Annotated in this window: 45 protein-coding genes and 5 pseudogenes (1 of these 50 cut by a window edge); 19 read left to right on the top strand and 31 right to left on the bottom strand. The window is 68.3% G+C overall.

Going from position 1 to position 57,671, the window contains the following annotated elements:
* Positions 1-577: 577 nt before the first annotated feature.
* The gene (locus AWX74_RS31040; RefSeq protein WP_226932688.1) at positions 578-2,533 is read left to right on the top strand and encodes an outer membrane protein assembly factor BamB family protein; all 1,956 of its coding nucleotides are present in this window, start codon (positions 578-580) and stop codon (positions 2,531-2,533) included.
* Positions 2,530-2,823 carry a MurR/RpiR family transcriptional regulator gene (locus tag AWX74_RS31045; RefSeq protein ID WP_091284043.1) on the top strand — a complete coding sequence of 98 codons (294 nt, stop codon included), beginning with the start codon at positions 2,530-2,532 and terminating at the stop codon, positions 2,821-2,823. The genes AWX74_RS31040 and AWX74_RS31045 overlap by 4 nt, the downstream gene beginning before the upstream one ends.
* On the opposite strand, the gene AWX74_RS31050 is transcribed toward AWX74_RS31045, so the two are convergent.
* Complete coding sequence (locus AWX74_RS31050) at positions 2,807-4,522, bottom strand: IS1182 family transposase (RefSeq protein WP_114476438.1); 1,716 nt, start codon at positions 4,520-4,522, stop codon at positions 2,807-2,809. The two genes, AWX74_RS31045 and AWX74_RS31050, sit on opposite strands and share 17 nt — an antisense overlap.
* A gap of 312 nt (positions 4,523-4,834) precedes the next feature.
* Here AWX74_RS31050 and AWX74_RS42305 point away from each other — a divergent pair, with 312 nt between their 5' ends.
* The gene (locus AWX74_RS42305) at positions 4,835-5,278 is read left to right on the top strand and encodes a MurR/RpiR family transcriptional regulator (protein WP_341271987.1); all 444 of its coding nucleotides are present in this window, start codon (positions 4,835-4,837) and stop codon (positions 5,276-5,278) included.
* Between the two features lie 256 nt (positions 5,279-5,534).
* Here the strand turns inward: AWX74_RS42305 and AWX74_RS31060 are convergent.
* A pseudogene (locus AWX74_RS31060) lies at positions 5,535-5,669 on the bottom strand (DDE-type integrase/transposase/recombinase); the annotation flags it as partial.
* A gap of 223 nt (positions 5,670-5,892) precedes the next feature.
* Here AWX74_RS31060 and AWX74_RS31065 point away from each other — a divergent pair.
* Positions 5,893-7,047: an IS110 family RNA-guided transposase gene (locus tag AWX74_RS31065; RefSeq protein WP_165615859.1), complete on the top strand. Its 1,155-nt coding sequence runs from the start codon at positions 5,893-5,895 to the stop codon at positions 7,045-7,047.
* Between the two features lie 10 nt (positions 7,048-7,057).
* Here AWX74_RS31065 and AWX74_RS42310 read toward each other — a convergent pair.
* A pseudogene (locus AWX74_RS42310) lies at positions 7,058-7,586 on the bottom strand (non-canonical purine NTP pyrophosphatase).
* A gap of 341 nt (positions 7,587-7,927) precedes the next feature.
* Between AWX74_RS42310 and AWX74_RS40305 the strand changes: the two are divergent.
* From AWX74_RS40305 to AWX74_RS31080, 3 genes are all read left to right on the top strand, one after another.
* A complete protein-coding gene (locus AWX74_RS40305; protein ID WP_161934861.1) occupies positions 7,928-8,098 on the top strand; it encodes a hypothetical protein in 171 nt (56 codons plus the stop codon).
* A 161-nt stretch (positions 8,099-8,259) separates the two neighbouring features.
* A complete protein-coding gene (locus AWX74_RS31075; RefSeq protein ID WP_152991668.1) occupies positions 8,260-8,490 on the top strand; it encodes a hypothetical protein in 231 nt (76 codons plus the stop codon).
* A gap of 207 nt (positions 8,491-8,697) precedes the next feature.
* Positions 8,698-9,171, top strand: a complete 474-nt coding sequence (locus AWX74_RS31080; RefSeq protein ID WP_054571564.1) for a hypothetical protein — start codon at positions 8,698-8,700, stop codon at positions 9,169-9,171.
* 149 nt (positions 9,172-9,320) lie between these two features.
* Here AWX74_RS31080 and AWX74_RS42890 read toward each other — a convergent pair whose 3' ends face one another.
* The 5 genes from AWX74_RS42890 to AWX74_RS41685 form a co-directional block, all read right to left on the bottom strand.
* Positions 9,321-9,683 (bottom strand): DUF6907 domain-containing protein, encoded by a 363-nt coding sequence (locus AWX74_RS42890; RefSeq protein WP_054571563.1) that lies wholly within the window; start codon positions 9,681-9,683, stop codon positions 9,321-9,323.
* 260 nt (positions 9,684-9,943) lie between these two features.
* Positions 9,944-10,816 carry an SAM-dependent methyltransferase gene (locus tag AWX74_RS31090; protein ID WP_226931196.1) on the bottom strand — a complete coding sequence of 291 codons (873 nt, stop codon included), beginning with the start codon at positions 10,814-10,816 and terminating at the stop codon, positions 9,944-9,946.
* Positions 10,813-12,276 (bottom strand): group II intron reverse transcriptase/maturase, encoded by a 1,464-nt coding sequence (gene ltrA / locus AWX74_RS31095; protein WP_054571505.1) that lies wholly within the window; start codon positions 12,274-12,276, stop codon positions 10,813-10,815. Before ltrA (AWX74_RS31095) ends, AWX74_RS31090 begins: the two co-directional genes overlap by 4 nt.
* 498 nt (positions 12,277-12,774) lie before the next feature.
* On the bottom strand, positions 12,775-12,972 hold the full coding sequence (locus AWX74_RS40310; RefSeq protein WP_091284047.1) for a hypothetical protein: 198 nt from the start codon (positions 12,970-12,972) through the stop codon (positions 12,775-12,777).
* A gap of 413 nt (positions 12,973-13,385) precedes the next feature.
* Entirely contained in the window at positions 13,386-13,571 is a 186-nt protein-coding gene (locus AWX74_RS41685) for a hypothetical protein (protein WP_226930798.1), read from the bottom strand.
* On the opposite strand from AWX74_RS41685, the gene AWX74_RS41690 reads away from it, so the two are divergent.
* The 4 genes and pseudogenes from AWX74_RS41690 (at position 13,570) to AWX74_RS42315 (ending at position 17,966) form a co-directional block, all read left to right on the top strand.
* Positions 13,570-13,779: a hypothetical protein gene (locus AWX74_RS41690; RefSeq protein ID WP_226930799.1), complete on the top strand. Its 210-nt coding sequence runs from the start codon at positions 13,570-13,572 to the stop codon at positions 13,777-13,779. The two genes, AWX74_RS41685 and AWX74_RS41690, sit on opposite strands and share 2 nt — an antisense overlap.
* Before the next feature lie 265 nt (positions 13,780-14,044).
* On the top strand, positions 14,045-15,226 hold the full coding sequence (locus AWX74_RS40315; protein WP_165615860.1) for a hypothetical protein: 1,182 nt from the start codon (positions 14,045-14,047) through the stop codon (positions 15,224-15,226).
* Positions 15,115-15,723 carry a diguanylate cyclase domain-containing protein gene (locus tag AWX74_RS42700; RefSeq protein ID WP_226930800.1) on the top strand — a complete coding sequence of 203 codons (609 nt, stop codon included), beginning with the start codon at positions 15,115-15,117 and terminating at the stop codon, positions 15,721-15,723. Before AWX74_RS40315 ends, AWX74_RS42700 begins: the two co-directional genes overlap by 112 nt.
* A gap of 784 nt (positions 15,724-16,507) precedes the next feature.
* Positions 16,508-17,966, top strand: a pseudogene (locus AWX74_RS42315) (NF041680 family putative transposase).
* Between the two features lie 42 nt (positions 17,967-18,008).
* Here AWX74_RS42315 and AWX74_RS31135 read toward each other — a convergent pair.
* The 3 genes and pseudogenes from AWX74_RS31135 to AWX74_RS31155 all read right to left on the bottom strand — a co-directional run bounded on the left by AWX74_RS31135 (position 18,009) and on the right by AWX74_RS31155 (position 22,525).
* Entirely contained in the window at positions 18,009-19,130 is a 1,122-nt protein-coding gene (locus tag AWX74_RS31135; protein WP_091284053.1) for an IS630 family transposase, read from the bottom strand.
* A gap of 131 nt (positions 19,131-19,261) precedes the next feature.
* Positions 19,262-20,701 (bottom strand): annotated as a pseudogene (locus tag AWX74_RS31140) (NF041680 family putative transposase).
* Between the two features lie 606 nt (positions 20,702-21,307).
* Positions 21,308-22,525, bottom strand: a complete 1,218-nt coding sequence (locus tag AWX74_RS31155; protein ID WP_091284057.1) for an ABC transporter substrate-binding protein — start codon at positions 22,523-22,525, stop codon at positions 21,308-21,310.
* A 1,345-nt stretch (positions 22,526-23,870) separates the two neighbouring features.
* Here AWX74_RS31155 and AWX74_RS31160 point away from each other — a divergent pair.
* From AWX74_RS31160 to AWX74_RS31175, 4 genes are read left to right on the top strand one after another with little or no spacing between them, the layout of a single operon-like run.
* Positions 23,871-24,566 (top strand): TnsA-like heteromeric transposase endonuclease subunit, encoded by a 696-nt coding sequence (locus tag AWX74_RS31160; RefSeq protein ID WP_278184668.1) that lies wholly within the window; start codon positions 23,871-23,873, stop codon positions 24,564-24,566.
* The gene (locus tag AWX74_RS31165) at positions 24,563-26,428 is read left to right on the top strand and encodes a Mu transposase C-terminal domain-containing protein (RefSeq protein WP_242666495.1); all 1,866 of its coding nucleotides are present in this window, start codon (positions 24,563-24,565) and stop codon (positions 26,426-26,428) included. The genes AWX74_RS31160 and AWX74_RS31165 overlap by 4 nt, the downstream gene beginning before the upstream one ends.
* Positions 26,425-27,456, top strand: a complete 1,032-nt coding sequence (locus tag AWX74_RS31170; protein WP_091284059.1) for a TniB family NTP-binding protein — start codon at positions 26,425-26,427, stop codon at positions 27,454-27,456. The genes AWX74_RS31165 and AWX74_RS31170 overlap by 4 nt, the downstream gene beginning before the upstream one ends.
* Complete coding sequence (locus tag AWX74_RS31175; RefSeq protein ID WP_091284062.1) at positions 27,453-28,028, top strand: helix-turn-helix domain-containing protein; 576 nt, start codon at positions 27,453-27,455, stop codon at positions 28,026-28,028. Before AWX74_RS31170 ends, AWX74_RS31175 begins: the two co-directional genes overlap by 4 nt.
* A gap of 141 nt (positions 28,029-28,169) precedes the next feature.
* Here AWX74_RS31175 and istB read toward each other — a convergent pair whose 3' ends face one another.
* The 3 genes from istB to AWX74_RS31190 all read right to left on the bottom strand — a co-directional run bounded on the left by istB (position 28,170) and on the right by AWX74_RS31190 (position 31,190).
* Positions 28,170-28,958: an IS21-like element helper ATPase IstB gene (gene istB / locus AWX74_RS31180; RefSeq protein ID WP_091284065.1), complete on the bottom strand. Its 789-nt coding sequence runs from the start codon at positions 28,956-28,958 to the stop codon at positions 28,170-28,172.
* Positions 28,955-29,665, bottom strand: a complete 711-nt coding sequence (locus tag AWX74_RS31185; RefSeq protein ID WP_207550457.1) for a Mu transposase domain-containing protein — start codon at positions 29,663-29,665, stop codon at positions 28,955-28,957. The genes istB and AWX74_RS31185 overlap by 4 nt, the downstream gene beginning before the upstream one ends.
* A gap of 283 nt (positions 29,666-29,948) precedes the next feature.
* On the bottom strand, positions 29,949-31,190 hold the full coding sequence (locus AWX74_RS31190) for an IS256 family transposase (RefSeq protein ID WP_091284067.1): 1,242 nt from the start codon (positions 31,188-31,190) through the stop codon (positions 29,949-29,951).
* A gap of 395 nt (positions 31,191-31,585) precedes the next feature.
* Here AWX74_RS31190 and ltrA (AWX74_RS31195) point away from each other — a divergent pair, with 395 nt between their 5' ends.
* Positions 31,586-32,863, top strand: a complete 1,278-nt coding sequence (ltrA, locus tag AWX74_RS31195; RefSeq protein WP_091284069.1) for a group II intron reverse transcriptase/maturase — start codon at positions 31,586-31,588, stop codon at positions 32,861-32,863.
* On the opposite strand, the pseudogene AWX74_RS31200 reads toward ltrA (AWX74_RS31195), so the two are convergent.
* From AWX74_RS31200 to AWX74_RS31210, 3 genes and pseudogenes are all read right to left on the bottom strand, one after another.
* A pseudogene (locus AWX74_RS31200) lies at positions 32,812-33,246 on the bottom strand (integrase catalytic domain-containing protein); the annotation flags it as partial. The gene ltrA (AWX74_RS31195) and the pseudogene AWX74_RS31200 sit on opposite strands and share 52 nt — an antisense overlap.
* A gap of 145 nt (positions 33,247-33,391) precedes the next feature.
* Positions 33,392-35,812: an MMPL family transporter gene (locus tag AWX74_RS31205; RefSeq protein WP_165615863.1), complete on the bottom strand. Its 2,421-nt coding sequence runs from the start codon at positions 35,810-35,812 to the stop codon at positions 33,392-33,394.
* 473 nt (positions 35,813-36,285) lie between these two features.
* Entirely contained in the window at positions 36,286-36,906 is a 621-nt protein-coding gene (locus AWX74_RS31210; protein ID WP_165615864.1) for a TetR/AcrR family transcriptional regulator, read from the bottom strand.
* 306 nt (positions 36,907-37,212) lie between these two features.
* Here AWX74_RS31210 and AWX74_RS31215 point away from each other — a divergent pair, with 306 nt between their 5' ends.
* The 3 genes from AWX74_RS31215 (at position 37,213) to AWX74_RS31225 (ending at position 40,286) form a co-directional block, all read left to right on the top strand.
* Complete coding sequence (locus AWX74_RS31215) at positions 37,213-38,094, top strand: SDR family oxidoreductase (RefSeq protein ID WP_165615865.1); 882 nt, start codon at positions 37,213-37,215, stop codon at positions 38,092-38,094.
* 99 nt (positions 38,095-38,193) lie between these two features.
* The gene (locus tag AWX74_RS31220) at positions 38,194-38,844 is read left to right on the top strand and encodes an ATP-binding protein (RefSeq protein ID WP_131799585.1); all 651 of its coding nucleotides are present in this window, start codon (positions 38,194-38,196) and stop codon (positions 38,842-38,844) included.
* Between the two features lie 473 nt (positions 38,845-39,317).
* Positions 39,318-40,286 carry a beta-ketoacyl-ACP synthase 3 gene (locus tag AWX74_RS31225; RefSeq protein ID WP_091284077.1) on the top strand — a complete coding sequence of 323 codons (969 nt, stop codon included), beginning with the start codon at positions 39,318-39,320 and terminating at the stop codon, positions 40,284-40,286.
* Positions 40,287-40,346: 60 nt separating this feature from the next.
* Here the strand turns inward: AWX74_RS31225 and AWX74_RS31230 are convergent, their stop codons facing one another.
* The 14 genes from AWX74_RS31230 to AWX74_RS31295 all read right to left on the bottom strand — a co-directional run.
* Complete coding sequence (locus AWX74_RS31230; RefSeq protein ID WP_091284079.1) at positions 40,347-40,673, bottom strand: AMP-binding protein; 327 nt, start codon at positions 40,671-40,673, stop codon at positions 40,347-40,349.
* A gap of 399 nt (positions 40,674-41,072) precedes the next feature.
* Positions 41,073-41,678, bottom strand: coding sequence for a TetR/AcrR family transcriptional regulator (locus AWX74_RS31235; RefSeq protein ID WP_091284081.1), 606 nt, complete (start codon positions 41,676-41,678; stop codon positions 41,073-41,075).
* Between the two features lie 29 nt (positions 41,679-41,707).
* Positions 41,708-43,963, bottom strand: a complete 2,256-nt coding sequence (locus AWX74_RS31240) for an AAA family ATPase (RefSeq protein WP_114476437.1) — start codon at positions 43,961-43,963, stop codon at positions 41,708-41,710.
* Positions 43,964-43,972: 9 nt separating this feature from the next.
* The gene (locus AWX74_RS31245) at positions 43,973-44,725 is read right to left on the bottom strand and encodes a hypothetical protein (protein WP_091284083.1); all 753 of its coding nucleotides are present in this window, start codon (positions 44,723-44,725) and stop codon (positions 43,973-43,975) included.
* Between the two features lie 907 nt (positions 44,726-45,632).
* Complete coding sequence (locus tag AWX74_RS31250) at positions 45,633-46,430, bottom strand: enoyl-CoA hydratase/isomerase family protein (RefSeq protein ID WP_207550458.1); 798 nt, start codon at positions 46,428-46,430, stop codon at positions 45,633-45,635.
* Positions 46,431-46,432: 2 nt separating this feature from the next.
* Positions 46,433-48,514: an ATP-binding protein gene (locus tag AWX74_RS31255; protein WP_091284085.1), complete on the bottom strand. Its 2,082-nt coding sequence runs from the start codon at positions 48,512-48,514 to the stop codon at positions 46,433-46,435.
* A gap of 7 nt (positions 48,515-48,521) precedes the next feature.
* Positions 48,522-50,174, bottom strand: coding sequence for an acyl-CoA carboxylase subunit beta (locus AWX74_RS31260; RefSeq protein ID WP_091284086.1), 1,653 nt, complete (start codon positions 50,172-50,174; stop codon positions 48,522-48,524).
* Positions 50,174-51,373, bottom strand: a complete 1,200-nt coding sequence (locus AWX74_RS31265; protein ID WP_091284088.1) for an acyl-CoA dehydrogenase family protein — start codon at positions 51,371-51,373, stop codon at positions 50,174-50,176. Before AWX74_RS31265 ends, AWX74_RS31260 begins: the two co-directional genes overlap by 1 nt.
* A gap of 44 nt (positions 51,374-51,417) precedes the next feature.
* A complete protein-coding gene (locus AWX74_RS31270) occupies positions 51,418-52,938 on the bottom strand; it encodes an aldehyde dehydrogenase family protein (RefSeq protein WP_091284090.1) in 1,521 nt (506 codons plus the stop codon).
* Positions 52,939-53,011: 73 nt separating this feature from the next.
* On the bottom strand, positions 53,012-53,512 hold the full coding sequence (locus tag AWX74_RS31275; RefSeq protein ID WP_091284143.1) for a flavin reductase family protein: 501 nt from the start codon (positions 53,510-53,512) through the stop codon (positions 53,012-53,014).
* A gap of 217 nt (positions 53,513-53,729) precedes the next feature.
* Entirely contained in the window at positions 53,730-55,331 is a 1,602-nt protein-coding gene (locus AWX74_RS31280) for an AMP-binding protein (RefSeq protein ID WP_091284092.1), read from the bottom strand.
* A gap of 164 nt (positions 55,332-55,495) precedes the next feature.
* Positions 55,496-55,993 carry a nuclear transport factor 2 family protein gene (locus AWX74_RS31285; RefSeq protein WP_091284094.1) on the bottom strand — a complete coding sequence of 166 codons (498 nt, stop codon included), beginning with the start codon at positions 55,991-55,993 and terminating at the stop codon, positions 55,496-55,498.
* A 218-nt stretch (positions 55,994-56,211) separates the two neighbouring features.
* Positions 56,212-56,685 (bottom strand): ketosteroid isomerase-related protein, encoded by a 474-nt coding sequence (locus tag AWX74_RS31290; RefSeq protein WP_091284096.1) that lies wholly within the window; start codon positions 56,683-56,685, stop codon positions 56,212-56,214.
* Between the two features lie 140 nt (positions 56,686-56,825).
* Positions 56,826-57,671: the 3' portion of an ABC transporter substrate-binding protein gene (locus AWX74_RS31295; protein ID WP_091284098.1), read on the bottom strand. 468 nt of this gene lie beyond the right edge of the window; the window shows 846 of its 1,314 coding nt (coding positions 469-1,314); its start codon lies off the right edge, out of view; its stop codon occupies positions 56,826-56,828.

Consider the following 57,671-nt stretch of genomic DNA (forward strand, 5'->3'; position numbering starts at 1 on the left):
TGAGTCATTTTCGACTCAGCTCGTCCACCAGCTCCAACAGCTCGGCCACCAGGTCACCCTGACAGCCTCACCCTGAGTCATTTTCGACTCAGTACTAAGCGGTACGGGCGGTTCCCGACAGCACCGGCCACCCGGACAGCCGCGTCGAGGCCGTCCCCCTGTGGCCACGGTGGCGGCGCGAGGCCGGGTGGGGCCATGGCGGTGACACTGACGAGTCAAGGGAAATTTTGTCTGAACTTTACCTTTCTTCTGTAAGGAATTTTCATACATCGCGACCCGAAGGATTGTAAACGATCTTTCGTCGATGGCTAGACTGAGGCATGCAGATCACCGGCGCCGTGCTCACCATCCACGGCAACGCGCTCGCAGGGATCGCGGTAAGTGACGGGCGGACCTGGACGTTCACTCGCGACGACGGCTCGTTCAGCCTCCGCACCGTGCCGGGGCGCCCGGTCTGGGCCGGCGCCCCAACGGCTGGACGGGCCGCTGGTGGCAGCACGCGGCGGCGGGGGAGCCGCTACTGTTTCAGCTTCACCCGAGCCGCGCCGGTGGCGATCCACACCCACCCTCAGGGGAGCTGCGATTCGCGCACATCACGGACACGCATGTCAGCGCGATCGACGGTGACCCGTCCCAGGCGGTCGAGCTCGCCGCCCGCTACGGCGACCAGACGGACACCACCAGCGGCCTGCGCTACGCGCTGGAGGCCGCAGCCGATCACGGCGCGGCATTCGCCGTGATCACCGGTGACCTCACCGACCACGGCACACCCGAAGAGTTCCGGCGCGTGCTCGACTCCCTCGCCGCCGCGCCGCTGCCGGTAGAGATCGTGCCGGGCAACCACGACCACTACGGCCACCGACACCAACCCCACCCCGGCGACACCCCCCACGGTGGCGGGTTTCTCGGCGCGGCAACACTTACCCGCTACGAGCAGGCCATGGGCCCACGCTGGTGGTCAGCCGACCTAGGCGGCGTGCACCTGCTCGCCCTGGACTGGTTCAGCGCCTGGTGCGGCATCGACGACACAGACCAGCAACGCTTCGTGATCGCAGATCTCGCCACCCGAGCCCCCGGACTGCCGGTCGTCGTGCTCGCCCACAACCAGCCCGACCACGACACACTCGCATTGATCCGCTGCAATGCCGCACCCGACGGCCTCCTCGCCGTGCTGTCAGGACATTGGCATGCCGACGCACAGCGCAATGTCGGCGGCTGTCACCTGCTCAGCACGCCCGCAGCCAGCTTCGGCGGACTGGACTGGTCACCACCGCAACTCCGCCTCATCACCCTCACATCCTGCCTGAGAACTACGGATCTACGGCACAACACGATCCCAGCGCTACCGAAACCGCCACGGTCACCGACCACGTCTCGCGTCGACGCCCCGACCTCGCCCCGCACCACCAGCCACTCGATCGGCGACCATCAACATCTTGGCACCCTCGCAACCCTCGCCGGCACCGTCATCGCACCGAGCGCCGACACCCACGGCGCAGGACACCTGACCCGCCTACACACCTCTAACACCGACGGTAGCGACGGTAGCGACGGCCGAGTCGACGTGTTGTGGACGATGCGCGTCGCGGACGAACCTGTCACCGGCGTTCTCGCCAGCCATGACCAGATCCTGGCGTGCAGCCATGCCGGCACCCTCACCGCGCTCGACCCAGCCACCGGCGCAACCCACTGGACCCGGCACCTCCCACACTGGCAGCAACGCCGGCTGCTAGCCACCCCCATCCTCACCGCGACGGGCCGGCTGATCGTCGGTGACGTCGGCGGCATCACCTGCCTGAACATCGACACCGGGGATACAGTCTGGCACCGCGACCAGCTCGGCCAGGTTGACACTCTGCTCACCTACGGAACCGGTCTGGCCACCGACCGCTTGGCCGTGCTGCCCCTCGGCGGCCCCACCCCGGGCCTGACCGCTTTGAACCTGCGCGACGGCACCCTCGCCTGGACCGACCCACCCGGCACACCACCGCCCTCCACCTCGCTGGTTGCCATTGACGGGACCGATGCGCTATTACTCCGCACCGCAGGACCCACCCTCGAGCGACTGGACCTGTCCACCGGCCAGATTCGGTGGCGCACCACCGTGACCGGCCGCTTCTCCACGGCCGCTCCCCTGGTCACCGACGAGGCGATCCTGCTCGTCACCGGCGACGGCATCGCTCACCGGCTCGACCCGGATCACGGCGACATCTTCGACCGCCAGCACCTGCACGGGCTGCGCCCCGCCTATGGTCCCTACCGGTCCACCGGAACAGGCGCGCCCACCACTCCCGTCCATACCCCCCTCGGACCGATGATCGTGCTGCTCGATGGCAGCATCTGGCAACTGGGCTGCCCCGACGGTCCGCTCCTCGTCGGCGACATCGCGTCGCCCGTCACCACCCAGCCTGTTTCACTCGGATTGAACACCCTCGTCGTACTCAGCACTGACGCGGTCGTTCACCTGCTCGACATCAACGCCCCTGTAACCCGCCCCACGCTCGCCGGTCTGGCATCGTGGCAGGCATCATGACCAGCGCCACCCACAACCGCCGACCCAACACCAGTCAACACATCGCAGACGTTGTTGCCAATGGTGGCACCATCACCGCACAACTCCGCGCCTGCATGCCCACCTTGACCCCCAGTGGTCAACGGATCGGCCAGGCCATCCTCGCCGAACCCCGCGACATCATCCACATGACCGTCACCGACCTCGCCGAACGCACCGAGACCTCGGTCGCCACCATCGTCCGATTCTGCCAGGACATCAGCCTCAAAGGCTTCGCAGACCCTGCTGGTTTATTCAGGCTGCGTGGGTGAGGTCGAGCCGGGTGAGGTGGGTGGTGCGGGTGCGGTCGAGGGGCTTGCCGGTCCAGTAGGCATCGAGCCGGATCATGTTGATCGCGGTCGCGGCGATGGTGTGTTCCAGGCTGGTCTTGGACAGGCCGCGGTAGCGGGCGGTCCGGATACCCGTGACGTGGGTGGTCTGGCGGATGGTGCCCTCGATCCCGGACCGGGCTGCGTAGCGGCGTTTCCATTCGTCGGTCGTCTGTGCGGCCCGTGCGGTGACGGTGGCTTCGTGGAGCTCACGGTCCCGGAGGGTGATGTGGCGCTGTTTGCCTTTCGTGCACTGTTCCCGGGCCGGGCAGGGACCGCAGGTCGCTTTCGTCCAGGTCACCACGATCACCTCGGCGGCGCGCTGGCGGGACGGGTTCCACGTCGAGCTGGTCCGGCCCTGCGGGCAGGTGCCGCGGCGGCGGTCGAAGTCGAAGGAGAAACTCGCCTTGTCGTAGCCCGCCCGGGCTTTCGCCTGGTGGGAGTGGTCGAGCAGGATCGGGGTGACCAGGCGGATCCCATAAGCCCGGGCGGAGTGGATGATCTGGTTGGCGCTGGGGTAGCCGGAGTCGAGCAGGTGCTCGTCGGGGGCCAGCCCGTTGCGGTCGAGTTCGGTGTGGATGTCATCCAGGGCGGCCGCGTCGGGGGTGGTCGCCGGGGTGGTCAGCACCCCGATGATCAGGTTCGGGACGTCCCCACGCCCGGTCGTGTCGGGTGCTGGTGCGGGGTCGGGTGGGGTGCAGGTCTCGGTGAGATGGACCTTGTACCCGTCCCAGCTCTGGTCACGTTTGAGGCTGTGCCGGGTGTCGAGGTCGTAGGGCGAGATCAGGCGGTCTCTGCCAGGCGGGAGACCGTCTCCGCCTTCGGAGGTGTTCTCCCGCCGTCGTACCACCTCCGTCCCGCTGCCCGTGGTGTACCGGTAGAACTGCTGCACCCAGACCCGCCGTAAAACGTCGACGGCGGGGATCTGGCGCAGCCAGACCGGCGCGTCGCGGGCGTGGACGGCCGCGAGCAGGTGGTAGCCGTCACGGCCGTACTCGACCATGAGGGCCTTACGCTTCGTCTCCGACGCGGGAAGACGCCAGGTGTCGACCCGCGCCCCGTACCGCCGCTGCCAGGAGTCGTCGATCACCCCGCCCAGCCAGGCCGGGGCGGCGCTGGCAAGCGCCTCGAGCGCGGCGCGCACGGTCTCCCCGGCCAGTTCCAGCCGGCACAGCTGCCGGATCGCGCCGAGCACATGGGTGGAATCGGTACGCGCCCGCCCGCCCGCGGTGAGCAGCCCCTGCGCGACCAGACGCGCCAGAAGCGCGTCGAGGGCGTGGGTCGCGAGATCCCCCGCGACCAGCCGGGTCCGGAACTCCGTGAACACGCTGGCGTCGAACCCGGGATCGTCGAGATCGAGACCGAGCGCGTACTTCCACGACATCCGGTCCCGGACCGCGTCCGCGGCCTGCCGGTCGGTGAGGTTCTCGGCGAACTGCAGGACCGTGGCCATCATCAGCTGCGCCGGGGAGATCCCCGGCCGGCCCCGCACCCCGAACGCGCCGGTGAACCGGCCGTCCTCGTAGACCACGCCGAGCTCGTCACGGATACGCATCGCCAGGTTCCCCTTCGGGAACGCGGCACGCGCGACCTGCGCGGTCAGTGGCGGGACCTCGGGCCAGGGTCTCGGTTGCAGGGACACGACCAGCATCATCCCGACCCGACACCCACGGCCAGCGTGCCGTCCCGGGTGTTGCGCACGGGTTGAGAGACACCCCCACAACCCGAATAAGCCAGCAGGGTCTTCGCAGACCTCAAAATCCGTCTCGCCGCCGAATCCATCCCTGCCGAACGCGGCCTGCACGAAGACGTCGCCGCGGCCGACGAGCCCGCAACCGTCCTGGACAAGATCCTGAACAGCACCGCCCAAGCAATTACCGAAGCGTCCGGCACGGTCGACCACGACAGTTTCGCCCGGGCCGTTCAAACCCTCGCCCACGTCGAGCGGCTACTCATACTCGGTGTCGGCACCTCCTCCCCCCTCGCGCAGGACGCCGCGTACCGATTCCGCACCGTCGGGCTGACCACGGAAGCACCCCTCGACCCACACATCCAGCACGTCACCGCACGCCTGCTCCACCCCGGAACTGCCTGCCTTGCGATCAGCCACACCGGGCAGACCCAAGAAACCCTCGCCAGCGCCGCCGCCGCCAAACAAGCCGGCGCCGAAACCATCGCCCTCACCAGCTTCTACCGGTCACCACTCGCCAAAATCGTCGAAACCTGCCTCGTTGCCGGAAGCCGCGAAACGAAATTTCGCATCGAAGCCATGAGTAGCCGCATCATCCACTCCACCATTCTCGACGCCCTCTACGTCGCCGTCTGCCTCGCCAACCCAGAACGAGCGCAAACCACCCAGCAACTCACCGCCGAAGTCCTCGCCGAACACCGCATCTAACTTGTCGCTTAACCTTCAGGTGGGGACTGTGTCGCCAACGGTTTCCGGCAGATTTAATCAGTAGGACTCGACGGACAGCCAACGGTCACGGTAAGTGATCGCAAAGGCGTCGATCACGGGTTTCCAGCGGACCATCCACCGGGCGCGGCCGGCCCCGGTGGGGTCCAGGCTGCGGGTCACGGCGCTATTGCGTTTGGCGAAGGCGGGGCATGCCAGTGGCCGGGGCGTCTGCCGGTCAGACGGCGGCGGCGAGTTCGGTGAACGCGGCGGCGAAGAAGTGCCGGGCGGCGGCCTGGTCGCGCCGTTCGCTGGCCAGGACGTCGATGACCTGACCATGCTGGTCAACAGCCCGGTACACGTAGGTCCACCGGCCGGAGACCATCACGTAGGTGTTGGGTCGGGCCGAGGCGCGGTGCCAGTCTTTCGGCTGATCCGTTTCCTCGGCCCGCCCGCCGAGTCGGGTAGGCCGCCGGCGACGTGCCCTGGTTGGGTCCTTTTCCGTCGGCCCCGCCGAACCCGCCGGGCGGCGTTAACTGCAACGGGCTTTCCAGTGGTTATGTCGTGGGTTACGTGGTCGCCGGCCGGCGTGGATGGCCTCGTGGCAGGGGCGGCAGGTGACGAGTGTCTTTCTCTGCCCCATGGCCATGAGGCGGACCCATGCCGGTTTACAGCGGTTGCGGGCCTGGCTACTGGAACGCCGGGTGGAGGTCGTGGTGCTGGAGGCCACCTCCGACGACTGGCGGGCGGTCTATTACGTGTTGCAGCCGGATCTGAACCTGATGCTGGTCAACCCCTCTCATCTCAAGGGAATCCGGGGTCGCAAGACCGATCCCAGTGACGCGGCGTTCCTGGCACGGGCCGGCGCGTCGGGCATGGTGATGGCGTCCTTCGTCCCGGCACGGAAGATCCGGGAACTGCGGGACCTGACCCGCCGGCGGACCGAACTGGTGCGCGCCGCAAGCTGGGAGGCTCAGCGGCTGGAGAAGGAGCTCGAGGACACCGGGATGAAACTCGCCGCGGTCCTCACCAACCTGGTCGGTGTCACCGGCCGGAAGATCCTCGAAGCCCTCGTCACCGGCGAGCGCGACCCCCACCTGCTCGCCGACTTCGCCACCGGCCGGGCCCGCGCCAAGATCCCGGCACTCATCGAGGCGCTGGACGGCGAGTTCACCGACCACCACGCCTCCATGGTCCGCCACTACCTCGACGAGATCGACCGCTGGAAGGCGGTCATCGCCGGGTTCGACGAGCGGATCGCGGCCATGCTCACCGGCCAGATGCAGGACCTGGATCTCCTGGCCTCGATCCCCGGCATCGGCCGCCTCGCGGCCGAGATCATCATCGCGGAGACCGGGGGTGACATGGCCCAGTTCCCCAGCGCCCATCACCTCGCCTCCTGGATCGGGGTCTGCCCAGGCCAGAACGAGTCCGCCGGGGTGAACAAGTCCGGCCACATCCGGACCGACAATCGCAACCTCAAACGCCTGCTCGGGATCGCCGCGATGGTGGCGATCAAGAAGAAGGACTCCTACCTGGGCGCTTTCTACCGCCGGCTCGCCGCCCGCCGGGGCGGCCGACACGCCCAGGTCGCCGTCATGCACAAACTCACCATCGCCATCTGGCACGTCCTGCACGACAGGGTCCCCTACCGCGACCTGGGCGCCGATCACTTCGCCAAACGAGATCCCGAACGCGCCATGCGCCGCATGATCAAGCAAGCCAACAGCCTCGGCCTCACCATCCGCTTCGAACCGATCGGGGTCACCTGAGGCGCACCGGTCACTTTATTTTCTCGCGGAGGGCGTCGGCCGCCAGGCGCCGGTTTGAGGTCGCGTTCTTCTCCTCGCTCGGCATTTCCGCGAAGGTCAGGGTGCTGCCGCTGGGTACGAAGATGGTGTCGTAGCCGAAGCCGCCGCTGCCGCGAGGCTCGGTGGTCAGTGTCCCGTGAACGGTGCCGATGAAGACCCGGACGCCGGTCGCGTCGGCATAGCCGAGAGCGGTCGTGGCCCTGGGTGCCGACGGTGTCCAGGAACCATGCGACGAGGGCGCCGGGGAGGCCGTTCCAGGCATCGAGTGCCAGACCGGTGTCGTCGACGAGTACCGGACGGTGCAGCTTCGCGTAGGCGTCCGTGGCTTTGCGTTCCACCACCGTCGCGACGTCGAGCGACTGGATCTCGACGAGGTCCAGTCTGGTCGCGGTGACCTCGATGCCCAGGATGGTGGAGTACTCGCGGGCCTTGCCTGGATTCCCGGTGATGAGCGTGACACGGTCGATCATGTGTTCCTCGCTTCGGCGTGGTCTCGGCATACTGTGGCGCGGCGGTGGCGGGCCTACGGATGGCCCACCGTCCGGCTGGTCTCGGCGGACGTGCGCTCGTGTCGTGGGAGGCCGCGGTCGGCAAGTGCCGGGCCCGCGTGCCGAAGCGGCGTTGCCTGGACGGCCGCGCTACGGTGAAGACGCTTCCCACAGTGGGCTCGTTCCGAGGTCGTGCTCAACCCGGAGCCCACTCGCGGTACCAGCGCGGTGATCGATGACCACGATCTGGCACCGCACCCCTGGGCATCAGTCGGGCCGCGCCGATCGCGGCCCGACCCGCCTGCCTCGTGGCGACACCGAGGCCTGAGATCGGAATCTCCAGGAGATGTGTCATGGGCAAGTCGACTCCGATGGACCGCGAGGCCGCCGACCGGATCAGCCGGGCCGCGGTGAACAACCCGAACTCCGCCACCGCCCTGACCGGCTGGGATGGCCGTGCGCGCGATGCGGCGGACAGCAACGAGGGCGACGACGGGCCGATCTGGGACGATGACGACGAGTGATCGCGTCGGCCCGGTGGATCTGACCGCGGCCGGGCTGATCAGGGCACGGAGGGTCTACACCGTGGCTTCGTCGATCGACCTATCGTGAGCGCGTGCGCCGGGTTGCCAGCGGCCGGTGGGGGCACAACCCGGCGCACGCTGGCCCATCTGTGCAGGTCAAGGTGGCTACCAAGACCTCATGGTCGAACCTCTGTGCGATTCTGGTGGGTGTGTGGCTGACGATCGACGGCGAGCGATACGACCCGTCCGGCGCCTACGTCGATCTTGAAGCCGAACGGGCACGGATCGCCCAGGCGCTGTTCCGCTGTGAGGTTGAGCAGCTCCACCTCGCCGACGGGCGGCGGGTACTGGTGAACTGGCGGTCGGTCCGCCTCGTGCACATCGGGGAGTAACGGGCCGGCCGTCGCCACCCGCTGCAGGAAACGCGAACTACATGGTTGCACCGGGATCGCCGCGGTAGCGGCCCGCGTAGGCGGCGAGCGCAGCATGACCCGATCGCGGCCCGCACCCGGGCGGATGTTCCACCCGCATCTGGCAGGCGGCCGCACAGCTCGCGCGAAGCGGCGGCGGGCAGTCCCGTGCGGTGATAGCCACGGGAAATGGATGATCGCCAGAGGCTTCTTCGGCTCGTCTCTCTCGTCGCGTGGGCCGGCGAGCCTGGCTCCGACAGATCCGGCCTGCGTTTCGCGAACACCGAAGACGAGCGACAGTGGAACGGCCCGACAGCCGCCTGGGTGGCCGGGCTCGAACGAGGCGAGGTCACGCCCGAGCCCGAGGGTGATCAGGCCCGTGCCGCGCTGTGGCGTCTGGCCTCGTGGTATGCCGTGGCGGTGCGGAGCGGTAACGATCCGGCGGGGGGTGACATCGACACCCGCGAGTTCTCCGGCGTTGCGTACTACGCCGTCGACGGTCTCCCGGACGGCGTGCTCGCCGTGCTGGGCCGGATGGTGCGCACCTGGCTGAACTTCAACTTTGATGTCGATGAGGTGAGCTTGGCGCGCCGTTGGGCCGAGGACGTCCAGGCGACAGCGTGGCGGCTGCTTGTGGCCGAGCAGTTCAGCCGCCACGCGTAGCCCTTCGGGTCTGCTGGCCGTCCTCGTGGCGATCTGCCAGGTCCCGCGGACGCACCCTTGCGCCGAACCGTCCGAAGGCACCAACGCGTTCGCGGCCGCCCTTCTGCGTGAACGGGCGGCGTTGACGAATGCGTCGGGGTTAGACGCCGTCAGACGACGAAACCGGCCCCGGACGATCCGGCCCGCAACGTCGCGATCGCCCGCTGGAGGGCTCCCACGAGGTCCTCCGTCTCGTCGGCGGTGAGGCCTTCACGATCGGGCTCGTCAATGTCGCTGCTTCCCAAAGTGATCACAGGAGGGTCCGCGGTGGTATGAGTCACGTATTGTTCGATCCTCACCACAAGCTCCAGGGGGTCCCCTCGTATTCCGTCTCTTTCGGGAAGATCGATGAGGGCGATCTCGGCCGTGTGATAGCCGCCGGGGCCGTTGGGCTCGGGCCTCAGGTGCCCGGCCGGCTCCTGGCACCAGGACGGACAGGAACGATAACGATCATCGCCGTTCACCGGACTCATGGTGTCTGGTCCGCTCCTCTCGTCGCGACCGGTCAGGCGGCCTTCGTGAGCCCTCTCCGTGTCGCCGCGTCCTCGACGTCCCACCCATCAATAATCCATCTCAGCCGGGTCCAGGGGGCGGGAGATAGCGGCTGGTCGAATCGATTGTTGGTCGGCGACCTCTTTCCCGCACGCCCCACAGCCCTGGCCCAGGCCGATCATCGACGCCGTGGTGAAGGTGCTCGACCCGTCGGGGGTGAAGGCCATGACGGGGACCGCGCTCAGGGGATGCGGGCGAGGGCTCCGTACACGTTGACTTCGGCGTCGGTCGGGCCGTCCAGGCTGGTGTCGTCGGGCCGCCAGCGGTGCACGGGCTGTACCCCGGGTTCGATGACGTCGAGGCCGTCGAAGAAACGCTCGACCTCGCCGCGGGTCCGGACCGTGGCGGGGATGCCCTGGCCCCGGTAGATCTCGACGACCCGCCCGACCTCGTCAGGTGCGAAGTCGGGAGTGACGTGGGTGAGCGCCAGGTAGCTCCCGGCCGGAAGCGCGTCGAGATAGCGGCGGAGGATGCCGTACGGGTCGTCGGTGTCCGGGATGAAGTGCAGCAGAGCGATGACGGACAACGCGACGGGGCGGGTCAGGTCCAGGGTGTCGCGAAGCTCGGCCGACTCGAGGATCTTCTCGGGTTCCCGCAGGTCGGCATCCAGATAGGCCGTACGACCCTCACCGGTGCCGGTGAGCAGAGCACGCGCGTGAGAGAGCACGATCGGGTCGTTATCGGCATAGACCACCCGGCAGCCCGGGTCGATGCCCTGGGCGACCTCGTGCAGGTTCGGCGAGGTCGGAATACCCGTGCCCACGTCCAGGAACTGGCGGATCCCCGCTTCCTGGGCGAGGAACCGGGTCACCCGGTGCAGGAACGCACGGTTCTGCCGGGCGGTGACCCGGCCGTGCGGAAACACCGCGAGCGCCTGCTCGGCCGCCTGCCGGTCGGCGGGAAAGTTGTCCTTACCACCGCGAAGTCGGCCCGAGGCGCGGTGCCGGCATTTCGGCCGGTCCGTTTCCTCGGGCCGCTTCCCGAACCCGCCGTGCCCATTACTGAGCAACGGGCTCTGCACAGGCCCCGTATTTATGGCTCGTGTTCTCGTCATCCCGCGACCACCCATGGCGAGGGGATCGCCGCTCCCCGGTACCGGTATCGAGTTGTGCTGATCGACCCGGGGTGGAGCAGCGTGGTCTCGCCGTCAGCTGGCCACCATTTCCATCCGTTGCCGCTGTAGCGGCGTCGGAGGGCCTTCCAGCCCGTCTTGCAGTGTTTCCTGCCTACCCAGGCCCACACCTGCCGCCAGACGACGGAGGCGAGGAAACCGAAGGTCTTACTGGACACACCCTGCCGGAAGTAGGTGCACCAGCCCCGCAGCACCGGATTGAGCCGGTGCAGCAGAGCCGACAGCGGTTGGTCGACGTTCGTGCCCCGGCACACGTCCTTGACCCTCTGGCAGATGGCGCGCAGCGCCTTTTTCGCCGGGTAGGTGTAGACGTAGTGCCGGTCTTCGCCACGCTTCTGGTGACGCTGGATGCGCCATCCAAGGAAGTCAAGGCCCTCGTCAATATGGGTTACCAGGGTCTTCTCCGGGGACAGTCGTAGCCCAATCCCGGCGAGAACCCCGGCGATCTCCTCTCGCAGGGCTTCCGCGTCCGCCTGGGTGCCCTTCACCATCAGGCACCAATCATCCGCGTAACGGACCAGACGGAAATTCGGTAGACCCTGGCCACGGCGTTTCCGCCGCTCCCACTCGCCGGTCAACGGGCCTCCCGGCATCTGGGCGATATGCTCGTCCAGTACCGACAGGGCCACATTAGCCAACAACGGGGACAAGATCGACCCTTGCGGAGTGCCAGCGTCTGTGCCCCGCAGCGCGCCGTCCTCGGTGAGGACACCTGCTTTCAGGAACGCCTTCACCAAGGCCAGCACACGTTTATCCCCGATCCGAGCCCGCACCCGCTCCATAAGAGCGGGATGCGAGATCTCGTCGAAGCAGGCTTTGATGTCGCCCTCCACGACCCACTCGTAACAACGGGGGCGTGAGCTGAGAAAACGCACCTCGGCCACCGCGTCCTGAGCCCGACGGCCCGGGCGGAACCCATACGAACACGGCAAGAAATCCGCCTCGAAGACAGGTTCCAACACCAGCTTCAAAGATGCCTGGACCACCCGGTCGGCAACGGTCGCGATCCCCAGACGGCGCACCTTGCCGCCGGTCTTGGGAATCATCCGCTCCCGCGCCGGCAACGGGCGGAAGCTACGGTCTCTTAGCGAGGCCCGCAACCCGTCGAGGAACTTCCCGACGCCCCTGGCCTGGATGGCGTGCGCCGAAACGCCGTCCACCCCCGCCGACCTGGCACCCTTGTTACTCCGCACACGAACCCACGCCACCAACAGAAACGCGGGGTCGTGGACGAGGTTGAAAACATCGTCGAACCGACGACGAGGCTCGTCCCGAGCCCAACGGTGTAGTTTGGCCTGGATCTCCAGTACCCGGCGCTCCGCCTCCACGAAGGCGTCATCAAGCTCCGGCCCGCCGATATTCACCAGCGCGGCTCCTGGCATTCCAGCATCCTCCCTACCAGCCTGCTGGTCCCCTTCCCCATGTACACGCCTCTCGCGTGCTCGGAGTACTACGGGACCTCCGCCCCGCCCCTGGCCACCAGCCGGCAGCGAGCCTGCCCCACATGGGGGCGACCACGGACGGTTCCCACGTTCACCACATCACCGATCGACCAGGTAGGCGCCCAGCTGTACCCCGACAGCCTCGCCACGGCTACGCCGCAGACATTCACCGTGACCTCCTCACCGGCTAGCTGACCCGGCTTCAGAGTTGACCGCCTCCACCTACCAGACGGCCACGCGCTGCACACCGGCCCTTATCCACCAGATTTGAGCCGGCACGACTCTTACGGAGCGTCAACCACTGATTCGCTTACGCTGCACCTTCTGATCTCGATTGCCGAACCCGGCCCATCTGGCAGTGCTGGACCGTCCCGGCGTTGTCGGGGCCGCTTCCCGTCCTCCCCGGCGCTCCCCGGATCAGACTGCCCCCATCTTCAATCAGGCCGCTGCGACGGCCCAATGGCGAGGGTCTCCCACCCCTGCTCGGTGACGCGGCGCCTCGTGGCGCAGCAGGTAGTAGTCGTACATACGGGCGGTGTGCGGCACGTCCACCTTCAGATCGACCGGGTTGATGCGCTCTCTGCTGGGCGTGAACCACGGCTTCCGGCTGGACACTCCGGCCTTGGCATCGGTCACCGTGCACAACCCCCAAATTCGGCGTAATCGTCTGGGGTCACCTTAACGGGTAGCTAATTGCCTTCCCCAGGGGACGCCGCAGACAGTCCGTGAGTGACGTGCCGGCTGGATGGCTTGTCGCACCAGGGATCGACCCGGATGTTCGCGATCGCCGCCGCCTGCATGGAGGCCCTGCGGTTTCCTCCCGGCCTGCCGCACGTCGGGATACCGCTCGTAGGCGCGGCCGCGGCGAGTGGACCGGGTCTCAACGTCGGACGCAAAATAGGGGACCGTGACCGACCCTGGGAGCGCCGCGCAGCGGACGTTGGCCCTGCTCACAGGCCAGCTCCACGTCGTGCACCACGAAGGTGGCCCGGACACCGCCGCGCTGCGGGCGGCACACCACCAACTCGACGCGATCATCCGCGACGCTGCTACCCGCCCCGATCGAGACCATCACCAGCGTGGAACGGCTGACCGTCGGACTCCTCCTGCAGCTCGCCAAGACCACCCACACATCCCCGCAGGAGATACTCCAGGACATCGCGGTCCTCCACGCCCGCCAGGGCGCGGACGCCGACCCGGCCGTCGCCTTGCTGGCCGCCCGCCCGCCTCGACATGGCCGACACGACGTCGGCTTCGGCACCGTTGGATGCGGTACACCAGGATCTGATCTTTCATGCGGTGCAGAGCAACCCGCAGCGCACCTTGCGCACCCTGACCATGGTCGCCACCGCGTTGCTCGTGGCCCTCGCCGGAGCCCTGGGAACAACCCCCGAGAACCTGATCGCCCGTCTTGCTCCCTACACCTTCCCGCACGACCACTGACCCGTCCCAGAGAAGACCGGGCCAGAGGGGGCCACGCCCGGGGTCCGAGGAATGGGGGCCGTGTCCACCTACTTGCCGCCATGCCGGAAGTGATCTTCGCTGTGGCGTGAGGGGACGGACGCCACCTCCTCACCCTGATGACGATCACGGACGGGCGAACCGTGCCGACGACCTCGGAGGCACGGTCGCGCAGCGTGATCGTCAAATATGCGCGCCATTCGCGGAGCGGTCATCGTGGGCCTACATGGGCGAAGGAGGCCGGTCCTTGGCAGATGGCGGCATCGAGACCCCAGCGGACAGGACGCTCTCGACGGGCCGTATGCGCGGCATGCGGGTTCGGCCCGTCACGGATCGGACCTTCCATATCCTGCTGGCGCTGGTGACGGCGCTGTTCGTACCAGCAGCCGCGGGCCAGCTGGCCTTCTCCGGTCAGCCGCGGCTCATCGTCCAGGCGACGGCTCTGTTCGTCTGCGGCGTGGCGTCGACCGTGTTCGCGGTCCTCGGCATCGCGCGCACGCGCGGCATCGACCGCAGGTGGCGGGTGCTGGTCGCCGCCGGCCCGCTCTCCGCCCTGCCCAGCGCGTTCGAATGGACACGCCAGTACTCTTCCGGTAACCCACTCGAACTGCAGCTGACGCCAAGCGAGAGCCTGTTCCTGATCGCTCCGCTCCTCACGATCGCAGGCCTGATCTGCGTACCCGCCCGCACCGACGACGGGCCGACGCGAGCGCCTCCGCCTCCGGGCAGCGGCTGGTGGCCCCGGTACTCCCACGCGGTCATCGCACTGGACAGCCTGATGATCACCCTATCCATCCTCATGATCGCTTGGTTCGCTGTGCTGCGGGACATCACCCACAGCAGGATCAGCGGGACGTCGTTCGTCGTCGCGGTCACCTTCGCGCTCACCTTGGCGCTGCTGGTTGTGGTTCTGGTGCTGGTGGCGACCTTCCGACGGCCCCGCAACGGCCGCGCGGTCGCCCTGCTCGGCGCCGGCCTCGTCGTGCTCGCCGCGTCCGAAACAGTGCTGATCCAGCTCAGCCTGCCTGACCCGGTCAGCATGGAGGGCAGCGTACCGACATGGCTCGGAGCAGCCACGGGCCCACTGCTGGTCGCCCTCGCCATGATCGCCCCCGAGCCCGGCAGGCGGCCGCCCGCGCCTCCGATCGCCCACACCCCAGCCAGCAGATCCAGCTGGTCGGGACGGGAGGTCCGCCAATGGCTACACGCCTATCTGCCCTATCTGCCGCTCAGCGTCGCCACGGCGCTCGTCCTGGCAAGTGCCCTGCGCGACGGCGGGTTGTACGGGCTGCCCCTCTACCGGCAATCTGCCTCGCCATGCTCGTCAGCCTCCGCCAGATCGTCGTCATCGCGGAGAACCGCCGGCTGGTCAGCGATGTGCATCGTGCGCACCAGCGGCTTGAGTACCAGGCGCATCACGACGGGCTGACCGGCCTGGCCAACCGCGTTCTGTTCACCCGCGAGCTCGAGACGGCGGTGACCGCGCACCGCCGGCACGGAACACCCGTCGTCGTGTTGTTCTGCGATATCGACCACTTCAAGACCATCAATGACACACATGGCCATTCCGTCGGCGACGCACTCCTCCGTACGGTCGCGACCCGCCTGCACACCGCCATACGTCGCGGTGACCTCGCCGCCCGTGTCGGCGGCGACGAGTTCGCCGTCCTCCTCGCCGACACCAGTACCGACGCCAGTGCCCATACTGCCGGCGAGCAGTGCGCCCGACGGATCGCGGTCGGCATGCTCCGGCCCGTCACCCTGGCCGGTCGCCCCCAGCGGATACAGATCAGTATCGGTCTGGCGATTGCCGACGGGCGGCAGCCCTCCACCTCCGCCGAACAGATACTCCATCAGGCCGATACGGGTATGTATGAGGCGAAGCGCAGGCGGGCGAAACACCGACGAAGAACCTCGTCGGTCTGACGGCCTGGACAGCCGGACGCCGATTGCGTCGTATCGAGAGCGCGGGCATCGCGTACGCGCGAAGGACCCTGCGGGCCCTCGGCGGGGCCTCTCGAGCCGGCCCGGCGCACGCTCCAACGGCTCTGTCAACGGGCGCTGAAAACGGGATCTGGATCTGACCCTGATCTTGTGACGGTGCTGACCCCGGTGATGTCGGCGTGGCCCTGGCGGCGCGTAACGGGCGGAGGTAGTCGAGCACGGTCGCCTGGCTTCCGCTGTATCCGCGCTCGCGGATCTCGCGGAACAGCCCGCTGCCGTTGGTGGCGCCGGCGGCGACTCGTTCGTGCAGGTAGGGCTTGTACGGTTCGAGGACCTGGCCGCGACCGTCGCGGGTCTTGGCCAGGATCTCCTCGATGCTGGTCGCGCGGTAGTACTTGCGTACGGTCTCCCTGGCCAGGCCAAGGTCCCGGGCGATCGGCTTGATCCCCACGCCCTTCGCCTTCAGGTCTTGGACGGCGGCGTAACGCTGCCGGGCGTTGCGCACGAAAGCCCGCTGTTCGAACCGCTCGTCATCGTCCGCGGCGGTGGTCGTGGTGTCGAGCAGCGGGCTCGGCCCGGCGTCGCGCTCGGCAGCAGCCGCGGGTTCTCGCAGGCACGACCGGTGCTAGCTTGATCTTTAACCTTGGGTGTCGAACGAGCCGTCGTCTGTGATCACTCGGCTCGGAGGCCACTGTTCATGTAGGCAGCCTTCGGTTGATCATGTGTTCCGACCAAGGCGCACACGCTCGGCACGAAGGCTGTGAGGATGAGTCTGCTGCATGATGCTGCCCGGCAGGAGCCGTTCGCGGAACTGTCTCGTTTCCGGTACGAGTTCTACTCCTGCCTGACCCGGCGAGCCGATGCGTTGTTCGAGCTGGCTGACGCCGTCCTGTGCGCGGACGGCCCTGTGCGCTCGCTGGTGGAGCTGTCGCTGGTGGGCGAACACCGGCGCGGGCACGGTGGCCTCTACGATGCGGTGGCGGCCGGACGGGTGGACATCGCCCGGCTACAGCGGGCCGTGGCCGGGGTGTCGTTGCCACGGGCGGCCGACGGCCGGCTGGTCCTAGCCGCCGATGTCACCTGCTGGCTGCGGCCCGACGCGCACACGTCACCGCAGCGGATCCTGTGCCACACCTACGGACGTGGCAAGGACCAGCACATCCCCGTCCCCGGCTGGCCGTACTCGGTGATCTGCGCGCTGGAGACAGGCCGTAGCTCGTGGACCGCGCCGCTGGACGCCCTGCGGCTGGCACCCGGAGACGACGCCGCCGCGGTCACTGCCCGGCAGATACGCGAGCTGGTCGAGCGGCTGAAGGCAGCCGGGCAGTGGAAAGACCACGACCCGGACATGCTCATCATGGTGGACGCCGGCTACGACGTGCCTCGCCTGGCCTTCCTGCTCCGCGATCTGCCGGTCCAGGTGCTGGGCCGGATGCGCTCCGACCGCGTCCTGCGCCGCGCGGCACCGCCCCGCACCCCCGGCACCTACGGCCGCCCGCCCCGCCACGGCGGCGAGTCGTCTTCGGTGACCCCGACACCTGGACCACCCCCGACCAGGCGACCGTGACCGACACCCGTCTCTACGGCACGGCGAGTGCACGGGCCTGGGACCGGCTCCACCCGCGGCTGACCCACCGCTCGGCATGGGCCGCCGACCTGGGTGTGCTGCCGGTCATCGAGGGCACCGTGATCCTTCTACAGGTCGAGCGCCTGCCCAGCGGGGCCAACCCCAAGCGCCTGTCTGGTTGTGGTGGTCAGGCACCGGCGCCACCGCCGCTCAGGTCGACCTGCTCTGGCAGGTCTTCCTGCGGCGTTTCGATATCGAGCACACCTTCCGACTGTTCAAGCAGCCCCTCGGATGGACGGCACCGAAGGTCCGCACCCCCGAGGCGGCCGATCGCTGGACCTGGCTGATCCTCGCCGCCTACACACAGCTGCGTCTGGCCCGCCCGCTGGCCGCCGACCGACGCCGACCGTGGGAGAGACCCAGCCCACCCGACCGTCTGACACCCGCACGCATCCGCCGCGATTTTCGGCACCTGCGCACGAAGACCACCTGCCCCGCGGCAGCACCGAAACCCTCCCGACCCGGCCCCGGCCGGCCACCCGGCCGCAAGAACACCCAGCCCACTCCACGCCATGACGTGCACATAGTCGGCAAAGCGGACCTCACCCAGCGGCGGACGAAGAAGTCCACGACCCCACGACCACGCCGCACAGGTTAAAGATCAAGCTAGTGCGCTGACCACGATCCTTTCCGGGTTTAGTCAGGCGGCTTGTGGTCGTGGCCGGCCCCAGCGTTGCTGGCGTTCGGAACGGACGCGGGCGCGTTCGCGGCGTTGGGCTTGCACGACGGTGGGGTGGCGGGCGTGGGCGTTACGCCACCGCAGGTAGGCCTGGAGTCCGCGGGCGAGGGTGGGATGGTTCGGGTGGTTCGCGTTGCCCATCGCGAACGTCCGTAGGGGCCCGAACTGGGCCTCGATCGGGTTCGCCCACGACGCGTTCGTCGGGGTCAGACACAGTTCGACGCTGTTCCGCGCCGCCCAGCGGCGGATCGCGGGGGTGGTGTTCGCGGACAGGTTGTCGCAGATGATGTAGACCGGTGCGGTGTCCGGCCGGGCGGCCCGGATCGTCCTGAACGCGGCGAGGGTGTTCACCCCGCCTTTCCGGGCCCGGGTCACACCCCACAGCTGATCGTCGCCCAACGAGTAGCAGCCGTGGAAGTACCGGATCCCGTGGGTGCGGTGGTAGGTCGCGGGCAGCCGGTCCGGATGCCGCTGGGGTGCCCAGCCGACACCGTGGGTCGGGCGGATCGACAGCGGTCCGAACTGATCGAACGCGAAACAGCGGTTCGGACAGGTCGTGGTGAGGTACTCGATCCGGTCGAGTTTCGTGTCCTTGTCCGGGTCGGTGGACTCCTTCCACGTCCTCGTGCGCTGGAACGAGATCCGATGGTGGTGCAGGATCTGCCGGAGCCGTTCCCGGCCGATGGTGACGGTGCGGTCGGGGTTGTCGGCCAGGTAGTCGGTGAGCTTGCGCAGGCTCCAGTGGGTGAACGGCTGCCCGAGTTTCGCCGGGCGGGTGCGGGCCGTCTGGACGAGGAACGCTTCGTCGTCAGAGCTGATCAGGCGGGGACGGCCTCCCGCCCAGCGAGGGTCCAACGCACCCAGACCGGTCTCGTTGAACCTGTGGATCACCCCCCGCACCGTGTCCTCGTCCGCCTGGACCAGGTTCGCGATCGCCGGCATCGGGGTTCCGCTCGCCGACGCCATGATGATCAGAGCCCGGCGGACCCGGATCGAGCCGTGTTTCCCTCGGCGCGCGATCGCCTGGAGTCGTTGGCCTTCCTCGTCGGTCAGCCGCCGCGCTCGGACCGGTTGTCCTCCCATCGGGCTCACCTCCGGGATCGGCGTCAGTTACCGATCCCGACGCTGCACCCGAAACCGCCCGATCCCCAGCACCTTGCCCGGCGTGTCCTCACAACCCGGGAACGTTCATGGTCAGCGCACTAGCTTGATCTTTAACCTGTGCGGTGTTGGTGGGCGGTCATGGTGAGGTCCCGTCGGGTGGTCTTTCCAACGTCGTGGTGGGGTGCGGGCTGACGGTTGCGGGAGCCGGGAGGGCGGCTGGGGCCAGCCGTGGTGGGTTTCGGTGCGCTGGCGGGGAGGGGCGTGATCGCGCGGATGTTCCGGAATCCTCGTCGGACTCGGGCGGGGGTCAGCCGTCCTGGTGGAGCGGGTTTCTCCCAGGGGCGACGCAGATCGCGGGCCAGGGATCGGGCGACGCGGAGCTAGGTGTGGACGGTGATGATCAGCCAGGTCCAGCGGTCGGCGGCCTGCGGGGTGCGGATCTTCGGGCGGGTCCAGCCGAGGGTCTGTTTGAACAGCCGGAAGGTGTGGTCCAGGTCGAACCTGCGCAGGAACGCCTGCCAGGCGCGGTCGATGTCGGCGGCGGTGGCGTTGATGGCCGACGTCCACAGCCAGACGGGCTTGGGATCGCGGTCGTCGGGCAGGTGGTCGACCTGTAGGCGGATGAGGGTCCCTTCGATGATCGGCAGCTCTCCGGGGTGGTCGAGCCAGCAGGTGCGGTGGGTCAGCCGGGGATGTAGCCGGTCCCAGCTGGCCGCGGTGGCCTGCCCGTAGCGGCTGGTGTTGGTGATCGTGGTGTGCTGCGGTTCGGGCCAGGTCGCGGGCCTGTCGAGGGCGAACTCGGGGCCGTGCTTGGGTGGACGGCCGTTGGTACCTGGCTGCCTCGGTGGTTTGGCCAGGCGCAGGACGCGGTCGGAACGGATCCGGCCGAGCACTTCGACGGGCAGGTCGGCCAGGACGAACGCCAGCCGGGTCACGTCACAACCGGCGTCCATCACGATCAGGATGGTCGGGTCTCCGTCGCGCCAGTGCCCGGCGGTGATCAGACGGCCCACGACCTCCCGGAGCTGGTCGGCGGTCACCGCTGTGGCGTCGTCGGTGGGGCCAAGGCGCACCGCGTCCAGGACCGCGGTCCACGACGTCCGGCCGGGTTCGAGGGCGGCGACGAAGGAGTAGGGCCAGCCCGGGATCAGCTGGGACTGGTCCTTCGTCCGGCCGTGCACATGGCAGAACAGCCGGTCCGCGCTGGTCGGTGCGTCCGGACGCAGCCACGGGCTGACGTCGACGGCCAGCACGAGCCGTCCGTCGGCCGCCGCGCGCAGAGAAAGGTCCGAGAGCGCACGTCACAGCCGGGCAATCTCTCATCGGCCACTGTTCAGCCCGTCGTACAAGGCTCCATGGCCGCGACGGTGCTCCGGGGCCAGTGTCAGGTCGACCAACGTCCGGACCGGGCCGTCGGTACACAGCACCGCCTCCACAGTTTCGAACAGCGCGTCCGCTCGGCGAGTCAGGCAGTCGTAGAACTCCTGCCGGAAGCGACACAGCCGTCCCAGAGCCTCGCCGCGTCCTGGCTCGTCCTGCACACTGCCCATCACGACCTTCGGCTTGATCCGGCTTCTTTGGCGAGAGCACGATCTTCCGAAGGTCGTCCCACGTCACGAGGACACGCCCACCCACCCCACAACACCAGCAGGTATCGCACAGCGTGACACCCGACGGTTAAACGACAAGCTAGGTGGTGCCGTCAGGATGCACGCAGCCGTGATGGTGGCTGTCGCGGTCGGCGCGCTCAGCCTGCAGCGAGGATGGTTCACGGAGTTTCACCCGCGGCAGTGGGCTGCGGGATGGGGTCCTGGCTACCGTGTTCCTGACCCACATGTCCCTGTACTGGGTTCGGGACCGCTCGTTCGTTGATCCCCTGACTGAGATGCCCTGCGGCTGGTACCGGACGAGCTCTGGGAGCTTGTGGAGCCGTTGTTGCCGTCCTTCGCTCCGCGTCCGAAGGGCGGGGCACGGCTCCGGCGGACGAACGGGCGATGTTCACGGCGGTGGTGTACACGCTGACCTCGGGCCGTGCGTGGCGGCATCTGCCGCCGTCGTTCGGGGCATTGGCTCGGATTCGCTCGCCCTGGCAGCGATGCTGACCTGCTGGAAGGAACTGGGTGCGGGTCTCACTTGGCCCAGGCCTGCGGTCTGGGTCAGCCGGTGCTGCCCGTTGTGTCATCGGCACAGAGGCGTTCGCGTGCTACCTGGAAGGCCGTTCCCGTGCGGTTAACCCGGACGAAAGCATAGCAGTCCAGCGGTATGAGGGCGTTGGTCGTGAGGTCGACTGGCGTGACCAGCCCGCCGGCGTCGAAGCTCCGCACCTTTCGTAGCGAGGTCATGAAGGTCTCACGGGCGGGGCATTCGCCGGCGCCTTCGAGCCCGCGCAGAAGAAGGTCGGCGAAGATATAACCGTACATGGCGAATTCCTGCTCAGGTTGCGTCTCGGGCGCGTATTTGATCATAGCTTCGCGATATCGGTCGATGGCAGTCCCGCCAGCCTCGAACGGCCGGAAGTACACTGGGATCGTTACCCCAGCTAGGGCTCGGCCGAGACGGGGCAGCATGTCGCGAGAGTAGCCGCTGAGCGAGATGCTGACTGCGAGATTTAGATTTGTCTCCCGGGCGGCTGCGATGACTGCCGCGAAGTCATCGGGGGAGGTGAGCCCGACTAAGGTGTCGGCGCCAGCCTCGGCGAGCCGCCGAGCGACGTGCAGTGGGCTGTCGGCGCCGCTGCTGAAGGCGATCGAATCGATGGTGCTTAGACCGATCTCCTCGAAGGCGGTCCGGAATCTGTCCGCGCTCTGAAGTACGGACACCGCCGATCCTGTGGTCAGGATTCCGACTTTCGTGCCGCCGCCGCGCTGGATGTAACGGCCCAGTGTCTGCGGGGAGGTGTTGTACGCGTAGGCGAAAAGGTTTGGGTATCTGGCCCAGTCGGCCACCGCGAGACCCACGACGGGCACACCCTGAGCGGACGTCGTGTCCAGCGAGCCACTCAGCGCTGTGGTGATCGATAGGAGTCCGAAGACGGACCCAGATCGGAGGAGGTCCCCAACGACCTGGGCGTTTTGGTTCGGGGAGCTCGCATCATCGCGCCAACGGTAAACGATCTTTCGGCCGTGTACGCCGCCTCCGTCGTTGGCGAGACCGAGCCTCGCGTCGACCCCGGAACGGGCCGAGGCCAGCGCGCCGGAGCCGGCGCCGGTGTCCGCGGTCACTAGGCCGATCGTTATCTCGTCGGCTGTGACACCCGGGCTGTCACAGCCGGCTGCCGGCTGCTGGGCCTCCCGCCTGTCCGAGCAGCTCGTCGCACCCACGAGTCCTATCATCGCGGCAGAACATAATATCGTCATCACAAAATTCGTTCGCATACTCGCTCCAGTAGGTACGAGCGACCATCAGGTCACAGTGAAAGACCATGCCAGGGTGGCGGTAATAGGTCCCTGGTGATGCCCTCTGGTGGTCGTGTCTGTGTCTGTGTCGGAGGTCGTGTCTGTGTCGTGGATCACGATCCTAGCCTGTAAGTTGAGCGAGTGAACGAAAGGGCTGGACAACGCGCGTCCGGTGCGTGATAGGGAGACGCGTAGGCCGAAAGGCGTGGCGCGGTTGAGTCGGCCTGAAGCGTGGTGCCAGTGTTGTCGCCGATCCGTTTCTCCAGGCCGCTCGCCGAACCCGGCGTGTCCGTCTCCGAGCGCCGGGCTCTCCACAGTTCCTGCTGTGGGCTACTCGTCAGGTGATCACTCAGGGAGTGGGGATGGTATCGCCCCGGTAGCGATACCGTGTGATCGCGGGCGTTCGCGCCGGGTTGATCAGCTCCACTCCGTCCACCGTGATCGGCATCCGGGACCCGTTGGGGCCGAGGAGTCGTTGACGGATGTCCTTCCACGACCAACGGTGCAGCGTCTTGAACTATGATCATCCGGCGTCAGAGGAAGACCCCCAGAATCCTGAACGTGTGCTTCGCGGCGGCGTGCCGGAAGTAGTTGGTCCGTGCACGATCCGTTCCTCGCAGGAGGCGCCCAAATCTGCCCCGGCGGCCTCGCCACGGTTACGCCGCAGATTTTCGCCATGGCTTCCCGGGCGTGCGACCACAGACCCGCCAAGGAGTTCCCCTCCGCACCATTTCTGTGAGCGGGATGCGCGCCGCTTCCGACCCAGATCCACCAGGTTCGAGGCGGTAACTCATTTCGGGGCGTAAAAGCCGGTTCCTCTCGTACACCTAAGCGACTCGCTCGCCAAGCTCGACCCATCTGGCAGTTCTGGGCCGTCTCGGCTTTGTCGCGGCTGCTCCCATCCTCTCGGGCACATCCCGGATCGGACTGCCGCCAGCTACACTCATTCCGCTGCGGCAGGGCCTTTAAAGGTAACTTCATAGACCCCTGCGACGGGACGAAAGGCGCAGGTCTTCCGTCTCCACTCGGTCAAACTGGCTCTGTTCGTGACGGCTGGGTGCAGTTGGTCGTCGGTTCTGGATGCGTCCGAGACTTCAACCATGATCGTTTGTTCGTGAGATGTGGATGCGGTCCCGGGAGGCGTGGCGGCGGTGACCGCGGTCAATGTCCTTTGACAATGAACCTGGTCCGCGTGCCATCGAATGTGGTCCGGTCGTGGTTCGTGTCATCGAAGCTGACCCGATCTGACTCCTGTTGATCTACGGTCCGACGGGTGGCGGTCCCGGCAGTCGAGTCTCTGGACAGCGGGTTCACGGTGGAGTTCGTGGAAGCGGCTGGATCACTGCGCAGGGAAAGGCTGGCGGCGTGTTGGAGCATGCCGTTCGAGAGGGCCAGTCCGGTCCGATCGTTCGGCTGGCCGAGGGGAGGTCGCAGCTTCCCGGGCTGGTGGTGGTCAGCCACTCTTGGCGATCATGTCGGGTTCGAGTCGTGGCTGGAGCGGGATCATGTGATGCTGCTCGACTTCGACCCGGACGTGGTGGCGCTGTCCGCGCAGCCGTTCTGGCTGCGCTGGCACGACGGCGTTCGTCCGCGTCGGCATGCCCCGGACTTCTTCGTCCGGCGCGCGGATGGCGGGGGTGTGGTCGTCGATGTGCGGGCGGACGACCGGATCGAGCCGGCGGACGCCGAGGCGTTCGCGGCGACGGCGGTGGCCTGCGGCCAGGTCGGCTGGCTGTTTCGGCGGGTTGGGGTGCCAGACGGGGTACTGGTGGCGAACGTGCGCTGGCTGGCGCGCTACCGGCATCCCCGCTGCGTTGGCGACGGGACGCTGGCCGACCGACTGGTGGAGGTGTTCGCTGAGCCGAGGTCGTTGTTCGGCGGCGCTGCCGAGGTTGGCGACCGGATCGCGGTGCTGCCGGTGCTCTACCACCTGCTGTGGTGCCGGCGGCTGGTCGCGGACCTGACCGGCGGTCTGCTCGGACCGTCCACGGCGGTCGGTCCGGCGGGATGGTCGCGGTGACCGGAGTTGGGCCGGTTCCGCCGCACGGCATGTTGGACGGGCTGCCCGCCGAGGCGGTCGAGCGGGCGTTGTGGTGGGAACGGCATGTCGTCGAGGTGCTGGACGGCCGGCCACCGGACAGCCCGCCGGAGGCTGCGCCGCGGCCGGAGTTCGACCCCGGGCGGTGGTCGTTGACCCGCCGGGAACAGGCGAAGGCCGCCGAGCTCGCCGCGGCGGGTCACCGGGTGAGCGCGGCCACGGTCAAACGCCGCCGGCAGCGCTACCAGGCACGGGGCGTCGTCGGCCTGGTCGACCACCGAATCGACCGCAAGACCGCAGCCTTCGGTCGGGTCGACGAGCGGGTTGCCGCGGCGATGACCACGGCGATCGGCGAGACGACGGATGCGTCGTCTCGCACGGCGGGGTTCGTGCTCTGGCGCACCGAGCAGCTGCTCATCGGGGCTGACCCGCCGGTGGTGCTGCCGTCGCGGCGGACCCTCTACCGGCTGTTCGGCCGGCTCGCGCACGGCCAGCACGTGACAGGGTCTGCGCGGGCACGCCGGTCGCTGGCCGCGCGTCCGGACGGGCCGTTCTCTGCGGTCACGGTGACGGCGCCGGGTGAACTGATGCAGGTCGACTCGACCCCGTTCGACGTGCTGGTCCGTCTTGATGATGGGGTCACCGGCCGAGTCGAGCTGACCGGCATGGTCGATGTCGCGACCCGAACGGTGACAGCCGCGGTGCTGAGGCCGACGACGAAGGCGGCCGACGTCGCGGTACTGCTGGCGCGTTCGGTGACTCCGGAGCCGATGCGCCCGGGGCGGGCGCAGGCGCTGGCGATGTCCCGGTCGGTACTGCCGCACCGGCGCCTGCTCGCCATCGACGAGCGGTTCGAGTATGCGGCGGCCCGGCCGGTGATCGTCCCGGACACGATCGTCTGCGATCACGGGAAGGTGTTCATGTCACGGGCGTTCCGTGCGTCCTGCCGTTTCCTCGGGATCAGCCTGCAACCGGCGCACGAGGCCACCCCGACGGACAAGGGGCACATCGAGCGGACGTTGGGCTCGGTGGCCTCGCTGTTCGCGCAGTTCGTCGCCGGCTACGCCGGCTCCACCGCCGACCGGCGCGGCCGGGGCCTGGTCGACGGGCCGCTGTGGTCGCTGCCCGAGCTGCAGGATCTCCTCGACGAGTGGATCGTCGCGGGCTGGCAGAACCGGCCGCACGATGGTCTGCGTGACCCGCTGTCTCCCGGGCGGATGTTCACACCGAACGAGAAGTACTCCGCACTGCTCGAGGCTTCCGGTCACGTCCCGGTCACCCTGACCGGGGACGACTACATCGAGCTGCTGCCCGCCCGCTGGCACGCCGTCAACGCCTACGGCATCCGGCTCAACCACCGCACCTACGACGCTGAGGCCCTGGGCCCGCTGCGTCGCCAGCCGTCCGGCGTCAAAGAGAAGAAAGATCTCTGGGAAGTTCACCACGATCCCTATGACGTTTCCCGGATCTGGGTTCGTGACCCGGCCGGAGGTTGGATCACCGCGTTCTGGACCCAGCTGCACCGGACCCCGGTCCCGTTCGGTGAACTGGCCTGGGACCACGCCCGCGCCGGCCTGCCCACCAGCACGGAGCGGGAGATCGCCGACGCGGTGGCCAGTCTGCTCGACCGCGCCCACCGCGGCCCGGCCACCCGCCCTGCCGCGCCAGCGCGGGAACGCACCGTCGTCGCCCGCACCCGCGCCACGAGTCCGCCCGCGCCGCCGGGGAACAGCCCCGTCGAAGCGACGGCGACCAGCGAGGCCGACACCCAGGTGACCGCGACAGCGAAGGTGATCCCGCTGCCGCTGTTCGACCCGTTCGCCGAGGCGGGCCGGCGCGGGTGAACGCGCTCCCAGCAGAAGGCGCTTGGCGCGGCGCGCTCGCCAGCGACGACGACCACCGGCAACTGACCACCCTGCCCGGCTGGCGGGCGTTCACCGCCGCGGCCATCACCGCCCCCGATCTACTCCCGCCCGCCCGGTGGACGGCGCTCGGCGAGACCGAACGAGCCTGCTACGACGAGCAGCGTCTCGACTACCACACCCGCCTGGCCGTGGTCGGCACCTCGACACTGCGCCAGGTCGTCCACGCCGGCAGGCGCCTCACCCTGCTCAACCGGCATGCCGTCTCCGCCCGGCGCGGCCTGATCCTGTCCGGGGCTGCCGGCACCGGCAAGACCACCGCGATCACCCAGTTCGGCAAGACCCACGAGGCGATCGACCGCCGCCGCCATCCCGACGTCAGCGACCGGATCCCGGTCATCTACGTGACCGTCCCGCCCGCCGCGACCGCGCGCATGCTCGCGGTCGAGTTCGCCCGGTTCCTCGGCCTGCCGCTGACCACCCGGGCGAACATCACCGATGTCATCGAAGCGGTCTGCGGCGTCGCCGTCGACACCCGCGTCAGCCTCGTCTGCGTGGACGAGATCCACAATTTGACCCTGGCCACCCGCACCGGTGCCGAGGTCTCCGACACCCTGAAGTACTTCTCCGAACGCATCCCCGCCACCTTCGTCTACGCCGGCATCGACGTCGAACGCAACGGCCTGTTCGCCGGCACCCGCGGCCGGCAGATCGCCGGTCGGTTCAGCCTGATCGACACCACCCCGTTCCCCTACGCCGACGAATGGAAAGCCCTCGTCGCCACCCTCGAGCAGGCACTGCGGCTGCATCACCACGTCGCCGGAACCCTGCCCCAGCTCGACCGCCACCTGCACCAGCGCACCGGCGGGATGATCGGCAGCCTGTCCCACCTGATCCGCGGCGCCGCGGTCGAGGCAGTCCTCGACGGCACCGAAAAGATCACCCGAAGGACTCTCGACCAGGTCGACCTCGACCACGCCGCCCAGACCGCGAACCCCACCAGCCCATGACCGCTGACACCCGCCTGCCCCGGCCTCTCCCGATCCGCCCCCGACCCATCGCAGGCGAAAGCCCCGCCGCCTACGTCCGGCGCCTCGCCAACGCCAACCACCTCCGACCCGGCTACCTGCGCCGTCTCCTCGACGGCGGACCCGGCCACGACACGACCATCCGCATGGACTGGCTCGCCGCCCTCGCGGACAGATCGCTACCCGCCCTGCAACGAGCCCTCGCCAACCCGCACCGCCGCCAGGCCCGCAAACCCGAGCTGTTCGCCGCCATCCGCCACGACGCCCAGAACCGCCGCCTGTCGATGCGCGCACTCGCGGAACGCCACGGTGTCCACCGCCGCACCGTCCGCCAAGCCCTCGACTCCCCGACGCCCCCACCCCGCAAGAAGCTCCCGCCCCGGGGATCACGGCTCGACTCGCTCAAGCCGGCGATCGACGCCATGCTCCGCGAGGACAACCCCGACCCACCACGCAAGATCAAACAGATCTACGACCAACTACGTGACCAGAACCCCGACGCCGAGATCACCTACTCCGTGGTCCGGCTCTACGTCTGGGACCATCTCGAGTAGGCGGAACCGGACCACCTTCGCTGACACAAACGGCCGGCGACGCAATCCAAAATCGCCGAAGGCTGCACTGGCCCGTGTCATCGAATCTGATCCGACCAGGTCACAGACCTGCAGCGGATCACCTTCGCTGACAACGGACAGTCAAGCTTGGTGCTCGGTGCGGTTCCGGGTGTGGGCGAGGCGGTAGGAGTCGGTGCCGGTCTCGAGGATGGTGCCGCCGAAGGTGAGGCGGTCGACGATCGCGGCGCAGAGGCGGGGGTCTGTGAAGGTCTTGGTCCAGCCGCCGAAGCTTTCGTTAGACGCGATCGCGACGCTGGCTTTCTCCTCACGTTCGGTGAGGACCTGGAAGAGGAGTTCGGCGCCGCGGCGGTCAAGTTCCATGTAGCCGAGTTCATCGATGCAGAGCAGGTCAACGCGTCCGTAGCGGGCGATGGTCTTGTTGAGGCTTTTCTCGTCAGCGGCCTCGACCAGCTCGTTGACGAGTTTCGTGGCGAGGGTGTAACGGACGCGGTAGCCCGCGATCGCGGCTTCGGTTCCCAGCGCGATGAGGAGATGGGACTTGCCGGTGCCGGAGTCACCGATGAGGCATAGTGGTTGGCCTTTGTTCACCCAGTCGCAGCGGGCAAGTGTGTGAACTGCGGCGGGGTCGATGTTCGGGTTGGCATCGAAGTCGAAGGCGCGAAGGGATTTGTCGCGGGGAAACGCGGCGGCTTTGATGCGGTGTTCGGAACGGCGACGGTTCCGGTCGTCGCATTCGGCCATAAGGAGTTCGGCGAGAAACCCACGGTAGGTCATCTGCTCGCGGCTGGCGGCCTCGGCGATGTCGGTGAACTGGGCGCGGACGGTCGGGAGGCGCAGCAGCCGGCAGGCCTGGTCGACGGCGGTCTCGGCGGCTTGCTCGGTCAGTCCGCGGTGGCGTTGGGTGGTCACGGCCGGGTTCCTTCCTGGGCGGTGCGGCGGCTGGGTAGGAGCTGGTCGTAGACGGCCACCGAGGGCAGGGGCCGGGTGTCGGGCGGCAGCTGGATCAGACGTCGCTCGGTCAGCGAACTGACGGCGGAACCGGGCTGTGGCGGCGTGGATGGGGGCGGTTCGTCGGTGTCTGCTGCCCTGCGGGCCTCAAGCGCGACGGCGTCAGCGGTCAGCGCTCCGGCCCGTAGCGCGGCCGCCAAGCCCGCGACGACGTGCTCGTGAGCGAGGTGGCGGTGCAGTAGCAGCACCTCGATCAGCGCTCGTGTCCCGACCGGCTCGCCGTGGGCCTTGGTCGCTGCTGCCCACCAAGCGTCGTGGACAGGGGTGAACCTGCCCGCCGAACGAGCCTGCTCCAACGCGGTCGCCCCGGGCAGCGCGCCCGGCTTGCGGACCAGCGCTTCGAGGTAGTGATCCAGGTCCAGGCGGGTCGCGCCCTGGGCCATCACCCGTTCATGGCGGGCGACCTCGACCTGCCCGTCGTAGACGACGAGGTGGGAGGCGTGGAGCAGGACTCGCACCCGCCTGCCGATCAGCCGGACCGGCACCGAGTAGCGGGCGTTGCGCACCGGGACGCGGCTGTAGCGGTCGACCCTCGGGTTCGACCAGCGGCCGGTCTCGAACGCCTCGTCCGGAAGCCGGGCCAGCGTCGGCTGCTCGACAGCGAACATCTCCCCGACCGTGCGAGCGCGAGCCCCGATCCGGCGGGCATCATCGTCCCGGTCCCACCGCTCGATCGAGGCGTTGAGCTCCTCCCACGAATCGATCTCCGGAACCGGGACGAGGTGGTTGCGGCGGAACCTGCCGATATCGCCCTCGACGCCGCCCTTCTCGTGCGCACCACCCAGCCCAGGCTGGCAGTAGAACGGCTCGATGCCGTAGTGCGACCGGAACGCGGGTCACGTCCAGAGACGTGGTGTACGGAGAGTGACTCCGTGTGATCCTGGTTGAAGGTTATGCGGTCAGGGCTTCGTGTGTCACGGTGATCTCGGGTGTGTCTTCGGTGTTGTGGGACGGGTCGGTTCTGGCGAGGATTTCCAGACCGATGTAACGGTGGGTTTCAATCCACTCGTCGTGCTGTTCGGCGAGGACGGCGCCGATGAGACGGATGATGGCGTCGCGGCTGGGGAAGATGCCGACGACGTCGGTGCGTCGCCGGATCTCCCTGTTCAGCCGCTCCTGCGGGTTCGAGGACCAGATCTGCCGCCAGATCTCCCGCGGATAGGTAGTGAACGCAAGCAGGTCGGCTTTCGCATCGGAGAGATGGTCGGCGGCTTTGGGAAGTTTCTCGGTGAGCGCGTCGACGACGCGGTCGAACTGCACGCTGACCTCGTTCGCGTCCGCCTGATCGAAGATCGTTCTCACCAGGGTCGCGACCCACGGCTGCGACGATTTTGGTGTCGCTACCAGCAAGTCCCGCAGATAATGTGTGCGACACCTCTGCCAGGATGCGCCGGGCAGCGTGGAACCGATCGCGTTGACGAGGCCGCGGTGGGCGTCCGAGGTGACGAGCCGCACTCCGGACAGGCCGCGGGCGACCAGGCCGCGGAAGAACGCCAGCCAGCCGGCTCCGTCCTCGCTGCTCACGACGTCCAGGCCGAGGATCTCCCGGTGACCGTCGCCGTTGACCCCGACGGCGAGCAGGCAGTGGACGTTGATCACCCTGCCGTCCTCGCGGACCTTCATCGTGAGCGCGTCGGCCTGGACGAACCGGTACGGGCCGGCATCCAGTGGTCGGCTGCGGAACGCCTCGACCTGGGCGTCTAGATGTTTCGCGAGCTTGGACACCTGGGATTTCGAGATGTTCGCGACCCCGAGCTGCTCGACGAGCTTGTCGACCCTTCTCGTCGATACCCCGAGCAGATAGGACGTGGCCACCACCGAGATCAAGGCCTGTTCGGCGCGGCGCCGCCGTGTCAGCAGCCATTCCGGGAAGTAGGAGCCCTGCCGCAGCTTCGGCACCGCCAGCTCGATCGTCCCGGCGCGGGTGTCCCATTCTCGCATCCGGTAGCCATTCCGACGATTGACTCGATCCGGAGATACCTCCCCGTATTCGGCGCCGCAGATCCCGTCCGTGTCGGCGCCCATCAACGCCTCCGCGAACGCCTTCACCATCGAGCCCAGCAGATCTGGACTCGCTGCCATCAGTTCCTTGCCGAAGCCCTCGGCATCGGTCACAGTCGGGCGCACGGCCATCGCGTATCTCCTCATCGAGTTCTTGGCGGTTCTCGAAAAGGATCATGCGGTGGTCGCTCTACGTCACGGACCCTCGCTCCGGCGAGTCGCTAGACGATCACGATCCGTACACCACGTCAGTGGACGCCACTCCGGCAAATGAAGATGGCGCGAGCTTGGCTTGGGCTCTGCAACGGAACAGGAGAACTCCTCGGCCCGACACGGGTCCCGCGGATTGGAGCGGGAACCCACCGGGAGATCGGCAAGCGGCTAATCCGTGAGTCGCGGAGTACCGGGTGCGGGCCAGGAGGGCGGAACGTCCCGTAGTAGTGATGAAGCGCCTGTAATGGGCGCGGAGCGAAGGGGGCGTGCCGTCGAGTGTCGTCCAGCGATCAACCAGCCATGGGAGGAATTGCATGGGCGAGACAAGGCCAGCAGGAAAGTCGTTTGACATTCCGAAGAAGCTGATATGGGAAGCGTACCTGAAGGTTAGTGGCAACAGAGGTGCGGCGGGGATTGACGGGCAGTCTCTGGCGGAGTTCGAACAGGATCTTCGGAACAACCTGTTCAAGCTTTGGAACCGAATGTCGTCGGGGAGCTACTTCCCGGAGGCGGTGAGAGCCGTCTCCATCCCGAAGTCAGACGGTGGCACCCGGATCCTCGGAGTGCCCACCGTCGCCGATCGGATAGCGCAGACGGCCGTGGCCATGATCCTGGAGCCGGAAGCGGACCCAGTGTTCCATCCTGACTCCTACGGTTATCGGCCAAGGAAGTCCGCGCTGGACGCGGTGGAGGTGTGCAAGCAGCGGTGTTGGCGACGCCCCTGGATAGTCGATCTTGACATCCAGGGGTTCTTCGACAACGTTCCGCACGCACAGATCGTCGCCGCGGTGGAGACACACACGAACCTGCCCTGGGTTGTGCTGTACGTGAAACGGTGGCTTGTCGCGCCGGTTCATCACCCTGACGGCAGCCGTGTCACTCCCGTGAAGGGAACTCCACAGGGATCGGCGATTTCGCCACTGTTGTCGAATCTCTTCCTGCACTACGCGGTGGACGCATGGCTTGCCAGGAACTTCCCGGTGGTGCGGTTCGAGAGGTACTGCGACGACATTATCCTGCACTGCTACAGTCAGCGGCAGGCGAAGTACATTCGCGATGTCGTTGCGAAGCGGCTGCTGGAGTTCGGGTTGCGCTGCAACCCGGACAAGACCCGGATCGTCTACTGTAAGCAGGACGGACGCGACGAGGAACACCCGGTAACAAGCTTCACGTTCCTGGGATTCGATTTTCGCCGTGCGCCTATCCGACGACGTGACGGCGTACTGATGTGCGGGTTTGTCCCGCTGGTCGGCAAGTCGGCACTGAAGTCGATGGCGCGGGTCATCCGGCAGTGGAAGCTGGGGCGGTGGACCAGTGCAAGCCTTCGGGACCTCGCCACGATGGTCAATCCCATCGTGGCAGGCTGGATCGGCTACTACGGGCGCTTCTACAAGTCCAGGCTGATGCGCTTCCTGAAACAGCAGATCAACCCTTTCCTTGTGAAGTGGGCGATGCGGAAATATAAGCGACTGCGTCGAGCGAAACGACGGGCTCGTCGGAAACTGGCCGAGATAGCGTCAGCGTTCCCGACGATGTTCGCTCACTGGAAGCACGGCGCGAGTCCTGCTGGTTCGACGGTGGGAGCCCGGTGACGGGAGACTGTCACGCCGGGTTCTGAGAGCAGCGGCGGGTGAGATTCCCGCCGCTGACTCACCTTGTTCGAGGTCCGTGGCCGTGATTGAGACCGGTGGACTCCGAGCTCGACGAGAAGTTCGGATACCTGCTTCGAGAGCATCGCCCCGCCACGGTCCGCGTGGATCGCCCGCGGCGCGGCCCCGTTCCGATGGATGGCATCGGCGAGGAAGTCCTGCGCGACCACAGCGTTCTCGGCGCCGGCGACGAGCCAGCCGGTCACATACCGGGAGTAGACGTCGAGGATGACGTACAGCTTGTACCAGACGCCTTTAGTCGGTCCTTTCAACGCGGTGATGTCCCACGTTCAGATCTCATCCGGTCCGGTCGCGGACAGCTCCGGACAGAGGGACGCGTTGGGCGGGTCGGCTGTGAGCCAGAACGTCTGGCTCACGCTTGGCGTACCTCCTTGACGGAGTTTCGCCTGTTTGTTGGGTAGCTCTCGACGGCTTGGTCGGCTGTGGCCTGTACAGATTCGTATTCACGTTCTATCGCCGGGAGTTGGGGAGGGATTCCGGGCGGCCGCTGGCGGGGGACGTCCGATGACGGGGAATCCGGGACCGGTAACGGTAGAGGGCGCGGTGGTTTGCCGTTCCCGTGCTGGCGCGGGCACCGGTCTGGTCGGGTGTGCGGGGACTGTTGGGCACGGGGATGCTGTCCCGGGTCGGCGATGGGTTCCTCCATCGGCTGCCCTGCCAGCCCAGAGGAAACCCGACCAGGATGGGAACGGTGGGCACAGTCAGTCGGACCCCTCCGACGGTGATCTGCTGGTCGTTCCGCGGCGTCGTTCCGACCTGGCGCAGGCGGCAGAGATGCGCGGCCGCCGGAATGATCGCCATGCGGAGCAGGAGCGCCTCCACCGCGACACCGGCTGCCAGGCCAAGGCCCATCATCTTTAGCGCGCGCGGGGGCTGGGCCGCTATCGCGGCGAAGACGATCAGCATGACCATGTTCATGGTCAGGACGATGTGCCCGAGGTCCGCATGGCCGTGTCGGATGCCGTCCCGGCTGCTGCGGATCAGGCTGCGGCGGGCGCCGTTGCGTATCGAGGGCTGGCTGGCAGCGGGGGAGTGCCCCGGGCCGGCTTGGCTGCGCTCGCCGAGGCGCATGAGAAGGATCAGGTTCATGCCCGGGGCCAGTCCGAAGACCGCCACGATGATCGGGACGAGCACGTAGGGCTCGACGGGGCTGACTGTGACGCCGAGCCGCTGGGCGGGCCCGTTGCTCTGGAACAGCATCCGTAACGCGCCGGTGGAGGCCAGGACGGACAGTGTCGCGCAGGCCCCGAGCACGGCCGCGAGCGCCGCGGATGGCACTACCAGGAAGGTCGCCATCGCGACGCTGACCAGCACGATGAATAGCAGCATCGGTAGCCCGGCCCGGAAGTCGGCGGCGGCGTCGTCGAACAGGGCGGTGGGGCCACCGACATCGGCGGTGGTCACCGAACCGTGCAGGACAGCGGGGAGAACGTCCTCGCGCAGTTTTCGGACGAGGTCGCTGGCCTGCCGGGTCCGTGGGCCGGCAGCCGGCAATACCCGCACCACCGCGATGCCGTGTTTGGCGTCGTCGATGGACACCCCGGTGACCATCACCCCGGGTGTCGCCTTGATCGCGGCGGCGATGTCGGCGGCCGGCACGGTCCTCCCGCCACCTCGTGCCCCTGCGGTCTGGTCGACCGCGACAAGGATGGGCCCGTTCATGCCGGGGAAGAAGCCGTCGCTGATGAGATCGTAGGCACGCCGCGTGGTCATCGAGGTCGGCTCGGTGCCGTCATCGCCGCCACCGAGTCGGACTCCGCTGATCTGGGCGGCTAGGCCCAGCAGCAGGATGCCGGCGGCGAGGGCGACCGGGGCCGGGTAGTGCCCCACCAGGGTGGCCCACCATGACCGCAGTCCGGGCCTGCGTCCCAGCCCGGTCCCGGCGGTTGACAGGTAGTGGCGGTCCGTCCAGCCGAGCAGTCGCGTCCCGCTTGCCGCGATCAGCGCAGGCAGCAGGGTGAGCATCACCAGCGAGGTGATTGCCCCCACTGTCGCAGCGGCGAAGGCGATTCCGCCGAAGCCGCTGAGCCCGAGACCGCCGATGATCAGCGTGGCTATAGTCAGGCTCAGCCCGCCGGCCGCCATCGCGGCCCCGGACGACGCCGTGACCGATACGGCGGCCTGGACGCGGTGCTCGCCGCGCAGCAGTGCCGACTGCATTCGGTAGACGACCACCACCGCGCCACCCAGGCAGATCCCGAAGGCGAGCATGCCGGTGACGATCGGAGCGAACGGCGTCATGATTGTCTTGTGGGCCAGCCAGGCCGTGGCCGCGACGGCGAGCAGGGCGGCGGCGGCTCCCGAGATCAGGCAGACGACGATTCCCGGCTGGGAGCGGAGCGCGGCGCCGACCAGGATGAGCCCAACGAGCACGGCGAAGATCAGTGGTGTGGTCGAGACGTGGCCTGACTGGATCATCGTGGTGCCGGGCCCGGACATCTCGACCTGGAGCTCCGGGCCGTCGTAGGCGCGTGCCGTCTCGATCAAGTGACGTACGGCACCGCGGTTGGGACTGAGCGCCCCTCCCTTCATCATCACCGCGATCATGGCGGTGCGCTGGTCGTCGCTCACGGGGGTGATGCCCAGGACGGCCGGGCCGAGCGGCCCGGTGGGCTCGGCGACCAGAAGCACCCCTGGCAGCTTGGACACCTCGGCGATGAGCGCGGTCATCTGACCGTGGGGGAGCGGGTCAGCGAGGGTCCCCCGTCGGGCCCTCAGAACGACCGTCTCCAGGTCGGGGAGCCGGCCGTCCGGGGATACCGCAGCCACCCGGTCCATGGCCTGCGAGGCCTGGGAGTCGGGCGGCGCGACCTGCTGGGTGTACGTGGCATCGGAATCACGTATGTAAAGCGCTGCGACCAGGCTCAGCACCGCCCAGGCCGTGAGCAGGGGCCAGCGGTAACGGGCACAGCGGCCTGCGAGATGTCCTACGACCCAAACACACCTGTCACGCATACGAACCATCCGAATACCCTAGAGTGGTGAGAGTTAGTCACCATAGGGCGTGATTTGTCCGATTGCTATACCAGTGCACTGGATTCGGCGCGTCTGGCGATGTGCGACCTTCCGTCGCGCCGCGGGCTCATGCTACTGGGTCGGATCGCGGAATGTTACTGGTACAACGCCGTCCGCAAACGGGGCCGGCGATCTCGTCGGCCCGTTCTCGCGGGCGATGTCTCGGGTGCTGCGTCACGTCGTTGACCTGCCGCTCGGCGTCGCGCTGTGTAGGGGGTCGATGGCGGCGGGAGCTCGACGTCCAGGATGCGCCGTTCGCCCGACACGGTTCTCGACTGTCGGCGTCACGTTCTGGAGTTGGTGGAACCATGGCGATTGTCCGCGCAGACCTATGATGAATCTGCCGCGGAGGGTGCCTTCAGACGAGGGTTCTGGACGCCGTTGACGAGGATGTCGATGAGCCCGCCCAGATCGAGCCGTGGGTCAGGGTGGCGGGCAAGTACGTGGTAGAGCAGGGTGCCGATAATGGCGTCAACGATCGCATCGAGATCGGTGCCGTCTCGCAGGGCGTCGCGGTTCGCCTCCAGGTCGAGGCGGTGGAGGATCGCCTCACGGGCCGGTCCGGTGAGGTGTTCGTAGAGTTGAGCAGCGTCGATCTGACTGTCGGCTGCCGCGGCGGCGAGTGCGCGGATCATCACGGACGCGGTCGGGTTGGCCAGCCACTGGCTGTGCTGGATTACCCAACTCTTTAGGTCCCTGGCAAGGTCGCCGGTGTCATGGGGCGGCGCGATCGAGAGCCCGGCCTGCGCAGTCAGCAGGGCCTCGGCGACGACGGCGGCCTTGGAGGCCCATCGGCGGTAGACCGTCTGCTTCCCGACCCCCGCCCGGGCTGCGATCGCTTCGATCGAGAGCCGTTCATAGTTGGCAGAGACGAGCAGGTCCCGAGTCGCGTCAAGGATCGCCCGATCTGCCTGGTCGCTGCGGGGTCGGCCCCGGCGGACGTCGGTCACAGCGCCAAGCCTAGACAAGGACGGCCATCGCTATTAACAATACGAACCGTAACGTAGTCTTCTGTCTGGGGCGTCGGACGGGTCATCGTCCTCTGGAGGTCGCGGATGGCTGAACCTGCCGCTCCGGAGGCGCAGGCGGGGCTGGGCCGCGCCCGGTGCCTGGGTGGACGGGGCCGTGCCGTACGTGACGACTCCGGCATCGTCCGGCCAGGTAGGCACGGTTCTGCCGTGGCGATGGCGTCCATGGGCTCGAAGGCGTCCGTCTGGATCGCTGCGGGCACGAGACGCTTTCCGCCAACGAGACCGATGGCGGGGGACGCGACTGACAAGGATAGAGGCGGTGTCGTGGTCAAGGTCGCTGTAGTGACAGGCGGAGCCGGGGGCATGGGTCTGGCCACCGCGAAAATCATCGGGCGTGACCACCGTCTGGTCGTGTGTGACGTCGACCATGATCGCCTGGACCGGGCGACGGAGGAGCTGCAGGCGCTCGGCATCGACGCCGAGTCGACGGTGTGCGACATCACCGACCGGAAGTCGGTCGACGAGCTCGTCGGTCTCGCGACCTCGCTCGGTCGGGTCACGGCGGTCGTGCATTCCGCCGGTGTGAGCCCACAGATGGGTTCTGCCGAGATGATCATAAAGGTCAACGCGGTCGGAACCGTCAATATTACCGAAGCGTTCTTGTCGGTTGCTGACGCGGGCTTTGCGCTCGTGAATGTCGCTTCCGTTGCTGGGCACATGGCACCTCGCTTCCTCGTGTCCAGGCGCAATTATTCGATGGCTTCGAAGGATGTCGATTCCCTTTACACCAGCCTGGTCGCCGCCGCGAACCGGGGGCCGCGGCGGATTCGGCCGAGTCAGGCCTACGTGCTTAGCAAGCACTTCGTCATACGGTACTCGGGCGCGCAGGCCCACAGATTTGGAGAGAAGAGTGCTCGCATCCTAACGGTATCGCCTGGGTCGGTCGATACTTCCATGGGGCGGCTTGAGGAGGCAGGCGGCTCGCGTCGGCTCGCCGACTGTGCGGCCCTTCGCCGTTTCGGGAAAGCTGACGAGTTGGCGGAACTCCTTGCCTTCTGCGTCAGCGACAAGCCGGGCTACCTTACTGGGACAGATATTCTCTGCGACGGTGGAGCGAAGGTCGGAATAACCTTTCGTGATATGGTAGGAATGGCGTTCAGCGGCTAGTGTGTGCCGAATCGGAATGTTCTCTCGCTCGCGTCGCTCGGCGGGCGCTGTCCGCGGCATCTCGCCCAGTCGACGTCCCTTTTTCGCCCGGAGCTCCGCATGACCCACCGTTCGAACACGGACCCGCCGAAACGCGCTGTCGATCCGTGCTTTGTGCGGCAGCGGGTCTTCCGTCATCCGGCGGATCGCCATGCCATTGGCGACGCCGGCCAGAACGTCATAGCGCAGCTCCGACTTTGGGGCCTAGCAGAGTTGACGGACACCGCCGTCCTTGTCCTTTCGGAACTCGCGACAAGCGCGGTGCTCGCCTCTCGCGGCTCGCATCGCCGCGCCGGTGATCAGACCGTCTCCTGGTTCGCGGTACGCCTTAACTATCGCCGCAACGATCTGATCATCGAGGTGTGGGACCGCACGCTCGAGGATCCGATCCCTCGGGGCACCGAAGCAACGCGCGACCGTGGCTTCGATTTTCCGATCGTCGCGGCTCTTGCCGGTGACTGGGGGCGGTACGCACCCCTTACCCGCGGCATCGGAGACAGCCGCATGGCGGTCACGTGGGGCCGGGTTGTATGGGCCGCGCTGCGCCATGACAGGCCACCGTTCCCGGAAAACACCCGGTTGGCGCGTCCATGCGACCTGCCGCGACGCTCCCCTCCGCCGGTGGTCGCGACCGGCGCACCGAGCGACCCGGCCCTCGTCGATTCGTTGTTGCTGCAGCGAACGGTCGACCGCTTGCGCGTCCTGGGATGATCGCTCCGAGGAATCCGGCATGTCCAGAGGTGTCCTGAGACCGTCCTCGTTCTGGTGGCCGGTTGACGACCGGCGGGAAGCGCGCCCAGGCGGTGGCGTTGGGACGCGATGGGTTTGACCTGCCCGATTCGTACTCACCGGTCGCTGGCCGACAGGCAGGCCAACGACGTGCCGTGGCCCTGCCTGGCTGCCCCGGCGTCAGTGGCTTGTTATGTGGGCCACATCCGGCACCCCTCGCTCGAACTGACGACGCGTGTCAGGCGAGAGGGGCCAGCCTATCTAGGCGAATGGTTTGATGTCCGATAGTAGGAAGGTAGATAATCTACCGGCGTGGCGTTTCGCTCCGTTGCCGTCGCCCCTGGGACCTGCGGTGCGGCTTCTGCGGCGGGGTTTTCTCGTGATCTAGTGGTCGGCAGGTGCAGCTCCTTCCGTTGCTGCGCGCGCTGCGGCCACCGCGATACGGAAGGGGATAGATGGCGGAGGACGAAGTGCTGTCGGAGTCGGGCAGAGGGGCGCGGCTCAGGGGGCTCGGCGCGTACCAGCCGGCGCACAGCCTGACGAGTGAGGAACTCGGGCGTCGCTTCGGCCGAACCGCCGAGTGGATCGAGACTCGCACGGGCTTCGTGTCGCGGTGGACGGCGGCGGAGCATGAGACCGTCGCCGTCATGGCTACCGCCGCAGCGAACGAGGCACTAACGGACAGCCAGGTACCGGCGGAGGAGGTCGACCTGGTCATTGCCGCCACCTGCAGCAACGACCCGCGGGCGGGTGGGGTGGCGGCTCAGGTAGCAGCATCGCTTGGTGCTTCCAACGCGGGCGTCATGGACCTGAACGCCGCATGCGCCGGCTTCTGCTATGCGACTGCCGTGGCTGCGGACGCGGTCCGCGCCGGATCGGCGCACAATGTCGTGGTTGTCGCCTCAGAAAAGATGACTGATATCGTCGATCCAGCGGATCTCGGCACTTCGATCATCTTCGGCGACGGCGCCGGTGCGGCGATTATCGGGCTTGGCGCTCCCTCCGCCATCGGGCCAGTGGCCTGGGGTCATGACGGCGCCCAGGCATCCTTGATCGAGATCGATGGCGGTACCAACTTCCTGCGCATGGATGGTCAAGCGGTCTTCCGGTGGGCGACCACTGCTGTGCATCCGGTCGCTCGCTCGGCCTGCGAACGCGCAGGCATCGAGATGGACGACCTTGCTGCGGTCGTTCCGCATCAGGCCAACCTTCGGATTGTCGACTCGCTCGCGTCGAAGATCGGCGCCCGACGGGCGGTAGTCGCCAGGGAGGGAGCCGTCAGTGGCAACACGTCCGCAGCGTCGATCCCGCTGGCTCTACACGCGTTACGACAGCGGGGGGCGGTCGAGTCCGGTGATCACGCGCTCCTGATCGGGTTCGGCGCCGGTCTGAGCCTGGCCGCCCTGGTGGTCCAGGTGCCCTGAGCGCCTGGACCGTTCGCCGACGTGGGCTCAGGGTCTCGGCGAACTCCCTGTCGGTGAAGATCACACCGGGGTCGGCGTCCTCGACGAGCCCGACGAGCTCGGGACTGTGCGCCGCCAGTTCAGCGGCACGAACGGCCGGCCAGCGCAGTTCGCCCCAAACCAGGTCAGCCAGAACTCCGGGATGTTCTTGCCGATGAACGCGACGTTGGTCCCTTCCTCCCCGAGCCTGGGACGGACCAGCGCACGGCCCAGCCGCTCGGTCGACGCCGCGAGACGCGCGTAGGTGAGGTCCAACGCCCCCGCGCGTAACGCGATCTTGTCTGGTGTGCGATCCGCCCAGTATCTGGCGATATCCGGGAGCGCGCGGATCTCAGGGTGAAGCCACACGCCAACCTCCTCCAGCCCCAGGAGCTGAATTCGCATTCAGTTTCTTGGTGGAGTGTGGCCGCGCTGCGCGCGGCCGGCAAGGAGACGAAGCGCCGACCACTGGAGAAGTCGACAGCCGGAGGGCGAGGTCGCCTCAGCCCCCGGCAGCCTCACTCCGAGTCATGTCGACTGAGTGCTCATCGAGAGGCCGCGTCTCCGTGGCGAGGCGGGCGGCGTCGTCGTAAAAGAGGCCCTCATCGGTGCCGATGAATGCCGGCGTGGCCGGCTACCAAGCGAAAACCGCGTGCGGGTGCGGTGCCAGACTGCGTCCTGCTGGGCTCGGGCCTGCACCCCCACCACCGTTTGGGCGGCTTGCCTTCGGCGGACGTGCCCGATCGCCTTCTGGATAGAGCAGCGGTTCTATGCTGCTTCCGTCAGCATGTGCGCCAAGGCGCTTCGCATGACTTCGAAGCCCATCAGGACGTCGGTGTTGTCCGGGGCCAACAGGTGTTGCAGGGAGATGCCGAAGGATGAGGAGAGGACGAAGCGGGTGATGGTGGAAACAGAGTGACCTTCTCGTTCGACATCTCTGTGATCGCGATGGGTCATGCGGGCTTCAATCATGGTCGAGATTTCGGAGATGAAGCCAGCCACGTATGGGCGGAACGACTCCGAGCTCATCGCGAAGTTGAAGAACTCCAGGAAGCTCCGATACATGTCCGGGCTTTCGCGCAGGACATTCTCGTTGTAGTTCACCAGGGCCAGTGCCTGACCGCGGAGCGTCTTCTGTTCGTCGAGCCAGGTGCCGAGGGTGGCAAGGTAGCCTCGCTGCATGCGGGCGAGGACTGCCGCGAAAAGTTTGCCCTTGGTGCCGTAATAGTAGCTGAGCTGGCTGAGGGCGACGCCGGCCTCCTCGGCTATTCCGCGGAGCGTGACCTGGCCGCACCCTTTTGCGGCGATGGAGGCGAAGGCTGCGTCGAGAATCCGGTCCGCTGACGCTTCTCCCTTGACCGTCGACGCCTTCATCGTCCATTCCCCTGGTGAGCTGATATCACTTACGCCGTTTCGAGCGTCTCCGCCTGCTGCGTGATGGCGGCGAGAGCGGCACGAAAATGGTGCTGGTCGATCGTGAAGGGCTCGAATCGTAGTCCCGGGTGGCGAGTGACGGAGTCGGCGATCGCCAGCATCTTAGCGCGGCCGCACAGGGCAGCCAGATCGGCACCGCTGCGGCCGGCTGTGGCGGCGGCGAGGGCGGACAGGTCGACGTCGTGGCCGAGAGGGGTGGACGCGCACTGGGCGCGCAGGATCGCGAGCCGGGCATCGAGGTCGGGAGCGGACAGATGGATGACCGTGTCGAAGCGCCCGGGACGCAGCAAGGCGCCATCGATGAGGTCGGGGCGGTTGGTGGCCGCGAGCACGACGACGTCGGATGTGGCGTCGAGGTCGTCGAGCTCGAGCAGAAGCTGGCCGACCATACGGTCGCCGATCTGGGAGTTGCCGTCGCCGGCGCCGCGGGTGGGAGCGATCGCATCGATCTCGTCGAAGAAGAGGATGGACGGGGCCGACTGCCGCGCGCGCCGGAAGACCTCCCGGATGCCGCGCTCGGACTCGCCGACCCATTTGGACAGCAGCTCCGGGCCCTTGGCAACGATGAAGTTGACCTCCGTGGTCGACCCGACCGCCTGGGCGAGGAGGGTCTTCCCCGTGCCAGGAGCGCCGGTGAGAAGGATGCCGCGCGGTGGCCTCGCATCGGCGTGGGCGAAACGATCGCCGTAGCGCAGCGGCCAGCCCAGCTGTTCGCCCAGGATGCGCTTGGCCTCGTCGAGACCGCCGATGTCCTCCCATCGGGTGTAGGGCACGTCGCTGGACAGCTCGCGGATGGTCGACAGTCGAATCTCCGCGAGGGCCTTGTGGAAGTCCTCCCGGTGGACGAAGAGCGTCGCGGCGTCCTCAGAGCATTGCCCTGCCCGGTCGTCGCGCAGCGCCTCACGGGCGCGTGCCATGGCGGCCTCACGGCACAGCTGGGCCAGATCGGCGCCGAGGAAGCCGTGCGTGGTGGCGGCGACGGACTCCAGATCGACATCCGCCGCGAGCGGCATGTGCCGGGTGTGAATGGTGAGGATCTCCAGGCGGCCCGTCGTGGTCGGCGGATTGATGGCGATCTCGCGGTCGAAGCGGCCCGGGCGGCGCAGTGCCGGGTCGATGGAGTTGGGCAGGTTCGTCGCCGCCATCACCACGATCTGGCCGCGCGACGCGACACCGTCCATGAGGGCGAGCAACTGGGCCACGACGCGTTTCTCCACGTCGCCCAGGACGGTTTCGCGGTTGGGTGCGATGGCGTCGATCTCGTCGAAGAAGATGACGGCGGCGGGGTGCCTGCCTGCCTCGGCAAACAGGCCGCGCAGCAGCTCCTCGGACTCGCCATAGTGCTTCTGGATCACCTCAGGGCCGTTGACCTGGAGAAAGACCGCTCCGGTCTGGTGGGCCACGGCGCGCGCGATAAGGGTCTTGCCGCTGCCGGGTGGGCCATAGAGCAGGACGCCGCGAGGCGGGTCGATGCCGAGCCGTTCGAAGATTCGCGGATGCTTGAGCGGGAGTTCGACCATCTCGCGGATGCGGGCGACCTCCGTGGTCAGGCCGCCGATGTCGTCATAGCCGGTGGTGGTGGCGCGTGGATCGACGACCGAGATGTCGGTGTCCGGGCCGACGGTGACCACGCCGGCCGGCACAGTCTCGATCACTCGCAGTTCCCCGGTGTGCGGGCCGCGCGTTGCCGTGACGATGGTGCCGGCCCTGACGACCTGGCCGATGATCGCGGGGGGAGCCGGAACGGCGGGCCGGTCCTCCCGGCCCGCCCCGTCCCGGCTCCGGTCCGCCGGCCGGTGGTTCCTTCGACGCCGGTCCGCCGGGCGCCGGCCGTCGGGGCCGAGGAGACGGAGGAGGTGCCCGGCGCCGTTCGCGGCGGCGCCGTCGTCCGCGCCGGTCCTGCGCCACTGCGGTGTGAGGATCACCCGGGCTGCGACGGGCGTGTGCACCGGACTGACCGTCAGCCGCTCGCCGGTCCGGACACCCGCACCAACGCGCAGCGCCTCGTCGAGGGCTGCCGCCCCCGCCGGGATATCCGCGTCGGCGACGCGCGCCGCGGTCCTGGCCACGCCGGTCAGCGTGACCGGGTCGCCCAGCCGAAGGCCGAGCGCGTCCCGGTCGTCGGCGTTCATCCCGATGGTTCCCGGCTCCCGGTCGCGTGTGGGCATGGCGACCACGACATCCAGCACCGGTGCCTCCTGCACTCCTGCTCCGTCCCTCGTCATGGACACCCCTCAGGTCGTGACCTGGCTGCGGCCGATGGCCTGGGCGAGGCCGGGGGTGGCCGGGATCCGCGGCCGCTTGAGGTCCACCACCTGGTAGTAGCTGCACACGGCGATGAACAGGCCGAAGGTGATGAAGACGACGTGGAAGTTGAACCAGCCGTTGATCGCGAAAGGCCCGGTGTTGTGGTACGGCACGAGCGACAGCGGAATGAAGCTGAGCGACGCGACCAGCGCGAGCCAGCCCGCCCACTTCGGCATCAGCGCAGGCTGGGTCCGATCCTTCAGGACCAGGAGGAAGACGGCGATGCCCTCGATCGTGGTGATCCAGTAGGTGATGTCGAAGCAGTACCAGCCGACCAGGTGGACCGTCCTGATGATCTCTGGGTCGACGCTACCCGCGTTCGCGGCGCACCACGCCCACATGGCCGGCGGGAACATCACGACCCACACCGTCAGCAGACCGCCGGTCAGCTGGAGCAGTGACAGGATCGGCGCGGGCTCGCGCCGCCACATCTGGACGCTCAGCTGGCTGCACCAGACCATGTACAGGACGCCGGTGGCCGCCGACAGGGTCTGGCCGAGCAGGATCCCGTCGTGGTGCTTGAGGTAGTAGTTCTGGACCAGCTCCGCGGCGGACCAGCTCGGATCCGGCGGCGGGTAGTTGTGCGGTAGCACGATGAAGGTGATCCCGTAGAGGATGACGTAGGCGATGCCCGCGTAGGCGCACACGATCTGTATGCGCCGCGACAGCGTCTCGTCCATGCGGAACCTCCCTTTCTGTAGAGGCTGGCAGTAGTCCGTGCCAAGAATCGGACGGACGTCCGATCTATAAATGGGACGATAGAGGGGAGTCCCGGACGCCGTCAAACCGCGTCGGCGGCGGGGGGCAAGGTGACGGTCGGTCGGCGCCGGTAGCCGTCGGTGCTGGTCACGCTCGGCGGTGGTCGAGCCACTCCCTGGAGGGTGTCGCGGAGCGGTACGAGGGCGGCGCCGAGGCTGGCCAGCGGCCTGGGCGTGGGGCCTCGGGAGGGCAGTCAGTCGCGGAGGGTGCCAGGAGGCGGCCCTGAACGGCTCCGCCGACGCTCGTTGGTGACAGCGTCCTCGGGGAGGCCCCTGGGATCCGCCGCGCGTCCCGCGACGAATTCGGCCCGAAGTGCAAAAAATTCCCCGCACGGATGGGAAATCCGAGCGGGGTGCAGGGAGCCGTTACAAGGACGACTTGAAGCGCATATCTGATATTTGTGCTGAATGGCTGATCGAGAGCTTGCCCGTGATCGCGCAGTCGCATATGAAAATGTGGAGCGAATTGCTCGATTTTTATACGGAAGCCGATGCCAGGAGCAACAATGATGACCTTCGACTCGAATCCGACTTCGGCGACGCCCGGGAACCCCTGTGCATCGAGTTAAGGATGCTGCCCTTCGGCTCTACCGTGACCGCTGGTCGGAGCAGATTGTTACTCAGGCCTACGCCTTGGTGAACCAGGTAAGAGCGGACCGTGCGGCGGCACTCGGACCTGGGCGCTTTCGTAGCTGACCGAATGAGTCCCGGGGCCCCCGCATGTGATGCTGCGAGCGCCGAGACCATACGGCAATGGGCGGATGCCCCGAACGTCGAGGGGCCAGCCCGTTCCGGGCGCACCGGACAGAACCGGGTTGACCCGTCGCCGTCACCGTCCCGACCAGCGGGGCTCCCGTTTCTCACGGAAGGCGGCGACACCTTCTCGGATGTCCTCGGTGCCGCAGGCCAGGGCCAGCTGGCCGCGCAGATGGTCCAGCGCCGCGCCGAGTGGGAGGTCGCGCGTGGCGTCCAGGGCGTTCTTCCCCATCCGCATCAGCAGCGGGGAGCGGGAGGCGACGAGCCCCGCCCACCGGTCGACCTCGGCGCCGAAACCCTCAGCGGGCACCACCGCGTTCACGATGTGCAGGCCGGCGGCCTCGGCCGCGGAGATCAGCCGACCGGTCATCATGAGCTCGTTCGCCTTCGCCCGCGGCACGCTGCGGTAGATAAGCGCCGAGATCATGAACGGGAACACGCCCACGTTGATCTCCGGGCAGCCGAACCGCACGCCATCCCGCGCGATGATGAGATCGCAGGCGAGTGCCAGCCCGAACGCGCCGGCGAGCATGTCGCCGTTCGCCGCGCAGATGATCGGTTTGCCCAGTCCGCCGAGCAGGCGGAACAGCCGGGGGAAGCGATCGAGAGCGGTGTACTTCTCGATCAGCGGGGAGTCGTCCGTGAACGCCTTGAGGTTGCCACCACTGGAGAACACCCGGTCATCGGCTGAGGCCAGGATGACCACCCGCACGGCGTCGTCGGCCCGGGCCTGCTCCAGGCGGTCGAGCAGCTGGTCCAGCAGTGCGTCGCCGAGTGCGTTGCGGGTCGCCGGATCATCCAGAGTCACCGTGGCGACGCCGCTGGGATCGACCTGGTAGCGCACCAGGGTGGTGATCGGCGCCTCGCCCATGGTCACCCCTGCGCCGGTGCCGGAGCGGGCTCGATGACGGCGAGCAGCCGGCCGCCTTCCACGACGGCCCCGACGGCGGCCGTCATCTCTCGCACCACGCCCTGATGGGGCGTGGTCACGGTGTGCTCCATCTTCATCGCCTCCAGGACGAGCACGACGTCTCCGGCCGACACGTTGTCGCCCACATCGACGGCGACCCGCACAACCGTGCCTGGCATCGGCGCCACCAGCGAGCCGGGCGCGACAACGGCGCCGGGCTCGCTGAACCGGGGCAGGATCCGTACGACGGTCGTCCCGCCACGTCCGTGGACGTACGCGACCGGGCCGTGCCAGCCGACCTGCAGCAGGGAACGTACGCCCGCGACGGTAATGCTGACGGCGGCGGACCCGTCCGGCCGCGCCTCCACCCGGTGCAGGGCGACCTGGGCCCGCCGGCCATCGATCCACACGTCGAAGCTTTCCGGGCTTTCCGGGCCGGCCGGGCTGTCGGCGTTGTCGGGGCTGCCGGGCTTCGGGGCACGGTGGTGGATGCGGCGGTAGCCGACCTCGATCGTGGAGCCGTCGACCTCCGTCCTGACGACCTGCGGGCTGTTCCCGACGTTGCGCCAGCCGGTGGGCAGCGTCGGCAGCAGCATCCGCTGGGATCGCCTGGCCTCGGCCTCGGCCAGGACGGCCGCTGCCAGGTGGGCCACCAGCCGGTTCTCGTCCGGAACGGGCGCGGCGAGCTTGGCCGGGTCATGCCGGTCGAGGTAGCCGGTGTCGATGTCGCCGGCCTGGAACTGCCCCTCGCGCAGAATCGCCACCAACAGGTCCCGGTTGGTCGCCAGACCGTCGATGCGGCTGCGCGCGAGAGCGCCGGCGAGGCGGCGTGTGGCGATCTCGCGCGTCGGTCCGTGAGCGATCACCTTCGCGAGCATCGGGTCGTAGTACACCTCGACGGTCGATCCGGCGCCGACGCCGCTGTCGACCCGCACACCGGGCAGGTCGGGCACCTCGAACTGGAGGAGCGTCCCGGCCGAGGGAAGGAAGCCCGCCGCCGGGTCCTCGGCGTAGAGCCGGGCCTCGACGGCATGCCCGTCGATCCGGGCACGCCGCAGTTCGTCGGGCAGCGGGGCGCCCTCGGCGACCTGAATCTGGGCGCGCACCAGGTCCAGACCGGTGATCATCTCCGTGACCGGGTGCTCGACCTGCAGCCGGGTGTTCATCTCCAGGAAGAAGAACTGCCCGGACCGGTCCAGGACGAACTCCACCGTGCCGGCACCCACGTAGCCGACGGCGCGCGCAGCCGTCACCGCCGCGTCGCCCAGCCTCGCCCTCAGGGCGTCGTCGACCGCGACGGACGGCGCCTCCTCGAGGATCTTCTGGTAGCGCCGCTGCACGGAGCACTCCCGCTCGAACAGGTGCACAACCTCGCCGTGCGCGTCGGCGAAGACCTGGACCTCTATGTGGCGGGGCCGTTCGACATAGCGTTCCAGGAACACGGTGCCGTCACCGAAGGCCGATTCGGCCTCCCGGTACGCGCTCGTGACGGCGCCGGCCAGCTCCTCCGGCCCGGTGACGATGCGCATGCCGCGCCCGCCGCCGCCGTAGACGGCCTTGACCAGCAGCGGGTAGGCGAGATCGGCGGTGGCTGCGCGCAGCCGGGCCTCGTCGGCACGCAGCTCGGCGTCCACCAGCAGGCCGGGCAGCACCGGCACCCCGGCCGCCGCCATGATCTTTTTGGCGGTGGCCTTGGACCCCATGGCCTCGACGGCTTCCGCCGGCGGCCCCACGAAGATCACTCCGGCCTGGCTGCACGCCCGCGCGAACGCGGCGTTCTCCGACAGGAACCCGTAGCCGGGATGCACCGCGTCCGCGCCGGTGCGCTGTGCGGCGGCGAGCACCAGGTCCGCTCGAAGGTAGGTCTCGGCCGGAGTCGCCCCGGGCAGGCGTACCGCCTCGTCGGCCTCGGCCACGAAGGGGGCGTCGGCATCCGGGTCGGAGAACACCGCGACCGTCGCGACGTCCATCTCGCGGGCGGTGCGGAATACCCGGGAAGCAATCTCTCCCCGGTTCGCCACCAGCAGTTTCCTGATCGTTGTCATCGGGGGCTCACATCCGGAAGACGCCGTAGCCGCGGCGTCCCTCGACAGGCGCGCAGTGCGCGGCGGACAGCGCGATGGCAAGCACAGTGCGGGTGTCGCGGGGGTCGAGCACACCGTCGTCGTAGACGCGCCCGCTCATGGCGAAGGCGTGAGACTCGGCCTCGATCTGCCGCTCGATGGCCTGCCGGCGAGTGGCGTCGGCGGCTTCGTCGAACGGACGGCCGGCGGCCTCGGCCCCGGCCCGCCCCACGATCGACAGCACGCCCGCGAGCTGCGCCGCGCCCATGACCGCGCACCGCGCGCCGACCCAGGAGAACATGAACCTCGGGTCATAGGCGCGCCCGGACATCCCGTAGTTTCCGGCGCCGAACGAGGCCGCCATGTTGATCGTCAGATGCGGCACGGTGCTGTTCGTCACGGCGTTGATCATCTTGGCGCCGTCCTTGATGATGCCGCCCTGCTCGAACGCGGTGCCGACCATGTAGCCGGTGGTGTTCTGCAGGAACAGCAGCGGAGTGTCCACCTGGTTCGCGAGCTGGATGAACTCGGCGGCCTTGCGCGCCTCCTCGCTGAACAGCACGCCGTTGGCGTTCGCCAGCACCCCCACCGGGAAGCCGTGCACCGCCGCCCAGCCGGTCACCAGGCTGGTGCCGTAGTCGGGTTTGTACTCGCCGAACCGGGACCCGTCGACGACGCGGGCCAGCACCTCGCGGGGATCGAACGGAATCCGGAAGTCCGCCGGGGCGATGCCGAGCAGCTCGTCGGGGTCGTAGCGAGGCGGCTCGACGGGCAGGCTCGGGCCGGGCCCCAGCTTGCGCCAGTTCAGCTCGGAGACGATGCGCCGGCCGATGCGGATGGCGTCCGGCTCGTCGAGGGCGAAATGGTCGGCCAGGCCGGAGACCCGTGCGTGCATGGCGGCCCCACCGAGCTGCTCGCCGTCAGCGTCCTCGCCGGTCGCCATCTTCACCAGCGGCGGGCCGCCGAGGAACACCTTCGCCTGACCGTCGACCAGCACCGCGTAGTCGCACATGCCCGGGACGTAGGCACCGCCGGCGGTGGCGTTGCCGAACACCAGCGCGATGGTCGGAACACCCATGGCGGACAGCTCGGACAGATCGTGGAAGATCTTCCCGGCCTGCACGAACAGATCGGCCTGGTTGGGGAGGTCCGCGCCACCTGACTCGACCAGGTTGACGACCGGCAGCCGGTTGCGCCGGGCGATCTCCAGCGCCCGCAGCGTCTTGCGCAGCGAGAACGGGTTCATCGTCCCGCCGCGCACGGTCGGGTCGTGCGCGATGATCACCACTTCGACCCCGGCCACCTGACCGATGCCGGTGACCACGCTCCCGCCCACCGTGAACTCGCTGCCCCAGCCGGCCAGCGACGACAGTTCGAGGAAGGGGGAGTCCTGGTCGACCAAAAGCTCGATGCGCTCCCGCACCAGCAGCCGGCCTCGGGCATGGTGACGCTCCCGGTAGCGGGGGCCGCCGCCGTCGATCGCGGCCGAGAGCTGGGCGTCGAGCTCGGCCAGGTTCGCCAGCTGGGCGCGCCGATTCACGCGGTACTGCTCGCCGCCGATGTCCAGGCGCGAGGTCAGGACCGTGCCCTCCCGCACGCGCGCGTGCCCGGTGTACCCGGCCGCCGACGTCGTCGTCCTCATCAGTACGACCGGGGGAGGCCGAGGCTGTGCTGGGCCACGTAGTTGAGGATCATCTCCCGGCTCACCGGCGCGATCCGCAGCAGCCGGGCCAGCCCCCACAGCGGTACGAGGCCGAACTCGGTGGCCATGCCATTGCCGCCGTGCGTCTGGATGGCCTGGTTGACCGCGCCGACAGCCGCCTCGGCGGCGGCGTACTTCGCCATGTTGGACGCCTCGGCGGCCGAGATCCCGTTGTCGTGCTGCCAGGCGGCCTTCCGGGTCATCAGCCCTGCCAGCGCGACTTCGATGCGCGCGACCGCGAGCGGATGTGACACCCCCTGGTGCGTGCCGATCGGGGTGTCCCACACCCGCCGTGAGGTCGCGTACTCCGCCGCCCGGCGCAGCGCGTTGCGCCCGATGCCCACACACAGGGCGGCACCGGTGATGCGCTCCGGGTTGAGCCCGTGGAAGACCTGGCGGAAGCCGTCACCCTCCTCGCCGACCAACGCGTCGGCGGGCACCCGCACGCCGTCGAAGAAGAGGGTGAACTGCTTCTCCGGCAGCCCGGCGGACACCGGCAGCGGATGCGCGACGAGTCCGGGGGCGTCGGTGGGCACCAGGAACAGCGACAACCGGGTCCGGTCGCCGCCGCCGGCGTCCCCTGGTCCGCCCGTCCGCTCCTGGCCGCCGGGGGCCCCCTGTTGGTCGGTGCGGGCCACGACGAGGACGGCGGCGGCCTCGTCGAAGCCGGAGATGTAGTACTTCTGCCCGTCGAGGACCCAGTCGGAGCCGTCGCGCACGGCGCGGGTGGCCAGGCGGTGGGTGTTCGAACCGGCGTCCGGTTCCGTGATGGCGAACACGATCTTGTGGCTGCCGTCGGCGAGGCCCGGCAGCCACCGGCGACGCTGGTCGTCGTCACCGAACCGGGAGATGACTTCGCCGGAGATCGCGGCCGACACGAGCAGCAGCAGTAGCGGGCAGCCGGCCGCCGCCGCCTCCTCGCACACCGCGGCGAGCTCGACGATCCCCCCGCCTCCGCCGCCGTACTCCTCCGGCAGGTTGACGCCGAGGAATCCGGACTCCGCGAGGGCCGCCCAGGCCTCGTCGGTGGGCACGCCGGCCGTCGCCCGCTGCGTGTAATACGTGCCGCCGTACGGCGTCATGATGGCCGCCACCGCCTCGCGCAGCGCGCTCAGCTCGGTGCTCTCGCCGAAATCCATGTCGTCTCCAGTGACCCTGTTTTTGCGCGCTCGTCGGGGTGATGTCAGGGGGCGCCGGTCGGCGGGGTCCCGAGCACGAGGGCGAACGCGGCACGGTTCTCCAGCCCGCCGGAGCGGTCGAGGGAGATGAACTTCGCCTCGGTGTACGCGTCGAGGGCGTTCGGGCCGCCCTCACGACCGAGCCCGCTCTGCTTGAAGCCGCCGAACGGGTACGCGGGGTTGATCACATGCCAGTCGTTGACGTAGACCATCCCGGCCTCGAGCTGGCGGGAGACGTCGAGCGCGCGTTCCTCGTCCCGGCCCCAGACGCCCGCCGAAAGCCCGTAGTCGGTGTCGTTTGCGATCGCCACGGCCTGGGCCACCGAGTCATACGGCAGCACGGTCAGCACTGGGCCGAAGACCTCCTCCCGCACGATTCGGGACTGGTTGGAGACACCGGTGACCACGGTCGGCTCGACCCAGTAGCCGTCGGCGAACCCGGGGCCGCTCGGCACGCCGCCACCGAACGCGATCGTCGCCCCGTCCGCGAGCGCCGACTCCAGGTAGCCCAGGATGCGGTCGCGTTGCCGCGCGCTGATGACCGGGCCGACATCGGTGGCCGGATCGAGCGGGTCGCCGAGGCTCAGCGTGGCCGCCCGCGCCACCAGCCGTCGCACGATCTCGTCGTGCAGTTCGCTCGGCACCAGCAGCCGGGTTCCGGCCTCGCAGGCCTGCCCGTTGTTGGCGAGCGCGGCGAACAGCGCGCCATCGACCGCGAGGTCGAGGTCGGCGTCATCCAGGATGATGTTGGGGCCCTTGCCGCCGAGCTCGAGTGTCACCCGCTTCACGGTGTCCGCGGAGGCGGCCAGGATGGATTTGCCGACCTCGGTCGACCCGGTGAAGGCCACCTTGCGCACGTCCGGATGCCGGCACAGGTGTGCGCCGACCGGGTCACCGTCGCCGGTGACCACGTTGAGCACCCCCGGTGGCAGCCCGGCCGCCTCGCACTCGCGTGCCAGTTCGAGCGCGATCAGCGGGGCGTGCTCGTCCGGCTTGAGCACCACCGTGTTGCCCGCGGCGAGCGCCGGGGCGACCTTCCAGACGATGACCAGCAGTGGGATGTTCCACGGCACGATCGCGCCGACCACGCCGAGCGGCTCGCGGCGCAGCACTCCTTCGGCCGGGATCGGGCCGATCGCGGGGCCGGGCCGCTCGAACGGGTAGGTCTTCGCCAGGTCTGCGAGGTAGCGAAGCTGGCCGATCGACAAGCCTAGATGCAGCGCGCCGGTGACGCGGATGGTCGCGCCGTTCTCCCGGGTCTGCAGCGCCGCCAGCTCGGGCAGGCGCGCCTCGATGCGGTCGGCGACCGCGTGCAGCAGGGCTGCCCTTTTCTCCGGTGGCGTGCGGCGCCAGTCGCCGGCCTCGTGCGCGGCCTTCGCGGCGGCCACGGCGCGGTCGACGTCGTCGGTGCTCCCCTTCGCGACGGTGGCCACTAAGTCGCCGGTCGCCGGATTGCGGATCTCGAGCCGTTGCGCTGAGTCGACCCATTCTCCGTCGACGTAGAAACGGTAGTGCGGTGTGGACATGACATCCCCTTCCCTGGTGCTCCCAGGTCTTGTCTGGAACGGGCGGGTCGCGCTCGGCGGCATGGGCGGCCGATCAGTCGACCGCGTGCAGTCGTCGGTAGCGGCTGCGGTAGTAGAGCAGAGGATCCCGTTCGTCCCGCGCCCGCAGGAACTCGACGCGACAGGTGACGATGTGGTGGTCGCCGCCGTCGTAGACCTCGGCGACCGTGGCGCCCAGGTGTGCGGCGACCCCGTGCAGGGCCGGCGCGCTGTTGGGCAGTGGGGACCATGCGACGCCGGCGAACTTGTCGGTGCCGCTTCGCGCGAAGCCGTTGCTGATCGCGTCCTGCCCCTCGCTCAGGATGTTGATGCAGATCGCCTCGGCCGCGGCCACCACCGGCCACGACGTGGACGTCTTCGACGGGCAGAACAGCACCATGGGCGGATCGAGGGACAGCGACGTGAACGACTGACAGGTCAGGCCCACCGGCTGCCCGTCCACCTGGGCCGTGACGACGACGACTCCGCTCGCGAAACGCGACACGACATCACGGAAGCGAGCCTCGTCAACGGGCTGGCGAGAATCTGTCGTCATGATCATCTTCCGCTTCTGCTCTCTTCTTTGATCAGTCGTCGGCGGGTCAGGCCGGATCCGTCCGGCCTGTGCCGCGGGATTGGCCCGATCAGCCGGATGTTCCTGGCGGCTGATCGATCGCCGTCTCGCACGCGCAGACCCGGCGGCTACAGCTGGACGCTGATGCCGAAATGGCCACATCGGGTCATCGGGCGTCGTAGCGGTCGCCCGCGGGCTGTCAGCCGATCTGGCGGTCGCGGCCCGCCCAGTACGGCGTGCGCAGTGCCTTCTTGTCGACCTTGCCGGCCGGGTTCACCGGCAGCGCGTCGACGACGTCGATGCTCTTCGGCGCTGGCACGCCGCCGAGCGCGCGCCTGACGTGACCGATCAGATCCGCCACCTCGGCGTGCTGACCGCCGCGCGGCACCACCACCGCGTGCACCGCCTCGCCCCACTTCGGGTCGGGGATCCCGAAGACCGCCGCCTGGGCGACCGCCGGGTGGGTCTGCAACACGTCCTCAACCTGCCGGGGGAAGACGTTGAAGCCGCCGCTGACGATCATGTCCTTCTTGCGGTCGACCAGGTAGAGAAAGCCGTCCGGGTCGAGGTAGCCGATGTCGCCGGTGTGCACCCAGCCGCCCCGCAGCGCCTCCGCGTTGCGCGAGGCGTCGAGGTAGCCCAGCATCTGGCCCAACTGGCGGGAGCAGATCTCCCCGATCTCCCCGACCGGAAGCTGCTCGTCCGCCTCGTTCTGGATACTCACCCGCACATAGGGCAGCGGACGGCCGGCGGAGGCCAGGCGGGCGGCACTGCCACCCTCGCCGAGCTGGTGGTCCTCCTTGCGCAGACAGGAGACGTAGCCCGGCTCGGTGCCCGCGTAGGTCTGCACGAAGATCGGCCCGAAGGCCTCCAGCGCCTCACGGAGCCGTTCCGGAGCGATCGGGGCACCGGCGTAGACCATCGTTCGCAGCGACGACAGATCGAACGCGGCGCGGCGCGGATGGTCCAGCAGCAGATAGACGATGGTCGGCACGACTGCCGTGGCGGTGATCTTCTCCCGCTCGACTGTCGCCAGCAGTGTGTCGACGTCGAGCCCGGGGAGCATCACGCTCGTCCCGCCGCGCAGGAAGGTCGGCATCACGAAGATCTGCGTGTAGTGGGTCAGCGGCGCGCCGTGCGCGAAGATCTCGCCGGGGCGGATGTCGCCGATCTCCAGCCCAGCGGTGATGCTGTAGTGCGCCCAGGTGAAGTGGGAGTTGACGACTCCCTTGGGTTCGCCGGTGCTGCCGGAGGTGAACAGGACGTAGGCCTCGTCGTGCTCGTCGAGTGGCACCGCCGGGGCGGTGTCGCCGGGCTGCGCACCGAAGACGTCCAGATAGCCGACGGAGCCGGGGAGCGGGGCGCTGCCGGTCTCGGTGCCGGCGTTGGTGCCCGGGGCCTGGAGTCTGATGACGTGCTTGACCGCGGTCGGCTCATTCTCGTCGCCGAGCAGCTCGGCGACGACCTCGTCGAACTGGGAGTGGTAGATCAGCGTGGTAGCGGCCGTCTGGCGCAGGTTGGAGCGGTGGACCGACGCGCTAGCACGGGCCGGCATCTGCACGAGGACCGCTCCGGCCTTCCAGATGCCGTGCTGGGTCGTAATGAACTCGGCGACGTTCGGCAGAAGCAGGCCGACCCGCTCGCCCTTGCCGACACCGAGTGCCACGAGGCCGTTGGCGACCTGGTTCGCCTGCCGCCACATCTGCCGGTAGGTCAGCCTCCGGTCGCCATCAATAATCGCTGTCGAGTTCGCGTTGTGTAAGCAGGCTCGATCGAAAACTTCGGGCAGTGTGCCCCACATTGTCGTTCCGTCTCCGTCCGGGCGGCTACAATGGCCGGTCTGCCGCCTTCAGGGCATTGCCGGCAGGCCGGCGCCGGCTCGTGGTGACCGTGCTGGTTGGTACATGACCTGTTCGGTCTTGTTCTTGTCCGGCGCCTGCCGGTCTCGGGCGAATGCGCCGCTGGTCAGCCCAGGGCTCTCGGATCGAAGTCGGCCGCCCAGTAGTGGGGCGTGAGAACCGGCAGACCGAGCTGTTGGAGCACCGGGACGTCGTTCCAGTTCGTCAGCTCACGGTCGATGCGTCCGTCGGCGTCGAACTGGTGCCAGGTCTGGCCCCGGGTGCTCAGTGTCTGGCCGCCGGTCGGGACGCCGCGGAACCGGGAGAGGCCTTCGGCCGTCCAGCGCCACAGGATCGTCACGGCGAACGCACCGGCGGCTCCGGTGGTCTCGATCGCGTCAAGGATGTCGAAGCTGTGTAGCCCCAGGCCGTTGCTGATGTCGGAGTTGGCGAACGGGGCCAGCCGCTCGCGCAGTTCAGCGACGTCTGTCGCGGTGTCGTAGACGTGGTCGATGGCGCGGCGGTCGTCATACAGGACGTTGGCGGCGTACAGCGAGAGGGCCGCCTCGGTGTCGCTGGTGATCGCCCTCGTCCAGCGCTCGGCGTGGTCTTGTCCTCGGCTCATCGGCGTGCAGCTCCCTGGTCAGATCTGGTGTACGTGCGGCTCGAGCGGCGTCGCGGCAGACCTTCGCGCAGCCCGTGGGCTCACAGGTGCCAGCTCGTGGGCTCGCGCGGCCCCGCGGCCCCGCGGCTCGGGGTCGGCGCGGCTCGCGGTTCATGCGGCTCGCGGTTCATGCGGTTCGCGGTCGGTGCGGTGCGCCGTCGCGCATCAGCTGGCGCGCATCAGCTGGCGCGCGTCGCGGCTGCGACCGGCGGCCCGGCGACACCACCGTGGACTGACAGCGGCAGGCCGATCGCGGCGAGTGGGGCGACCGCGTCCCAGTAGGTCGACTCGCGCCTGATGCGCCCGTCGGTGTCGTAGACGTGGAAGGTCTGACCGCTGGTGCTGAAGGGCTTTCCGGCGGTGGGCACGCCGAGGAAGGCCGCGGCCCCGTCAGGTTCCCAGGACCACCGGATGATGCCGCTGCGGGAATCGCCGATGTACTCGTCGATGCGGAAGCAGTTGATGCCGATCCCGTTGTCCCGGTCCGCGTTCGCATACGGGGCGAAGACCCGGTGCAGCTCCTCTTTGTCGGTGATGGACTGGTCTAAGATCAGATCCTCGAAGAGGAAGTCGTCGGCGTAGAGAGCGCAGACCTTCTCCGCGCTCTCACGGAACGCCTTCAACCAGAGTACGGCGAATCGGTACGAGGACATGCAGGTTCCTTTCCTGCTACTTAACGAAATGCCGCGGCAGGCCGTCGGCTTGTCCCCGAACCGTAGATTGATCCGACGCCGGGCGCGTCACCCCTCGGGGTCAAAGACACCTCCCCTTGGGGTGAAACGCGTGGGTGACGTCAGGACACGGTCTGGATCTGGCCGCAGACCGGCCCGTCCCCGACGAGCTGATAGCTCTGCCCGGTGGGGTCAACCTGGACGACGTTGAGGCAGGCGCTCGGCAGCGTGTAGGTGCTCAGGTCGATTGCCGGGCGCACCAGCCCGCCGCCGTCGTAGTGCCGGACCGAGCGCAGCGCGTCGATGAACCCGGCCCGGGACGGGCAGGGCCCGGCCTCCTTGAGGCCCCGCAGCATCAGATCGGCGGCGAGCCAGCCGTTGAGCGCCAGCTGGTTCTCCTGCACGGTGATCTCGGGGGCGTACTGCGTCAGGGCGTTGAAGTACTCCTGGTGGGCGGGCAGTCCGAGTTCGAAGGGGGCGGTCACCTGGCCGATGTACATGCCCGCGAGCACGGGGCCGGTGCTGATGAGTGACGCCCTGTCGTATCCGTTGGGGAACAGCGGGACGGCGATCCGCGCACCCGCCTCCCGCAGCGCCGACGCCAGCTCGCCCCAGATTTCGGGGGTGACGACCCCGGTCACGACGTCGGCCTGGGCGGCGACGATCGCCTCGGCCATCCGGTCGACGTTCGACAGGGAATAGAGCCGGAGATTCGTGTATACCGTCGGGATGCCTGCCCAGCGCATGCTGGCCGAAAGGGTTGTGGCGAGCTCCTGTGAGGACGGGACGTTGACGACCGCGAGTACCGCCGCCCGGGTGCCGCCCTGTTGGCGGGCGATCTGACCCCAGGCGGTGGTCACGGCGGTCTGGCTGACCAGTGAGGACCAGGTGAACATGTTCCTGTGGTTGTTCCAGACGGCGGAGGGGCCGAGGCCGGTGACCGGCACGCCCTGCGCGTCCAGGTAATG

The organism is Parafrankia irregularis (assembly GCF_001536285.1).
In the GTDB taxonomy this organism is placed as follows: Bacteria; Actinomycetota; Actinomycetes; order Frankiales; family Frankiaceae; genus Parafrankia; species Parafrankia irregularis.

What these genes read in the sequence shown, in the direction of transcription:
- AWX74_RS31045 (WP_091284043.1), top strand. Translation starts at nt 2,530, where the DNA reads ATGACCAGCGCCACCCACAACCGCCGACCCAACACCAGTCAACACATC.
- AWX74_RS40305 (WP_161934861.1), top strand. Translation starts at nt 7,928, where the DNA reads ATGGGCAAGTCGACTCCGATGGACCGCGAGGCCGCCGACCGGATCAGC.
- AWX74_RS31080 (WP_054571564.1), top strand. Translation starts at nt 8,698, where the DNA reads ATGGATGATCGCCAGAGGCTTCTTCGGCTCGTCTCTCTCGTCGCGTGG.
- AWX74_RS42890 (WP_054571563.1), bottom strand. Translation starts at nt 9,683, where the DNA reads ATGAGTCCGGTGAACGGCGATGATCGTTATCGTTCCTGTCCGTCCTGG.
- AWX74_RS31090 (WP_226931196.1), bottom strand. Translation starts at nt 10,816, where the DNA reads ATGACGAGAACACGAGCCATAAATACGGGGCCTGTGCAGAGCCCGTTG.
- ltrA (WP_054571505.1), bottom strand. Translation starts at nt 12,276, where the DNA reads ATGCCAGGAGCCGCGCTGGTGAATATCGGCGGGCCGGAGCTTGATGAC.
- AWX74_RS41690 (WP_226930799.1), top strand. Translation starts at nt 13,570, where the DNA reads ATGGCCGACACGACGTCGGCTTCGGCACCGTTGGATGCGGTACACCAG.
- AWX74_RS41685 (WP_226930798.1), bottom strand. Translation starts at nt 13,571, where the DNA reads ATGTCGAGGCGGGCGGGCGGCCAGCAAGGCGACGGCCGGGTCGGCGTC.
- AWX74_RS42700 (WP_226930800.1), top strand. Translation starts at nt 15,115, where the DNA reads ATGCTCGTCAGCCTCCGCCAGATCGTCGTCATCGCGGAGAACCGCCGG.
- AWX74_RS31135 (WP_091284053.1), bottom strand. Translation starts at nt 19,130, where the DNA reads ATGGGAGGACAACCGGTCCGAGCGCGGCGGCTGACCGACGAGGAAGGC.
- AWX74_RS31155 (WP_091284057.1), bottom strand. Translation starts at nt 22,525, where the DNA reads ATGCGAACGAATTTTGTGATGACGATATTATGTTCTGCCGCGATGATA.
- AWX74_RS31175 (WP_091284062.1), top strand. Translation starts at nt 27,453, where the DNA reads ATGACCGCTGACACCCGCCTGCCCCGGCCTCTCCCGATCCGCCCCCGA.
- AWX74_RS31185 (WP_207550457.1), bottom strand. Translation starts at nt 29,665, where the DNA reads ATGTTCGCTGTCGAGCAGCCGACGCTGGCCCGGCTTCCGGACGAGGCG.
- AWX74_RS31190 (WP_091284067.1), bottom strand. Translation starts at nt 31,190, where the DNA reads ATGGCCGTGCGCCCGACTGTGACCGATGCCGAGGGCTTCGGCAAGGAA.
- ltrA (WP_091284069.1), top strand. Translation starts at nt 31,586, where the DNA reads ATGGGCGAGACAAGGCCAGCAGGAAAGTCGTTTGACATTCCGAAGAAG.
- AWX74_RS31215 (WP_165615865.1), top strand. Translation starts at nt 37,213, where the DNA reads ATGGCGGGGGACGCGACTGACAAGGATAGAGGCGGTGTCGTGGTCAAG.
- AWX74_RS31220 (WP_131799585.1), top strand. Translation starts at nt 38,194, where the DNA reads ATGACCCACCGTTCGAACACGGACCCGCCGAAACGCGCTGTCGATCCG.
- AWX74_RS31225 (WP_091284077.1), top strand. Translation starts at nt 39,318, where the DNA reads ATGGCGGAGGACGAAGTGCTGTCGGAGTCGGGCAGAGGGGCGCGGCTC.
- AWX74_RS31235 (WP_091284081.1), bottom strand. Translation starts at nt 41,678, where the DNA reads ATGAAGGCGTCGACGGTCAAGGGAGAAGCGTCAGCGGACCGGATTCTC.
- AWX74_RS31240 (WP_114476437.1), bottom strand. Translation starts at nt 43,963, where the DNA reads ATGACGAGGGACGGAGCAGGAGTGCAGGAGGCACCGGTGCTGGATGTC.
- AWX74_RS31245 (WP_091284083.1), bottom strand. Translation starts at nt 44,725, where the DNA reads ATGGACGAGACGCTGTCGCGGCGCATACAGATCGTGTGCGCCTACGCG.
- AWX74_RS31250 (WP_207550458.1), bottom strand. Translation starts at nt 46,430, where the DNA reads ATGGGCGAGGCGCCGATCACCACCCTGGTGCGCTACCAGGTCGATCCC.
- AWX74_RS31255 (WP_091284085.1), bottom strand. Translation starts at nt 48,514, where the DNA reads ATGACAACGATCAGGAAACTGCTGGTGGCGAACCGGGGAGAGATTGCT.
- AWX74_RS31260 (WP_091284086.1), bottom strand. Translation starts at nt 50,174, where the DNA reads ATGAGGACGACGACGTCGGCGGCCGGGTACACCGGGCACGCGCGCGTG.
- AWX74_RS31265 (WP_091284088.1), bottom strand. Translation starts at nt 51,373, where the DNA reads ATGGATTTCGGCGAGAGCACCGAGCTGAGCGCGCTGCGCGAGGCGGTG.
- AWX74_RS31270 (WP_091284090.1), bottom strand. Translation starts at nt 52,938, where the DNA reads ATGTCCACACCGCACTACCGTTTCTACGTCGACGGAGAATGGGTCGAC.
- AWX74_RS31275 (WP_091284143.1), bottom strand. Translation starts at nt 53,512, where the DNA reads ATGACGACAGATTCTCGCCAGCCCGTTGACGAGGCTCGCTTCCGTGAT.
- AWX74_RS31280 (WP_091284092.1), bottom strand. Translation starts at nt 55,331, where the DNA reads ATGTGGGGCACACTGCCCGAAGTTTTCGATCGAGCCTGCTTACACAAC.
- AWX74_RS31285 (WP_091284094.1), bottom strand. Translation starts at nt 55,993, where the DNA reads ATGAGCCGAGGACAAGACCACGCCGAGCGCTGGACGAGGGCGATCACC.
- AWX74_RS31290 (WP_091284096.1), bottom strand. Translation starts at nt 56,685, where the DNA reads ATGTCCTCGTACCGATTCGCCGTACTCTGGTTGAAGGCGTTCCGTGAG.